A 55,223-nucleotide genomic window follows, 5' to 3' on the forward strand; every position below is an offset into this window, starting at 1 on the left:
GGGCGGTACGGATGTGCTCGGCAGGTTGCTCGAGACCGAGCTGGGCGACCAGGAGATCCGCGACGAGCTGGTCACCATGCTGATCGCCGGCCACGAGACCACCGCGACCGGCCTGGCCTGGGCCTTCGAGCGGCTCCTGCGCATGCCCGACATCATGGGGAAGCTGCCGGACGACGAGCCCTACCTCGACGCGGTGGTCAAGGAGGTGCTACGCGTCCGGCCCGTCGTCTATGAGGCGCCACGCCTGCTCGACGTCCCGCTCCGGCTGGGCGAATATGAGATCCCGGCCGGCTGGTACGCCGGGCCGTACATCCCGCTCGTGCACCGTGACCCCGAAGCGTTCCCCTCTCCCGAGGAGTTCCGCCCGGAACGCTTCATGGACGGGCACCAGAACAGGGCCTGGATGCCCTTCGGCGGCGGCCGGCGCTTCTGCGTCGGCGCGCAGCTCGCGCTTTTGGAGATGCGGGTCATCATTCGCGAGGTGCTGAACCGCCTGGAGCTCTCGGCGCCCGATCAGGCGCCGGAGGCCAGGCGGCTGAAGAACGTCACCCTCGCACCCGCGAAGCTGACCCGCGTCATTGCGCGCGCTCGGACTCCTGCTCGGATGCCGTAGACGAGTGGCTCTCCTCGTGCCGCGTGTCGGCACCGAGCTCCTCGCGGAGCCGGTCGTAGTCGATGTTGTGGTTGGTGTACTTCAGCTGGCGAGCGACCTTCGTCTGCTTCGCCTTGGCTCTTCCTCGGCCCATGGCTACTCCCTAGTCCCCGCTGCCATGCTATCCAACAACATGGTGACTTGAAGAATTATGCAACTCCGCTGGATTAGTCTGGGCTATATGCACGTGGAGGTCTATCAGGCCAAGGCCGACTTCTTCCGAACGCTCGGCCACCCCGCTCGCATCAGAGTGTTGGAGCTACTCCAGGAAGGGCCGCTACCCGTCAGGGACCTACTGGCCCAGATCGACATCGAGCCGTCGAGCCTCTCCCAGCAGCTCGCAGTCCTGCGCAGGGCCGGCATCGTGAGCGCGATCCGCGAGGGCAGCACCGTGGTCTACACACTGGCCACACCGGAGCTGGCGGATCTGCTCGGCACCGCCCGCCGCATCCTCACCGACATGCTCGCCGACCAAGGGGAGCTGCTCGCGGAGTTGCGCGCGGAGGTCACCTAGCGAACGGACACCAGGCCGCAGTCGGAAGGGCAGATCTATTAGGCTCTCGTCCATGGTCTCCGAGCTGTTCGATCCGAAGGCATGGCAGGTGGTCGAGGGATTCGACTTCACCGACATCACCTACCACCGTGCGGTGGACCAGGGCACGGTGCGGATCGCCTTCAACCGCCCCGACGTGCGCAACGCCTTCCGCCCGCAGACCGTCGACGAGCTCTACCGCGCGCTCGACCACGCCCGGCAGACCACGGATGTCGGCTGCGTGCTGCTCACCGGCAACGGCCCGTCACCGAAGGACGGAGGCTGGGCGTTCTGCTCGGGCGGCGACCAGCGCATCAGGGGCAAGGACGGCTATCAGTACGCCGACGGCTCGGCCTCGACCGGTCGCCTGCACATCCTGGAGGTGCAGCGCCTGATCCGCTTCATGCCCAAGGTGGTGATCTGCGTGGTGCCGGGCTGGGCGGCGGGCGGCGGCCACAGCCTCCACGTCGTGGCGGACCTCACGCTGGCCAGCGAGGAGCACGCCCGCTTCAAGCAGACCGACGCCGACGTGGCCAGTTTCGACGGCGGTTTCGGCTCGGCCTATCTGGCGCGCCAGGTCGGGCAGAAGTTCGCCCGCGAGATCTTCTTCCTCGGCGACACCTACACCGCGGCCGACGCCCACCGCATGGGCATGGTCAACGCCGTGGTGCCGCACGCGGAGCTGGAGAGCACGGCCCTGGAGTGGGCCCGCAAGATCAACGGCAAGTCGCCCACGGCACAGCGCATGCTGAAGTTCGCCTTCAACATGATCGACGACGGCCTGGTGGGGCAGCAGGTGTTCGCGGGCGAGGCGACCCGGCTGGCGTACATGACGGACGAGGCGGCCGAGGGGCGCGACTCGTTCCTGGAGAAGCGCGCCCCCGACTGGTCGCCCTTCCCTTGGCACTACTGATGCGGATCACGGTCCCACCGGCCCTGACCGCGTCCCACATCAAGTACGACGGTGAGACCGGTCGTGCCTGGTCCGCCGGGCTCCCCGCGCTGGCCGAGCGCTACCTGGAGGAATGGGAGCTGCGGCTCGACGGCGAGCCCGGGCACGGCGTGGTGTCGCTGGTGCTGCCGGTGCTCCGCACGGACGGCACCAAGGCCGCTCTGAAGCTGCAGCCGGTCACCGACGAGAACGCCACCGAGGCGATGGGACTGCGGGCGTGGGACGGGGACGGGTCGGTGCGGCTGCTCGCTTCCGACCCCGGCACCGGCACCCTGCTGCTGGAACGGCTGCACGCCGACCGCCCTCTGTCGGCCCTGTCCGACGACATCGAGGCGCTGACGATCCTGACCGAGCTGCTCGCCCGGCTCGTCGCCCACCCCGCGCCCGAGGGCATGCGCCGCCTCGGCGACATCGCGCAGGCGATGCTCGACGACGTGGACGAGGCGCTCACGAAGCTGCCCCGTGACCGAGACCGCCGCTGGTTGCGCTGGTGCGCCGACGCGGTCGCCGAGCTCGTCTCCGAGCCCGGCGACCGGCTGCTGCACTGGGACCTGCACTACGACAACGTGCTGGCGGCCGACCGGGAGCCGTGGCTGTCCATCGACCCCAAGCCGCTGGCCGGCGACCCGGGGTTCGACCTCGCGCCCGCCCTGTGGAACCGGTGGGACGACGTGGTCGCCACCGGCGACGTGACCCGGGCGGTGCTGCGCCGCTTCGACCTGATGGTGGACGGGCTCGGCCTCGATCCTCAGCGGGCGGCCGGCTGGACGCTCGGCCGGATGCTGCAGAACGCCCTGTGGGACGTCGAGGACGGCGAGCGCGAGCTCAACGAGATCGGCCTCGCCGTCGCCGAGGCCGTACGCGTCAGGTCGTGATGACAACCTTCCCCTGGCCGTGGCCGGTCTCGATCTCCCGGTGCGCGTCCGCGGCCTCCTCCAGCCGGTACGCCCGCCGCACCGGGAACCTGAACCGGCCCTCGGCGTACAAGGCGGCGTAGCGCCCGAGCCGCTCGGCCGAACGCTCGCCCCGAACGAGCTTGACTCCTAGCTCGGCCGCCTTGCCGTGCTCGACCAGGGTGACGATCCGCCCGCGGTCGGGCACCAGCTCCAACGAGACCTCCAAGGCATGGCCTCCGGCCCCGTCCAGGGCGGCGTCGATCCCGCCCGGCGCGAGCGCCCGCACCCGGTCGGCCAGGCCCTCCCCGTAGCGGACCGGGATGGCGCCGAGGTCGCGCAGGTAGTCGTGGTTCACCTCGCGGGCGGTGCCGATCACGCGTACGCCCCGCATCCTGGCGATCTGCACGGCGGCCGTCCCCACGGACCCGGCCGCGCCGTGCACGAGCAGCGTCTCTCCCTCCTTGACGCCGAGCCCGTCCAGGGCCAGCTCGGCCGTCTGCACGCCCGCAGTGAGCCCGCCGGCCACCTCCCACGGCACCCCTGCGGGCTTGGGCGCCACGTTCGCCCCGTTCACCACGATGTACTCGGCGTAGGCGTACAGCGCCGAGAACCCCAGCACCTCGTCCCCGGCCGACACCCCGGTCACGCCTTCGCCCACCTGGTCGACCACACCCGCGAACTCGTTGCCCGGAATGCGCGGGTAAGGGACCTCGTCCAGGTAAGGCGGCAACCAGCCCGCCCGTACAGCCGCGTCGAACGGCTGCACACCGGCCGCGCGCACCCGCACGCGTACCTGCCCCGGACCCGCCTGGGGCGCCGGGAGCTCCATCACCTTCAGTACCTCGGGACCACCGGGCTCGGCGAAGGCCGCCGCCCTCATCACTTCGCTCATGCGCCCCAGCCTGCTTCCTCAACCATGCTTGAGGTCAAGTGCTCAGACCGTTCGGGAACTTTTACCTTTACTCGCTCTTTATCTCGATATAGTCCGACACGGACATCACACGGGGGATGGGCACCGAGGCGGGATGGGCGAGTTCTTAAGCACCGCGCTGAGCTTTCCGACGGTCATTTTCAGTTTTCTGCTCGTGGTGGTCGCCGCTTATTGGCTGGTCGTCATCACCGGCCTCTTCGAGCTGGACGACGACGCCGCCTGGCTGGGCCTCGGGGGAGTCCCGGCCGGCGTCACGCTCTCGCTGCTGATCGCCCTGGCCTGGCTGCTGTGCCTGATCGGCAGCCAGTTCGCCACCGGCGGCCTGCTGATCGCCGTCCCCTTCGCCGCCGCGGGCGGAGCCTGGCTCGCCACCCGTGGCCTGGTGGTTCCGCTGCGCAGGCTCTTCCCCGACGGGGACAAGCACTCGCGCGGCGACTTCGTCGGCCAGATGTGCGTCATCCGCACCGGCTCGGCCACACACGACTTCGGCCAGGCCGAGGTCACCGCCGCCGACGGCTCGTCCGCGGTCGTGCAGGTGCGCACGACCGGGCAGGACCGCCTCAGCCGCGGCGACAAAGCACTCATCTTCGAATACGACGCAGACGGCGAATTCTTCTGGGTCATGCCCTACGAAAGCGAGCTCTGATGGACGTCATCTCAACCGGCTTCGGCGTTTTCCTCGCCGTCATCCTGATCATCGTGATCGGCCTCCTAGTCCTCATCGCCCGCCTTTTCCGCAAGGTCGAACAGGGCAAGGCGCTGATCGTGTCGAAGGTCAACAAGGTCGACGTGACGTTCACCGGCGCCGTGGTGCTGCCCGTCGTCCACAAGGCCGAGATCATGGACATCTCGGTGAAGACCATCGAGATCGAGCGCACCGGCCGCGAGGGCCTGATCTGCCGGGACAACATCAGGGCCGACATCAAGATCACGTTCTTCGTCCGCGTGAACAAGACCGCCGAGGACGTCATCAAGGTCGCCCAGGCCATCGGCACCGCCAGGGCCAGTGACGAGGGCACGCTGCAGGCGCTGTTCAACGCCAAGTTCTCCGAGGCGCTCAAGACCGCCGGCAAGCACCTCGACTTCGTCGACCTCTACACCAAGCGCGACGAGTTCCGCGACGAGATCGTCCGGCTCATCGGCACCGACCTCAACGGCTACAGCCTGGAGGACGCCGCCATCGACTACTTGGAGCAGACCGCGCTACTCCAGCTCGACAAGAACAACATCCTCGACGCGCAGGGCATCCGCAAGATCGTCGAGCTGACGGCCATCGAGCACGTCCGGACGAACGAGTTCCAGCGCCACGAGGAAAAAGAGATCACCCGGCAGAACGTGGACGCCCGCGAGGCCATCCTCGAGCTGCAGCGCCGCCAGGCCGACGCCGAGATGAAGCAGAAGCGCGAGATCGAGACCGTCAAGGCCCGCGAGGAGGCGGAGGTCGCCCGCGTGCAGGCCGAGGAGCGGCTGCGTGCCCAGACCGCGCACATCAAGACCGACGAGCAGCTCGGCGTCCAGAACGAGAACCGGGCCCGCGAGATCGCCGTCGCCGAGAAGAACCGCGAGCGCGTCATCGCCATCGAGAGCGAGCGCATCGAGAAGGACCGCGTCCTGGAGGTCATCGCCCGCGAGCGCGAGACCGAGCTGTCACGCATCGCCAAGGACAAGGAAGTCGAGACCGAGAAGCGGGCGATCGCCGAGGTCATCCGCGAGCGCATCGCGGTCGACAAGACCGTGGCCGAGCAGGAGGAGTCCATCAAGCGGCTGCGCGTGGTCGAGGAGGCCGAGCGCACCCGCCAGCAGGTCATCATCGCCGCCGAGGCCGAGGCCCAGGAGAACCTGGTCAAGGACATCAAGGCGGCCGAGGCCGCCGAGGCCGCCTCGAAGTTCAAGGCCCGCGAGGAGCTCGTGCTCGCCGAGGCCCGGCAGCAGGCCGCCGAGCTGGAGACCCGGGCCAAGATCCGGCTGGCCGAGGGCGTCCAGGCCGAGTCCGCCGCGGCCGGCCTGGCGCAGGTCCAGGTCAAGGAGCGCGACGCCGAGGCCATCGAGAAGGTCGGCCGCGCCGAGGCCTCGGCGCTGAAGGAGAAGCTCACCGCCGAGGCCGAGGGCGCCAAGGCCATGGCGGTGGTCGAGGGCGCACGGCTCAAGGCGCAGGCCGAGGGCGAGCAGGCGATGGCGCTGGCCGCGGCGGCCGCGGTGGGCGAGAAGCTCAAGGCCGAGGCCGAGGGTCTCACCGAGAAGGCGGCCGCGATCGCGGCGCTGGACGACGCCGGCAGGGGCCACGAGGAGTACCGCCTGCGCCTGGAGGCCGACAAGGAGATCCGGCTCAAGCACATCGACGTGTCGCGGCAGGTGGCCGAGTCGCAGGCGAGCGTGCTGGCCGCCGGGCTCGCCAAGGCCAACATCGACATCGTCGGCGGCGACACGATGTTCTTCGACAAGGTGGTCGGCTCGATCACTGCGGGCAAGGTGGTCGACGGTTTCGTGGACCACTCGCAGGTCGCCGGGGCGCTCGTCGGGCCGTACGTCAACGGGCAGGCCAGCCTGGCGGCCGACCTCGCGAACGTGATCGGCGGCGTCCGTACCGAGGACATCAAGAACCTGACCGTGTCCGCCCTGCTCATGAGGCTCATCCAGGACGGCGGCCCGCAGTCGTCGGCGCTCGGCGAGCTGCTCGAGACGGCTCGCCGCCTCGGCGTGGCCGACTCGCCGGTCGCCGCGCTGGCCGGGGCGAAATGAGCACGATCGCTGAAGCTCGGTTGGAGGCGGGAACCTACGAGGTCCTCAGGAACCGCCTCCAGGCCCAGGCCAAGAGCCTCGCGGCGGCGGCCGAGGCGCTCAACGGGGAGCGGCTGAAGGTCTTCGGCGGCGCGGAGCTGCGCCTGCTGGGCACGGAGCGGATCCGCACCGAGAACAACTGCGTCCCCAGGGACATCGTCTCCCTGGGCGATGTGATGTTGTTCGGCTACAACGTCTTCATCGGGCTCAAGCCCGAGACGGCGGTGTCCGACGTGTTCGCGGTGCACCGATTCTCCAGGGACGGCGACGCCTTCAGGTTCGACGCCGACAAGCTGGAGACGCTGGACGACCCGGCGTTCAAGAAGGACTTCGCCGAGCTCTACCGCTACTACAAGGAGACCAGGCTCCAGCAGCTCAGGCGGGTGGAGGGCAAGCTGCTCGCGGTGTTCCAGACCGGTCCGGCCGACCTGCGGGTGCTGCGCTGGACGGTCGGGAACGACGGGATCCCGAAATATCTGGATAGCCGGGGTGAGCGGGACCATGTCTTCCCGGCGTCGCACGACTTCGAGTGGACCGTCACCACCCGCGACGACCACGTGCTCGGCCGCCACCCCCACGTCTCGATCCAAGGGGAGGTGTTCGTCGAGACCGTCGGCGGCGACCTCACCATCAAGATCGAGGACAATACGGAGTCCGGCGCCGGCATCTACGCCGAGCCGGTCACCGAGGCACTGCAGAGCCTGGCCGACGCCGACATCGAGTACGCCAGGGTGGGGCCGCTGATCCTCATGCGGATCCGGCCGTACAAGGAGCCCGAGTGGCGGCACCTGGTCTTCAACACCCGCACCAAGGCCGTGATCAGGCTGGACGGCATCGGCCAGGCCTGCCAGCGCCTCCCCGAGGACCAGGGCCTGATCTTCCCTGGCGGCTACTACCTGACGACCGGGGTCAGCAAGACGTTCGACACGGACGTGACGGACCTGGAGTTCGAGCGGGTGGTCCGCTCGCCCAACGGCGAGGACGTGCTGTACGTCTTCCACTCCCGAGGCGACGGGCGCTCGCTGTTGCTGCCGTACAACGTGATCAGGAAGGAGGTGGCCAACCCCATCGTCTGCCACGGGTACTCGCTGTTCGACGATGGCACGATGGTGGTCTTCCGCGCCACCTCCGAGGAGCCCACCCGGGTCCACCCGATGCAGGTCTGGCAGACCCCGTACGTCTCCGACACCTACGCCGCCGCCCAGCCGGCCGGGACCGGCCCGCTGGAGCGCATCGGCAACGCCGAGCTGGTGCGCGGCATCTCCGACTGCCTGTCGGTCACCCGCATGGTCGAGGAGATGGCGCCGTCGGCCGGCACGTTCGAGGGCTTGATCGCCGCCTGCACGCGGGCCTTCGACTCCTACCACTGGCTCGGCGAGCACGGCCTGCGCGGGCCGCTCGCCGACGTCCGCGCCACCGCCGAGCAGGTCCTGGACGAGTACGAGAACGTCGAGCACCTCACACGCCTGGCCGCCGACACGCTCGCCAAGGCCACGGAGGAGACCACCCAGCTGGTACGTCAGGCGCGAGCCGACAGCCCGGTCACCGCCGACGCCTGGGTGACCATGCTGGCCACGCTCCGCCGCGCCCAGGGCCGCCTGGTGACGCTGCGCGAGGTCCGCTACATCGACCTCGCCGCGCTGGACACGCTGTCCACCTCCGTGACCGAGGAGGTGGCCGCGACCGGCCGCCGGGCGGTCGCGTTCCTCTCCGGGCAGGACGCGTTCACCTCCTACCACGCGGCCGTCGAGCAGCTCGCCGCCGACGCCGCCGCCATCGCCACGGTCGCCGAGGCCGCGCCCGTCGCCGAGCGGCTGGCGGAGCAGGCGGAAGGCCTGGAGGTGGTCACGGAGGTCGTCGGCTCGCTGGACATCGCCGACGCCACCGTGCGCACCTCCATCCTGGGCCGGATCGCGGAGGTCCTCGGCGGCGTGAACCGGGCCCGCGCCCTGCTCGACGGGCGACGGCGCGAGCTGCTCGGCACGGAGGGCCGGGCCGCGTTCGCCGCCGAGTTCGCCCTGCTCGGGCAGGCCATCACCGGCGCGCTCGCGGTGGCCGACACCCCCGGGAAGTGCGACGAGCAGCTCGGGCGGCTCATGCTCCAGCTGGAGAACCTGGAGTCCCGCTTCGGCGAGTTCGACGACTTCGCCGCGCAGCTGTCGGCCAAGCGGGACGACGTCTACGAGGCGTTCTCGGCCCGCAAGCAGACGCAGCTGGACGAGCTGGCCCGGCGCGCGGACCGGCTCTTCGCCTCGGCCGAGCGCGTCCTCGGCAGCATCACCCGCCGGCTCGGCTCGCTGGGCTCGCTGGACGAGGTCAACACGTATTTCGCGACCGACCCGATGGTGGCCAAGGTCCGCTCGGCCGCCGGGGAGCTGCGGTCACTCGGGGACGCCGTACGGGCCGAGGAGCTGGACGGCCGGGTCAAGTCGGCGCAGCAGGAGGCGGCGCGAGCCCTCCGGGACCGACTGGACCTCTTCTCCGACGGCGGCGAGACCCTGCGGCTCGGCCACCACCGCTTCGCCGTCAACACCCAGCCCATCGACCTGACGCTGGTGCCGCACGACAACGCCATGTACTTCGCGATCACGGGCACCGACTACCGCTCCCCCGTCCCGCCCTCCTTCGAGCACACCCGGCCCTTCTGGGACCAGCTCCTGGTGTCGGAGACGCCCGACGTCTACCGTGCCGAGCACCTGGCCGCCTCGCTCCTGGACTCCGTCACGCCGGGCGCACCCCTGGCCGACCTGGTGCGTCAGGCGGCCGAGTCCCGATATGACGAGGGATACGAGCGCGGGGTCCACGACCACGACGCCACGGCCATCCTCGACACGCTGGTGCGGCTGCGGGAAGGGGCCGGGCTGCTGCGGTATCCGGCTGAGGTGCGAGCCATGGCCCAGCTGTTCTGGGCCTTCGGGGCGGACGAGGTTTCACGTAAAACATTCACCACCCGGGCCGTGTCGCTGGTCCGTGCGCGCACGGTCTTCGGCATCACCCCCACCCTGGGCTCCCTCGCCACCGAGCTCGGGACGTTGATCGCCGACTTCGTGGCGGGCCTCCACACAGCTGCACCGAGCCCGGCCGGCGCCGCGGTGGCGGGTGAGTATCTTGTCGAGGAGCTGGCCGGCAGCCCCGTGGGCTTTGTGACCAGCAAGGCGGCGCGCGACCTCCTCGACGGTTTCCGCCACGCCCTCGGCCCGGTCAAGTTGCGCGAGTTCGAGGAGGACCTCAAAGCACTTGCCCTCCCCGAACGCCTGCAACTGGCTCACGCCTGGCTGAGCGCCTACCACGAGGGGCCGGAGACCGCCGAGGCCATCGCCGTCCAGCTGTGCGGCGAGCTCCCCCGCCACGACTCCAGCGCCGCCACCGCCGAGACCGTGGACGGTCTCCTGGGCACTCATCCCCGGATCAAGGACCGCAAACTCCACATCCAGCTGGACGAGATCCTCACCAGGACCCGCCAGTTCCGACAGGACCGCGTCCCCGCCTACCGCGCCTACCAGCGCAGCAGGAGCGAACTGGTCGAGGCGGAAAGAAACCGCCTGCGCCTGGACGAGTACAAGCCCAAGGTCATGAGCGCCTTCGTCCGCAACCGCCTGCTCGACGAGGTGTACCTGCCGCTGATCGGCGACAACCTGGCCAAGCAACTGGGCGCGGCCGGGGCAGGCAAACGCACCGACCAGATGGGCCTCCTGCTGCTCATCTCACCCCCCGGCTACGGCAAGACGACCTTGATGGAGTACGTGGCCAGCCGCCTCGGCCTGGTCTTCGTCAAGGTGAACGGCCCGGCGCTGGGCCACGAGGTGACCTCGCTCGACCCGGCGGACGCCCCCGACGCGACGGCGAGGCAGGAGGTGGAGAAGATCTCGTTCGCCCTCGAAACGGGCAACAACACCCTGCTCTACCTGGACGACATCCAGCACACCTCCCCCGAGCTCCTGCAGAAGTTCATCTCGCTCTGCGACGCCCAGCGCCGCATCGAGGGTGTGTGGAACGGCCGCACCCGCACCTACGACCTGCGTGGAAAGCGGTTCGCGGTGTGCATGGCGGGCAACCCGTACACCGAGTCCGGCCGGCGCTTCCGCATTCCCGACATGCTCGCCAACCGGGCCGACGTGTGGAACCTGGGCGACGTCCTGTCGGGCAAGGACGAGCTGTTCGCGCTGAGCTACGTGGATAACGCCCTCACCTCCAACCCGGTGCTGGCCCCGCTGTCGGGCCGCGACCGCGCGGATGTGGAGCTGCTCGTCCGCCTCGCGAAGGGTGACGCGACGGTCCAGCCGGACCAGCTCAAGCACCCGTACACGAAGCCGGAGCTGGACCAGATCCTCAGTGTCCTGGCGAAGCTGGTCCGCGTGCAGGAGGTCGTGCTGGCCAACAACCAGGCGTACATCGCCTCGGCCGCCCAGTCCGACGCGGCCCGCACCGAGCCGCCGTACCGGCTGCAGGGCTCGTACCGGAACATGAACAAGCTGGCCGAGCGCATCGTGCCCGCGATGAACGACGCCGAGCTGGAAGCGGTGATCGACGACCACTACGTCGGCGAGGCGCAGACGCTGACCACGGACGCCGAGGCCAACCTGCTGAAGCTGGCTGAGTTGCGCGGCCGCCTGACCCCTGACCAGGCCGAGCGCTGGGCGGAGATCAAGCGGGCCTACCTCAGGTCCAAGGCGCTCGGCGGCGCGGACGACGACCCGATGGCCCGGGCGGTGGGCGCGATCGGCCTGCTCGCCGACCGGGTGGGCGAGGTCGGCACGGCCATCAGGGACGTCGACCGCTAATCACCGTCGACCAGCCCTGCGGTGGCCTCGCGTTGCAGGGCGGTCGACCGGGTGACGTAGTCGAGGATGACTTCGAGCTGGTCGTCCGTGTAGCGGTCGTACAGCTCGGCGAGCGCGGCCACGAAAGGCTCGAACAGCTCGCCGAAGCCGGCCAGCCGCTCATGGTTGATCTCGACGATGACCCGGCGCCGATCCTTGGTGTCGCGGATCCGCCGCACCAGCCACTTGCCCTCCAGCCGGTCGATCAGGCCGCTGACCGACGCCGGCGCCAGCCCGGTGTGCTGCGCGATCTCGCCCGCCGTCATCGGGCCGAGGCGTTGCAACAGGTCGAGGGTCTTCTCCTCGGTCATGCCGAGGCCCATGCGCTCGCCCATCGCGGTGTGGTACATCACGGCGGCGTTGCTGCTGTCCCGCCCCGCCATGGCGAGCTCCTCGAACAATTTCTTTCGGTGCTCCGAAATACCTCTCGACACGGGCCCCGCCTTCGTCATATATTTCGTTCGACCGAACGAAAGGTTATCATAATGAAGGCTTTGGTCATAGGTTGTGGCATCGCAGGCCCGGTCACCGCCATGGCGCTGCGCGAGGTGGGCATCGACGCGGAGATCTTCGAGGCGTACGGGCAGGGCGCGGAGAACGTGGGCTCCTTCCTCAACATCGCCTCGAACGGCCTGGCCGCCCTGCGGGTGCTGGGCGCGCACCGCCAGGTGCTGAAAACGGCCATCCCCACCCCGCGCATGGTCATGTGGAGCGGCTCGGGCAAGCGGCTCGGCGAGGTGGCCAACGGCCTGCGGCTCGACGACGGCACCGTGAGCCACACCGTCCAGCGTTCCGACCTCTACCGCGCCATCCGCGACGAGGCCGAGCAGCGCGGCATCCGCATCACCTACGGCAAGCGCCTGAGCTCGTACGACGACCGTGGCGACGAGGTCACGGCCAGGTTCGAGGACGGCTCGGAGGCCACCGGCGACCTGCTCATCGCCTGCGACGGCGTGCACTCGCGCACCCGCGCGATCCTCGACCCGCAGGCCCCGGCACCCCGCTACAGCGGCCTGTACAGCCTCGGCGGGATCGTGAAGGACGGCGGCCTCGACGGCGAGCCGGGCGTGTACAACATGGTGTTCGGCAAGCGGGCGTTCTTCGGCTATTCGGTGGCCGAGTCCGGGGAGACCTGGTGGTTCGCGAACCTGCCCAGGCGTCTTGGCGATGTCCCCGAGAGCTGGCGGGCGGAGCTGGTCAAGGCGTTCGAGGACGACGCGAACGCCTCCGCCGAGCTCATCGGGCGCAGCGAGGTCGAGCTGGGCCTGCCGATCCACGACCTGCCGCCGGTGCCCGTCTGGCACCGCGGCCGGGTCCTGCTCCTCGGGGACGCCGCCCACGCCACCTCGCCCAGCGCGGGCCAGGGCGCCTCGCTGGCCATCGAGGACGCGATCGTCCTGGCCAGGTGCCTGCGCGACAGCCGGGATCACCGCGAGGCGTTCGAGCGCTACGAGGCCGAGCGGCGGCCTCGGGTGGAACAGGTCGTGGCGTACTCCAGGAGGATCAGCAACAGCAAGGCCGCGGGCCCGGTCGCCCGGGTCTTCCGCGACCTGATGCTGCCGATCTTCCTCAAGAAGAGCGCGAGCCAGGAATCACTCGCCTGGATGTACCGCTACCAGGCGAGCCTGTGACACCGCCGCAGCGCCGGCGGGCACCAGTGGCAACCGCACGTCCGGGGTCGGGATCAGGCCCTGGGCGTGCAGCACGCCCTTGATCACGGTCGGGTTGGGCTCGGCGAAGAGCGCCGCCGACAGCCGGGCCAGCCGGTGCCCGAGCGCCCGCGCCCGGCCCGCGTCCCCCGCCTGCCAGGCGCCGGCCAGCTCGACGAAGTCCCTGGTACGCAGCTGCGCCGAGGCCAGGATCCCACCCGAAGCGCCAAGGGCGAGCAGCGGCGAGATGAACGCGTCGTCGCCGCCGACCACCTCGAACCCGTCGGGCAGGTCCCCCAGCAGGTCGACCGCATCCTGATCGATCCCGCCCGCCGCGTACTTCACGCCGGCGACCATCGGATGCGTCCCCAGCCGGCGCAGCGTCGCGGCGCTCACGGCCTGCCCGGTCCGGTAGGGGATGTGGTAGATCACCAGCGGCACCGGCGTCTCCTCGGCCAGCGCCTCGAAGTACGCGACGACGCCGCGTTCGCCGGGCCGCAGGAAGTAGGGGACGGTCACCAGGGCGGCCCCGACCCCCTCGGGCAGGCTGCGCAACGCCCGCGCCGTCGATCGCACGTCGTTTCCCGTCACCCCGACCGTCAGCAGCGCCTGCCGCTGCCGGCAGACCCGTACGCACACCTCGATCACCCGGGTCCGCTCCTCGGGGTCGAGCGCGGCCACCTCACCGGTGGTGCCCAGCGCGACCAGCCCGGCCGCGCCGTCGTCGAGCACTTGGTGGGCGAGCTTCTCGATCGCGTCTACAGCCACCTCACCCGCCGCGTTGAACGGGGTGACCAGCGGCACATGGATTCCTCTCAACATGCTTTGAGCCTGACCCGGCACAACCCGTTAGGTCCAGTTCGGATTCCTAAGTTCAAGCGTAAGCTCAGCTTATGCTCGACCCGCGTAAGCTCCTCCTGCTCCGCGAACTGGCCAGGCGCGGCACGATCGCCGCGGTCGCGGAGGCGGTCACCTTTACGCCGTCGGCCGTCTCCCAGCAGCTCAGCGCGCTGGAGCGGGAGGCCGGCGTGCCGCTGCTCGAACGCACAGGACGCACTGTGACGCTGACCCCGGCGGGCCACCTGCTCGTCGAGCACGCGCAGGCAGTGCTCGAACAGCTCGAGCGTGCCTCGGCCGCACTCGCCGCCGTGCGTGGCGGGCCATCGGGTCCGCTGCGGATCGGCGCGTTCCCGACGGCGGCCCGCGTGCTCCTGCCCGGCGCCCTCGCCGCCCTCAGGGCTGCGCACCCCGGACTGGAGCCGATGGTCTCCGAGATCGACCCCGCCGACGTCTCGGCCGCGCTGCGGGCGGGGGAGCTGGACGTGGCGCTCGTGCACGACTACGACTTCGTCCCGCCGGTCACCGACGCCGCCATCGAGACCGAACCGCTGTTCAGCGAGCCGATGTACCTGACCGACCGAGCCTCGATCGCCGACGCCCGCGACGACTCGTGGATCATGAACAAGCCCGGCACCCTCTGCCACACCATGGCGATCAGGGCATGCCAGGCGGCCGGCTTCGAGCCGCGCGTCAGGCACCACATCGACGACTTCGACACCATCCTCGCCTTCGCGGCGGCGGGACAGGGGGTGGCGCTCGTGCCACGCCTGGCCGCGACCTCGCCCCCGCCTGGGGTCACGCTCACCCGCCTGCCGCTGAGCCGCCGCACGCTGGCGGCCTTCAGGAAGGGGTACGGCGAGCACCCCGCGATCAGAGCGGCGGTGGCCGCTCTCCGCCAGTCAGCCCTCTGACGAGCCGCGCGGCCACAGGCCGGATCCTGCTCATTCCGTGAGCACGGCCCTGAGCACGGCCCTGGAGCTGGCCGGGTCACCGTCGTACTCGCCCGCCGTCACGGCCACGACCAGCTCTTCCCCGGGGAGGACGAGCAGCTCCTGCCCGCCGTTCCCGATGCCCTTGACGTGGGGACGGTCGCCGGTGACCAGATACCACTGGTAGCCGTACTCGAACCCCTCGGCGATGTTCACCCGCGGCCGGAGCATCTCCTGGAGCCATTCGCCCGGGACGATGCCGCGGCCGCCGTCGAGCACGAGCTGCCCGATGGCGGCCAGGTCGACCGGCCGCAGCCGTATCCCGGCCGCAGCCGACACCACCCCGTGCATCCCCTTGGACCAGTCGAAGTCGGCGATCCCTAGCGGCCGGAAGAGCGCCGTGGCGGCGTAGTCCTCCAAGGGCTGCCCCGTCCCGCGCGCGATGATCCCACCGAGCAGCGCGGTCGCGCCCCCGCAATAGTGCCAGAACTTTCCCGCCTCCTCGACGACCGGCCGCTCCAGAACATAGCGGTAGCGGTCGGAGGCGAACTCCATCGCGATCTCGCTGTTGGCCGTGCTCGTGTAGGGGGCGTCCTCGTTCCATTCGAGTCCGAGCGTCATGGTGATCGCATGATCGACGGTGAGATGAGCCTTCTCCGGATCCTCCACTAAATCCCGATATTCCGGAAACTGCGCCACCAACCCCGCCCCCGGCTCCGGTACCAGCCCATCGCCCAGCGCGATGCCGTACAGCAGCGCCACGATGCTCTTGGAGACCGACCGCATGTCGTGCAACGTGTCTCGATCGAACACGACATGCCCCAGTGAATCACCCAGCCGGTAATCGACCCCCGCCCCGTAACGCTCGAGAACGACCTCCCCACCCCGCATCACCACGAGCCCGTGGAAGCCAGGCGCCGCACCCGCCTGCAGCACCTCATCAACTCGCTCCGCCATCTCCACGATGTTCCTCCTCGAAGTACGTACATCTGGCATACCGCCTCACACAGTGTCAGGCTCAAGCCGCCAAAGGAGTCCGGCCTCCCTCGCTACCAGGTCTGGAACCCCGAAGACCTCCTCGCCGTATGGGGCTAGTCCGGCGAGCTGAGCTCGGTCAGCGCTCGTTTCCAGTCCAACCCGGACAGCACACGCACGCCGTCCGCCCGCAGTTCCTCAACGCTGCGCCGGTACGGGATCCGGGCGGCCAGGGCGCTGTTGACGACGGGCACCACGACGACCGGGATGCCGAGGCCGGGCGCCTCGGCCAGGACACCCAGCGCGTACGTGTCCGCGATGCCCTGGGCGAACTTGTTGATCGTGTTGTACGTGGCCGGAGCCACGATGATGGCGTCGGCCCGGGGCGGCTTGGGCTCGGACGGCTTGCGGTAGCGGCTGCGGACCGGGCGGCCGGTCTGCCGCTCCAGTGCCGGCACGTCGATGAAGTCGAGCGCCGAAGGCGTGGCGACGATCTGGACGATCCAGCCCTCCTCCTGCGCCATGGCGACGAGGCGGCCGACCTCCGCGGCCGGCTCTGCCGCGCAAACGATGACGTACAGCTCCTTGCCCCGCGATTCGGCCACGATGGCCAGCGTACTGAGAGGGCCCTCGCCGGGGGCCGAGGTCATGCGGCCCGCGTCACCCCAGCGGTCGTCAGCGGACCCGCGATGCCGCCCCCCGCCGAGGCCACGAACAGCACCGCCGACCAGCATGCGGTCAACGTGACCGCAGTGAGCGCGCCCTCGTTGAACAGCCAGGCGGTGCCGAGCAGCAGCGGGCAGCGTCTAATTGCCGAGCAACGCTCGGGGTCCGGCGATGGATGTCCTCGCTGCGCTGCGGATCCATCGCCGGAAGTTGCCCATCGCGATGACCGCGAAGTAGTAGCCGGTGTTCGTGTCGATCTTGTAGAACGTGGACAGGATCTGCGCGTACCCGAACGTGATCGCGTTGTAGAGGAACGCCTGCCGATGAAGAGGGAGAAACCGAGCACGGTCCGTTTGGGGTAGAGCGCGAACATCGTGTGCGCGATCCTGATGAACCCGATCGACTTGTATGCCGCCGGACCAGCAGGATCGCCAGCCCCAGCACCACACCGAGCCCGAACGCGACCCGCCAGCCGATGTTCACGGGCAGGTCGTTCAGCAGCGACACGGTCAGCAGCGCGCCACCCGCCGCGCCGAGCCAGTAGCTGCCGTTGATGATGAACCTGAACAGGAAGAACCACCACGCGCTGAACGAGAACGCCTTGGTGCTCATCGTGCCGGTTTCCACGTCGCTCATGGAGAGCCATGGATACCCAGCGGACCGGCGGCAAACGTTCTCTCAGGAAGGTTTGCGAGCTTCGAGAATGTCCGTGCGGAACCACGGGCCGCCGTGCCAGAAGCGCCAGCCGGCGTCGCGGTGACGGACGTCCACGACGCCGAGCCCGCGTAACGCGGTCTCGTACGCGGGCGTGTGCCGGGAGTCGGCGATCAGCATCAGCCCGCCGGGCCGCAACACGCGGTGCGCCTCACGGATGACCCGCTCGCGTCCCTCCGCGTCGTGGATCTTGTGGATGGCCAGGCTGGACACGACCACGTCGAAGGCGTCGTCGCCGAACGGCAGGTCGCGCAGGTCGCCCGTGACCAGTTCGACGCGGTCCTCGAGGCCTTCGGCCACGGCGTTCGACCTGGTCGCCGACTGCCCGTTGGCGGACTGGCCCCGTCCACTGGAGCCCGGCCACAGATCGACACCCGTCGCCCGGCCGGTGTCCAGTCGCTCGGCCGCCAGGAGCAGCACCGCGCCCCGCCCGCAGCCGAGATCGAGCAGCCGCTCATCGCCGCCCAGCCGCTGGAGCTCCTCGGCCCAGACGGCGAACTTGCCGCGCCGCGTCGTGTAGAGGTAACTGACCGCACTGGCCACGGTGTAGAGCCCGCCGAACAGGAACGCGACGCCCGCCGCCAGGATGTCCACGGCGAACGAGATCACGGCCAGGGCGACCAGCACGATCGCGCCGAAAAGCAAACCCACTATGGCCCACGGAGCGTCCAACCCATAGCTACCGTGTCGTTTACGCACATTCACGTTATATCTCAAGGAGGTCTTGACGGTGACTTGACCGACACCTTCCCCTTCGCACCGTCAATCACGCACATCCCATTCCTAGGGTTGCGTGGATAGCCACGTAATGGGGGTTTGACCAGGCATGACGGAGAAAGAGCGCGGTATCGGCCTGGGGGCGAGCATCGCGCTGACACTGGCGTCGGCGGTGCTGTGGGGGGTGGCGCATCTGGCCGTCGAGCGCCGCAAGGCCGGCCTGGCGCTCATGGCGGCTCATGTCGTGATGCTGGCCGGGATCCTCACCGTGTTCACCGCGTTCAGCACGAACCTCCTGTCGCTCGCCGTCCAGCCCCGCTGGCTCGCCTGGCTCACCGTGGGCCTGGTGGCGATCGCCCTGGCCTGGACCGGTGTGATCGTCTGGTCCTTCGTGCTGGTGCGCCCGCCGCGCCCGGACAAGATCGGGCGTTTCCTGACCACCGTGCTGACCATCGCGCTCTGCGCGCTCGTGCTGGCGCCCACCGTCTACGCCGCCCGGGTGGCCTACCTCTCGCGCGACGTCGTGACCAGCCTGTTCACCGCCACGGGCGCCTCCCCCGTCATGGCCGACGACCCGTGGAACGGCGCGCAGCGCGTCAACTTCCTGCTTCTCGGCGCGGACTCGGCGCCGAGCAGGCCCGGCGTGCGTACCGACAGCATGACCGTGGCCAGCGTCAACGTCGAGACCGGCGCGACCACCCTGTTCGGCCTGCCACGCAACCTCCAGCGGGTGCGGTTCCTCCGCGGCCCGGCCAGGGACCGCTTTCCCTGGGGCTTCACCGGCAGCGGCACCGACACTCCCGGCCTGCTCAACGAGGTCTTCCAGTACGCCGAGGACAATCCGGACATGGTGTCCCGCGCGGGACGCGGCAAGCCGGGACCGACCCTGCTCAAGCAGACGATCGGCGACATCCTCGGCATCCCCGTGAACTACTACGCCATGATCGACATGAAGGGCTTCGCGGAGATCGTCGACGCCATGGGCGGCGTGCAGGTCACGATCAAGGACCCCATCGTGTACGGCCGCCACCGCGAGGGCCTCATCCCCGCCGGCACCCGCAAGCTCTCCGGCGAGCAGGCGTTGTGGTTCGGCCGCTCACGGACCGACAGCGACGACTACGTCCGCATGGGCCGCCAGAAGTGCCTGCTCAACGCCGTGGCCAAGCAGGCCGACCCGATGACCGTGCTCAACAGCTTCGAGAGCCTGGCCGCCGCCACCAAGCGCGCCATCTCCACCGACATTCCCCAGGACCTGCTTCCGGCCATCGTGGACCTGGCTCAGAAGGTGAAGGGCACCAGGATGCGCAGCCTCAACTTCGTGCCGCCGCTGATCAACACCGCCTACCCCGACTGGTCCTTCATCCGGCGCAAGGTCTCCGAGGCTCTGGACGACCGCGGCTCAGCCAAGGCGGCCACCTCGGCCCGGACCCCCGAGTCACACACGGACGACCCAGTCAATTTGGACGCCACCTGCGGCTAGACCGTCTCGTCCAGGTTGTCCGCGTAGTACGCGATGGCTCGCTGGTAACCGCCGGTCTTGTCCGACTCGGCGACGACCTTGAGCAGCGTCGAGACCGCCTCGCCGGACCGTCCGGCGTTGTGCAGCGCCATCGCCATGAACGTGCGCAACGCCGGATCCCCGGGAAACTCCGCCAGCCCGCGCTCGAACGCCTCCAGCGCCTCCTCGACCCGCCCGAGCACCCGTAACGTGCTCCCGTACCCCGTGTGGGCTCCGAGCCGGTCCTCGTCGCTCAGCCCTTCGCCCGCCAGCGCCCGCTCGTAGTGCGGCACCGCCTCGGCCTCCAGCCCGAGCGAGTCGTGCACCCACGCGGTCTGATAGGCCACGTCGACGTCGTCGGGATGCCGCCGCGCCAATTCAAGCAACAATTGCCGGGCTTCGTCCTTTTTGCCCTCTTCTCGCAGCCGCGCCGCCTGCGCCAATTCCTCGTTATGCATGATCCGAGTGTGGCATGATGGTGCCTGACCAATTCGGAAACGATTTTCATCCTCACTATGGAGTTCCCGTGAGAGTGGCCTTCGTCGGCAAGGGCGGCAGCGGCAAGACCACGATGTCGGCCCTGTTCGCACGGCACGTGGCGAGCCAGGGCGACCCGGTGGTCGCCATGGACGCCGACATCAACCAGCACCTGGCCCTGGTCCTCGGCCTCGACCGGCAGCCCGAGCCGCTCGGCGCCCATCTCACCCAGATCAAGGACCGCCTCCGCGGCGCCAACCCCCGCATTTCCTCTGCCGCGGCCATGGTCAAGACCACCCCGCCGGGGCGCGGGTCCACGTTGCTGAGCTTCAAGGACCTGGCCGCGGACCCCTACGGCCTCACCACGCCCGAGGGCCTGCGCCTGCTGGCCACCGGCCCGTTCACCGAGGAAGACCTCGGCGTGGCCTGCTACCACTCCAAGGTCGGCGCGGTGGAGCTGCTGCTCAACCACCTGGTCGACGGCCCGGGCGAATACGTCGTGGTGGACATGACGGCGGGGGCCGACTCCTTCGCCTCGGGCCTGTTCACCCGCTTCGACCTGACGTTCCTCGTCGCTGAGCCCACGCTGCAGGGCGTAGGCGTCTACCGGCAATATCGCGACTACGCCGCCAAGCACGACGTCGCGCTCGCCGTCATCGGCAACAAGGTCCACGACCGGTCCGACGTCGACTTCCTGCGCGAGCACGTGGGCGACGACCTGCTCACCTGGATGGAGCACTCGGCCGCCGTGCGCTCCATGGAGCAGGGCCGCCACTTCACGCTCGATGACCTGGAGCCGGTCAACGCCGACGCGCTGTCCCTGCTCCGCAAGACCCTCGACGAGCAGGAGAAGGACTGGGAGCGCTTCGGCCGGCAGACCGTCGAGTTCCACCTGCGCAACGCCCGCGCATGGGCCAACGAGCGGACCGGGACCGACCTCGCCGAGCAGGTGGACCCGGACTTCGTCTACGGCCCCTGATCACACGACTGTGCCCGTCAGGCATCTGGAGATTTCCCCCCGCTCACCTAGCGTCAGTTCAGACCCTTTCGAGAGGAGACAGCATGTCGCTGACCGTTCCGAACGATCTGCTCGACCAGGCCAAAGCCGGTGACGTCGACGACGCGGCATTTCTCGCCTGCGTACGCGACTCACTTCCCTACGCATGGTCGCTGATCAGCGAGCTGGTCAAGCAGCGTGAGCACACCGGGGCCGAGTTCGCCGACAACCACGTGCCACCGCCGTCCGAGGAGGCCCGCGGCGAGCTCCTGCGCTGCCTGGCGAGCGACTCGATGCGCGGCGCGCTGGAGCGTCACTTCGGGGTAAGGCTGGCCTTCCAGAACTGCCATCGGGTCGCGGTCTTCGACCCGGCGGCGGCCAAGGCCCTGGCCGACTTCGTCACCCCGCGAGCCCAGATCCTCAACCAGAAACCGGAGCTCGTGGACTGCTGAGCTCTTCCGGCGAGCCGGCCTGGCCGGCTCGCCGGACCATCGGCAGCACCTCGTGCCCGAGCCGGCGCACGTTCTCCAGCGTGCGCCGGTGCTCTCCGAGGCCCTCGACCATCAGGATGACGTGCTCGATCCCGGTGTCCGCCACGGTACGCAGGATGGCCTCGGCACAGTGCTCGGCCGATCCGACCGGGTGGATGCGGGTCAGCAGGTCCACGTAGGCGCCGACGTCGCGCGAGGGCGGTGGCCGGCCGTCCACCGGCGTGTATCCCGCCAGCCCCGGCCCCAGCCACTTCGGCATCGACTCTTTGAGCTCGCGCACCGCCTGCGCCGTGGAGTCGGCCACGTAGCCGACGGCCGCCGCGATGTGCCCGCCGGCGCTTCCGTGGCGCGCCACCATGGACGCCTTCTCCGCGTCGCCGATGTGCATGCCCAGCAACATCGGCAGCCCGCGCTCGGCCGCCATGGCCACGGTCGGCTCCGAGGTGCACGCGACCACCGGTCTTATGCGGGCCTCCGGCACCATCCGCACCTCACGGAAGCGGAAGAACTCGCCGTCGGCGGCGACCCGATCCCGGGAAAGCGCGTCGAGCAAGAGGTCGAGGGACTCCCCGAACCCCCGCTCGAACCGCTCGAGACCGGTCCCGAACACCTCCAGATCCACCCACGGCCCGCCCCTGCCGACGCCGAGGGTGAACCGCCCGCCCGACAGGTGGTGCAGCATGGCCGCCTGCTCGGCCAGCGCCACGGGATGGTGTGTGGACAACACGCTCACGGCGGTGCCGAGCCCGATCCGCGTCGTCCGGCCGGCGGCGACGGCCGCCAGCGTGATCGCGGACGGGCAGACGCCGTAGGACATGAAGTGGTGCTCGGCGATCCACGCGTCGTCGAATCCCGCCTCCTCGGCCGCCGCGATCAGCTCCACGGTGTCGGCCAGCACCCGCCCGGCCTCCTGGCCGGGGAACTGCGCCGCGATGAGAAAGACCCCGATGCGCACCCACCCGATGATGCCAGGCCCGTCAGCTGAACAGCGTGACCTGGCCCTCGCAGGCGATCGGGTCCCGGTGGAGCTTCAGGTGCCGCCACTGCGGAAGATCGTCCAGGTAGGACCACGAGAGCCGGTGATGCGGGGTGGGCCCCAGCCGGGCCAGGGCCTCCTGGTGGACCGGTGAGGGGTAGCCGGCGTTGTCGGCGAAGGCATATTCCTCGTGCCCGATCGTGCCCATGTAGGCGTCCCGCCGGACCTTGGCCAGGACGGACGCGGCGGCGACCGAGACGCTGGCCGCGTCCCCCTTGACCTCCAGGCGCACCGGCCAGGGGGCGCCGATGTAGTCGTGCTTGCCGTCCAGGATCACCGCGTCCGGGCGGACGGGAAGCGCCTCCAGGGCGCGCCTGGCGGCCCGGCGCAGGGCCTCCGTCATGCCGAGCGTGTCGATCTCCGTGTGCGTGGCCTCGCCGTACCCGATGCCGGCCGCCCACGCGGCCAGCTCGGTCGCCAGCGGCCCGCGTCTGGCGGCGGTGAGCTGCTTGGAGTCCGTCAGTCCCGGTGGCGGCTCGGACAGGTCGGTGACGACCGCGCACACCGTGACAGGACCGGCCCAGGCGCCCCGGCCCACCTCGTCGACGCCCGCGACCGTGCGGACGCTCGGCTGGGAGAGCAGCAACTGCTCGATCTCGTACGTCGGCGCCATGACAGCAGACGCTACCGCCAGTGGCGTTCTCCCCGGGTGCCGAAACCTAGTCGTCGTCGGTCCTGTGCCGATCCGCCAGCCGCAACGGCTCCAGGTCGGCGGCGATGTACCGGGCGGCCACGTGGATCGCCCGCAGCGTGACCGACACCGAGGGCCGGTGCACGCTGGAGCCCCGGGCCACGGCGTGCACATCGCGCCCGACCGGATTGCCGGGGAAATGGCGCACGGCGAGCCCGCGTATCCCTGCCGACAGCGCGAGCGCGGGCACGGCGGCGATGCCGATGCCCTTGGCGACGAGCGAGAGTATCGTCCCCAGTCCCTCGAACTCCCACGGCGTCGGCCGGGTGCCGCCCACGTCCACCAGCAGCCGGTCCACCGCCAGCCGCGACGGCTCACCGTCAGGCGTGGCCATCCACGGCTCGTCCCGCAGCTCGCGCAGATCGAGCGGCACGTCGGGATCGGCCAGGCGATGTTTACGCGGCACCACCAGCACCAGGGGATCGCGCAGCAGCGGGAAGACGCGCAGGCTCTCGCTGTCGCGGACGCGCCCGTACCAGTCGTCGACCAGCGCGATGTCCACCTCCCCCGACTGCACCTCCCGCATGCCCCGCCCTGACCTGCTCTGCCTCAGCCGCAGCGTCAGATCGGTGTGCCGGCGCAGCGTGCGCGCCAGCGCGGGCGCGAAGGCCACCGCCGCCGTGGGGAACCCGGTGAGCACGACCCGCCCCGCCGGGGTGCCCGCGTGCGCCGACAGGTCGGACTCGGCCTCCTCGACCATGGACAGGATCCGCTCGGCGTGCGCGACCAGCCGGCGGCCCGCGTCGGTGAGCTCGGCGCTGCGCGCGGTGCGGTCGATCAGGGCCGTGCCGGTCTCCCGTTCGAGCGCCACGAGTTGTTGCGAAACCGCCGATGGGCTGTAGCCGAGCGACGCGGCGGTCGCGGCGATGCTGCCCCGGCGGGCGAATTCGCAGATCAGCACCAAACGTCGCAATTCGAGCATCGGACTTCCTTATGCCTACCCACTAAAAGCCTCGCTTGTGGTGATGCCTTCATCCAACCACCCTGGGAACGTGACAACTATGAGCGTGACCCTCTCCGCCACTCTGGCGGCAAATGAGGACATCGAGCGAAGACGACGCGCCGGGGAACGTGTGCTGCACTTGGCCTTCGGTGAGGCGGGGCTGCCCGTCCACCCGGCGCTGCGCGACAAGCTGGCCGCCGCATCAGAACGCAACGGCTACGGGCCGGTCGCGGGGGCGCCCGAGTTGCGGGCCGCGGCAGCGGGCTACTGGGAACGACGGGGGCTCATCACCGACCCCGGGCTGGTCGTCTGCGGACCGGGCAGCAAGTCGCTGCTGTACGGCCTGCTCCTGGCGATCGGCGGAGACATCGTCCTGCCCATGCCCAGCTGGGTCAGCTACGCCGCACAGGCCGACCTCGTGGGCTCGCGCCCCATCCTGGTGCCCGCACCACCAGGAGAGGGCGGAGTTCCGGACCCCGATCTCGTGGCCGCCGAAGTGCATCTGGCCAGGGCCCAGGGCAGGACCGTGAGATCCGTGCTGGTCACGCTGCCCGACAACCCGACGGGACGGCTGGCCACGCCGCAGAGCATCCGCCGCCTGGTGGACCTCGCCCGAGAGCTCGACTTGATGATCATCTCGGACGAGATCTACCGGGACCTGATGCACGACCCGGCCCTGCCGTACACCTCGCCTGCCGATCTCGCGCCCGAGCGCACGATCATCACCACCGGGCTGAGCAAGAGCCTGGCGCTGGGCGGCTGGCGGATCGGCGTGGCCAGGCTGCCCGCGGGCGCACACGCGCTGCACAGGCAACTGCTGGCGGTGGCCAGCGAGATCTGGTCGGCGCCCGCCGCACCCGTCCAAGAGGCCGCGGCCTACGCCTTCGACGAGCCCGCGGAGCTGACCCGGCGCATCGCGCTCAGCCGCCGGCTGCACAGCACGATGGCGCGGGCTGTTTATGAGAGGTTCACCGAGATCGGCGCCGCCGCGCCGGTGCCGCAGGGCGGTTTCTACCTCTATCCCGATCTGAGCCACCTGCGACTCGGCGGCTCCGCCCAGATCACCAAGATCCTGCTGGAGGAGCACGGCATCGGCGTCCTGCCCGGCCACGCGTTCGGCGACGACCCGGCCGCGGCCAGGATGCGGGTGGCGGTCAGCCTCCTCTACGGCGAGACGACCGAACAACGCATGGCCGCTCTGACCAGCCAAGACCCGCTCCAGCTGCCGTGGATCGCGGACAGCCTCGACCATCTGTCGACGGGTCTGAAGGAGCTCGCACTGGTACGGCACTGACCGCTGCCCGGATGTCATGTCACGGTTAGGCGAATCTTTCCCCAAGAACAGGTTTACCATCCCTCAAAAAGGGGGCTCTGACCTGCAGAAACACCCTGTCTGCAGAAACCTGCAAAAGATCTTCCTAACTGCATGGTTACGTGCACGGTGCGCACCCTCCATCATGTGCACATGCCCGCTCTTGTCACCCTGTCTGGGCGCTCCGTGCGCCTGGAACCTCTCAGCCTCGCGGCGGTCGATGACCTTGTCGCGGCGGCGGGTGAAGACCGTTCCACATACGCCTTCACTCGTGTCCCGAATGGCCGGGACGAGATGGTCTCCTACGTGGAGGCCGCTATGGCTGAGCAGGCGGAGGGCCGCACGTTGCCCTTCGCCATCCGGTGGCTGAACACCGACCGTGTGGTCGGTGCCACCCGTCTCATGCACCTGGAGTATTGGCAGGGCCCCATGCCCTGGCCTCCGGGTGCACGCGGTGCGGTGGGCGATGTCCCGTCCGTGGCCGACATCGGTTACACCTGGCTGGGCGCCTGCGCCCAGGGCACGGGGGTCAACCGGGAGAGCAAGTTCCTCATGCTCTCGCTCGCCTTCGAGACATGGAACGTCCACCGCATCACCCTGAAAGCAGACGTACGCAACACCAGGTCCCGGGCCGCCATCGAGGCCCTCGGCGCACACTTCGACGGGGTGCGGCGAGCGGATAGCCGAGGCGCCGACAACACGGTCCGAGATACCGCGTTCTACTCGATCCTGAACTCCGAATGGCCGCTCGTGCGGGAGCGCCTGGCCATGCGGCTGGGACTGGTCGAGGCAGCCTGAGAACCCGTCCACCACGGCCCCGCCCCAGTTTCCTGGGCGGGGCCGGTATTTTTTCCTGCCTGGCTTCGCTCTGCATGACACGCCCCCGCGGTGAGTCATGCCCTAGCCGACACCCATCAGCATCCGGGGGCATGCTCAACACCTAATTAAAGGCGGATCAACAGCTCAGTTAACGATCAACCTGGATCTAGGTGACAGGCAAGGATAGACCTATCATTTGGTAATAAATCGTTCCATTGGCTTGGAGACAGACGGCATGGCTGGTCAGAGCGTTGAGGGCGGGCTGCGGTTCGCCGTGCTCGGTCCTGTCCGCGCGTGGCGTGATGGCCAGGAACTCGACCTGGGCACCCCGCTGCAGCGTTCCATTCTCGGCATGCTGCTCCTACGGGAAGGCCGCGCGGTCACACCCAACGAGATGATCGACGCGGTCTGGGGGGAGGACGCCCCGCCCCGCGCCCTGGGAGCACTGCGCACCTACGTCTCCAGGCTGCGTACGGTGCTCGAGCCGGAACGACCAGCCCGCTCCCGTCCGGAGCTGCTGACCTCCATAGGCCGGGGCTACGCGCTGCGCCTGCCCGAGGGCGGGCTGGACCTGACCAGGTTCGAGCGCGGCATCGCCGCCTCCGAGACCGCGCGTAAGGGCGGCCGGCTCCGCGAGGCCGCCGAGGGGCTGCGGGCCGCGCTCGCGTTGTTCGAGGGCGAGCCGCTGGCCGGCGCCGTGGGACCGTACGCCGAGCACCAGCGCGACCGGCTGATCGAGCGGCGCATCAGCGTGGTCGAGACGCTCATGGACGTGGACCTGGAGCTGGGCAACCACGCGAAGATCGTCTCCGAGCTGATCGCGCTGACCGCGGACCACCCGCTGCGCGAGCGGCTGCGTGCCCAGCTCATGCTGGCCCTCTACCGGTGCGGGCGGCAGGGCGACGCGCTCAACGTCTTCACCGAGACCCGCGAGGCACTGATCGACGAGCTCGGCATCGAGCCGGGGCCCGAGCTCGCCGCGCTGCACCAGCGCATCCTGGCCGCCGACCCGGCGCTCGCCGCCGCGCCCCTCGCCGCCGAGGCGCACGCCGATGAGCCCGCCGGAGAGGAGGAGCCGCCGCACTCGCACGAGCTGCCCCGGCCTGCCCAGTTGCCCGCCGCCGTCAACGACTTCACGGGCCGCAAGGAGCTGGCCGGACGCCTGCGCTCGCTGCTGTCGGTCCAGCCGTCCTCGGCCGAGGGCGTGCCGGTCGCGGCGATCTCCGGCATCGGCGGCGTCGGCAAGACCACGCTGGCCGTGCACGTGGCGCACGCGGCGGACGACCTGTTCCCCGACGGCCAGCTCTATGCCGACCTGCAGGGCTACACCGACGAGGCGACCGCGCCCGAGTCGGCGCTCGGCGGGTTCCTGCGCGCGCTCGGCATCCCGCCGGACGTGATCCCCGACGGGCTCGCCGAGCGGTCGGCGCTGTTCCGGTCGATCCTGGCCGACCGCCGCATCCTCGTGCTGCTGGACAACGCCCGCGACGCCCGGCAGGTCGCCCCGCTGCTGCCGGGCTCGCCCGGATGCGCGGCCATCGTGACCAGCCGGGGCAAGCTGGCCGACCTGCCGTCGGCCAGGCTCATCGACCTGGACGTGTTGGAGCCGGACGAGGCGTTGTCGCTGTTCGCGGCGGTGGCCGGGCCCGAGCGGGTGGCGGCCGAGCACGGCGCGGCCATGGACGTGGTGGCCGCGTGCGGCTTCTTGCCGCTGGCGGTGCGGATCGTGGCCGCCAGGCTGGCCGCGCGCCCGTCGTGGACGGTGGCCTCGCTGGTGCCCAGGCTGGCCGACGAGCAGCGCCGCCTGGATGAGATGCGGGTGGGCAACCTGGCCGTGGAGGCCACCTTCGCGCTCGGCTACGGGCAGCTGGACTCCGCCCAGGCGCGGGCGTTCCGGCTGCTGTCGCTGCCCAGCGGACCCGGCATCTCCGCCGGTGCCGCGGCGGCCGTGTTGGGGATGAGCGCGTTCGAGGCCGAGGAGGTGCTGGAGTCGCTCGTGGACGCGAGCCTGCTGGAGGCGCCCGCGCCCGGCCGCTACCGCTTCCACGACCTGCTCAAGCTGTTCGCCCGCCGCGAGCTGGCCAAGAGCGAGCGGCCGCAGGCCCGTGCCCTGGCGCTGCGCCGGCTGCTCGGCTTCTACCTGGCCTCGGCCCAGTCCGCGCATCGGCTGGCCTACGAGGGCAGCATGATCCCGGCCAATCTGGTGGTGGTCGGCAGCGGGCGGGTATTCGGCTCCGCCGACGAGGCGGTGGCGTGGCTGATCTCCGAGGGCGACTCGTTGTTCGCGGCCATCAACCAGGCCGCCGCGGCGGCGCGTACCGGAGAGCAGCTGCTGCCCGCCGCCGACCTGCTGGTCGCGATGGAGCCGCTGCTCGAGTCCGGCACCCACACGCGCGAGTTCGACCAGGGCACCCGCGCCGTGCTGGCCGGCGCGCAGAACATCGGCGATCAGGCGAGCGAGCTGCGCGCCCGCTACGTGCTGGGCAGGGTCCTGTTCGCCGGCAACCGGCTGCGCGAGGCCGAAGAGCAGTTCAGGCGCGTGCACGAGTTGTCGGCCGAGCGCGGCGAGAAGATCGTCATGGGCGAGGTGCTCAACGCCCTGGCCGTCGTCGTCGGCAGGCAGCGCCGCCACACCGAGGCGCTGGCGCTGTTCGACGCGGCGATGGACTTCTACCGCGAGAACGGCGTGCCGGCCGGCGAGGCCCTGGTCCTCAGCTATTCGGCCCGCGACCACCTGGGCCTCGGGCGGCCCGAGGACGCCATCGCGGCCGCGGAGAAGGGCCTGGCCATCTTCACCGAGATCGGCAGCGGCGCCGGCACCGCCAGGGCGCGCTACCACCTCGGCATCGTCCTGTCCCGAGTCGGCCGGCTCACCGAGGCCGTGCACCACCACGCCGAGTGCCTGGCCTTCTTCCGGGCCAGCAAGCAGCGCGTCTGGGAGCAGCGCGTGTGCTCCCGGCTGGCCGAGACGTTCATCGCGGCCGAGCGTCACTCCGACGCCGTACGCCACGCCGAGCAGGCTCTGGTGGTCTCCCGCGAGATCGGCCACCCCTACGGCGAGGCGCTCTCGCTGACTGTGCTGGGCAAGGCGCTGCGCGGCCTCGGCAGCGTGACGAGGAGCTCGGACTGTCTACGGCAGGCCTTCGAGATCTTCTCCAGGCTCGGCGCTCCGGAGGCCGGCGATCTCAAGGTCCTGCTCGACAGCCTCCCCGACCCCGCCGGGAAAGTCGTCGAGTCCTGAGTACAGCTCGTCGTCCAGACGTGTCATCCACACATGGTTGATCAAGGCTGTCCTTAGGGAGTCACGAGGGCGCTCGTGATCGGCATCAAGCGATTCAGCCCGGCCGGTCATCTTCACCACCACGCGTCGCTAGGGGGCCCGGTTATCCGGATGCTCCGCGTGGTGGCTAGCCGCCTCACACAGACGACCGGCCGGACCTGACACGGCCCTCGAACCCCCCAGGTCCGTGTCCTGACTAGAGACTCCACCCGAGGGGTCAACGTCCAATCAACGGCGGATTAAAGCACGAAGTAACCCTCGGCGATGAGGGGCCGGACCGCGTCGGAGTCGGCGATCTCGCCGTCGCCCACCAACTCGGCGATGACGTTGAGCAGCGGGCCGAGCGCCAGCTCGCCGTCGCACACGCCGGCCAGCGCGGCCTCCACGGTGCCGACCTCCCGGCTGCGCCGCAACCCCTGCGTCTGACGCAGCACGATGCGGATCGGGTCCTCCGCGCCCGGCAGCCCGATCCGCTCGTCGAGCAGGCCGTCGACGGTACGCAACCGCGCGGCGTCGAGCCCCTGTGCCCGGTGCGCGGTGGCGATCGAGTCGAGCACGGAGTCCACGTAGTCGCCGACCGGGAGCACCACCTGGTGGGCGAGATGCTCGACGCGGACGACCGGGTCGAGCGTGCCGGAATTGCGCATGGTGATCCAGCCGAAGCCGATGCCCTCGACCTTGTGCTCGTCGAACCAGGCCAGCCAGCGGTCGTAGAGCTCCGCGTAGCGCGCCGTGCCCTGCTCGGCCGCGTCCCTGAGCCACAGCTCGACGTATTCGGCCGGGTCCTGCACGTCCCGTTGGACGACCCAGGCGTCGCAGCCCGTCTCACGCAACCAGCCGCCCACCCGGTCGTGCCAGTCCTCGCCCTCGACGTGCAGCCAGTTGGCCAGGAAGTGGGCCTGGCCGCCGGGATTGAGGTGGCGGGGCGTCCGGCGTACGAGGTCGCGGCAGAAGCCGTCGCCCTCGGCGCCCGACTCGCGATAGGTCAGCATCCGCTCCCGAGCGGGAGCGATGACGAACGGCGGGTTGCTCACGATCAGGTCGAACCCCTCGTCCCCGACCGGCTCGTACATCGAGCCCACCCGCGCCCGGACACCCTCGACGCCGGACAACTCCCAGCTCAGCCTGGCCAGCTCCAGGGCCCGCGGATTGAGATCGGTGGCCACGATCTCCTCCGCCCTCCCGGCCAGGTGCAGCACCTGCACGCCGCAGCCCGTGCCCAGATCGAGCGCGCGCTGGACCGGGCGGCGGGTGACCAGCTGCGCCAGGTTCGCCGAGGCGCCGCCTGCCCCCACGACATGGTCGGGGCGGAGGGTGGGGTCGCCCGGCCGCACCTTACGGTCGGAGACCAGGTAACCGCCGGTCTCCCAGGGCTGGAGGTGGACGTTTGCGCGGATCTGGTCGCCGTCGGCCGTGACCAGCCCGGACTCGAGAACCTCCGGCACCACGTCCGTGGCGGGGACGGGGACGCCCAGCCACCACAACCTGATCAGCGTCGCCAGCGGGTCGCCGTCCGCGGTCGCGCGCAGGGCCGGGACCACCTCCTCGCGGGCCAGGGCCGACGCGGCCATGCTCCCTAGTCGATCGCGTACGCCGTCGATGGTGTAACCGGTCTCCAGGAAATGATGGCGCAGTCGTTCCACAGGTCCATCCTTTCACCGCAGACGCCCACGCATGATCTGATACCGATGCGATGGCCACCAGACTGGCTGCACGTGCCCATGGTCGCGCTCGCACGGGGCTCCGCTGAGTGCCCATACTGTTACTTAAATAGCCAAGCAATCTGCAAGCGGGGAACAAGTGGGGCGCGGTATCTCTATGGATGCCAGCACGTCATCCCGAGGAGTGGACCCCATGCTGATCCCTTGCTTGGCTTGCGAGTCCCGCTTCGGGCCGGACGAATACTTCAGCGCCTGCTCCGACTACAACCGCGGCTTGGACCTGGTCTCGTGGACGTGCCCCCGCTGTGGGAACCGCGACGACCTGCGCGTGTTGCCCGGGGAGCTGGGGTTCGGCTATCCGCACCGCGGCAGGTTCAACGTGCACGACCGGGTCCGCGTGCCGGGCCTGCGCAGGCAGCGCGGCGATCTGCGCCTGGACATCTCACTCGACCGGGCGAGCTGGCGCGTGCCCACACGCATCCGGCAACCGGCTTGACCGGACGGTGGGCTACGCACGCGTGGCCGCGAGCTCGGGGTCCTCTCCGGCCAGCAGCCGGGTGATGTCCGCTACCAAGGCCTCCGCCAGCTCCTCCCTGGTCTCCCCCGTCGCTTCGCTCAGGCGGGGCGTCAGCACCACGTTCGGCAGGCCGATCAGGGGATGTGACGGGTCGAGCCACTCGCCTTCGAAGTGGTCGAGACCCGCACCGCCCACCTGGCCCCGGCGCAGCGCGTCGACCAGTGCCGTCAGGTCGTGCAGCGCGCCACGCGAGGTGTTGAGGTAGATCGCCCCCGGCCGCATCGCGCCGAACTCGGCGTACCCGAACAGGCCCCTGGTCTCGGCGGTGAGCGGCACGTGCAGCGACACCACGTCCGCCTCCGCCAGGAGCGCGGGCAGCGTGTGGGTGGCCTCGGGCTCCTGCGGATCACACGCGATCACCCGCATCCCGAGGCCCTCACAGCGCCAGCGCATCGCCCTGCCGACGCGTCCGAGCCCGACGATGCCGAGCGTCCTGCCGGTGAGCCGGCGGCCGCGATGGCGCTGCGCCGGCGGCACCTTGCTCCGGTAGACGTGCCCGCGGCGCACCTCTCGGTCGGCCGTGACGATGTGCCGGCTGACGGCGAACATCAGCGCCAGCGTCAGCTCGGCGATCGCGTCGGGGTCACGGTCGCGGGCGTGCAACACGCTGACGCCGTATTCGGCGGCCAGGGCCAGGTCGACGCTCGTGGGCGGGCCCATGACGGCCACGACGTCCAACTGCAGGCTGAGCACCGACGCGCGAACCTGGTCCCCGTCGGTGACGAGCACGGTCGCGCCGGTCTCGACGACCAGGTCGGCCAGCTGCTCGTCGGTGAAACCGAGGCTCGGGCGTGCTGGAGTCTCGATCAGATCGGTCACCTCGCCCAGGCGGGCGAGCGCGCGCTCCGGCAAAGCGGGCAATACCAGCGCCCGGGGTCGTCTCACATTTAGGACAATAACACCACAGAGCGTACTCGGATCATCGCTCCCCGCATTGGCCTGGCCGTCCCCGGCAGGTGGGGCGCTCGCTTCGCATGATCTGGGCCGGGTGTCACTCCGGGCGCTGACGGAGGCTGTGCCAGGCGGCCTCGCCCAGGCCCTTGATCTCCTCCTCCGTCGGCGTGTGCGCACCGGCGAACCACAGCCGGCACATCTCCTGCGCGGGCCCCAGCCACAGCACGTAGCACATGGTCGGGTGGACGGGCTGCAGCAGGCCGTTCTTCATGTGCGGGCGCCACCAGTCAGAGACCTGGCGGAAGAACGCCCGCCGCTGCTCGGCCACCTCGGCCCCGCCCGGCTCCTGCTTGCGCGGCGGCCGCTCGCTGATCAGCAGCCGGGCCCGCTCCGGATGCTCTCCCGCCCACCGCATGTGGAAGGCCACGACGGCCTCGATGCCGTCGCGCGCCTCCTGATGGCTGACCAGCTCGGCGAGGAAGGCGTCCTGATAGGCGGTGAGGATCTCGCCGTACAGCACACCGAAGACGTGTTCTTTGCTGGCGAAGTGGTGGTAGAAGCTGCCGACGCTTACGCCGCTCTCCTCGCGGAGGCTGGCCAGCGTCGTGGCCGACACCCCGTCCTGGCTGAAGCGTCGGAGGGCGCCCTCGATGATGCGGGTCCGGCCGTCGCGTCCGTTCTTGACACTCTTCACACTGTCAATGGTGTGGCACCAGAACCTTGTTCCGCAAATAAGGCGGCTTGATCGATCATAGCGGTAACCTCAACCGACCCGGAAGTGACCTTCATCTCGGCCTCCGGCCACAGCCGGCGGATGAGCCTGAGCACTCGCCGGTTCTCCCCCATCACGTCCATGCCTACGGTCCTCGCACCCCGTACGGCGGCCCTGAGCAGCAGCGTCTGGATCAGCCGCGGCCCGAGCCCGAGCCCCTGCCACTGGTCGGTCACCACCACCGCGATCTCCACGTCGGCGCATTCGCCCTTGTAGCTCATGGCGTGGCCGACGATCTCACCCCCGTCGATCGTCGCCACGAGCGCGTCCCTGCGCTCGTCCACCGCGATCAGCTTGCGCACGAGACCGGCGGCCGGCGTGGTGATGCCGGTGAAGAACCGCAGCGTCTGGGTGTGCAGCGACAACCCGGTCAGGAAGCGTCTGATCCGTTCCTCGTCGTCTGGACGAGCCGGCCGGATCTGAGTTCCATGCATAGACCCAGCCTGCCCCGCAAGGCCTGAGTCTGTCAATTGAACTCAGGTATAATGCAAAGATGAACGTTTCCTTCCGGGTGAACAACTGCTCGATCGAGCGCACCCTGGACATCGTCGGGGAGAAGTGGACCTTCCTGGTGCTGCGCGAGGCGTTCAGCGGCGTGCGAAGGTTCGCCGACATGCAGGCGATCACCGGAGCACCCCGCCAGGTGCTCAGCGCGCGCCTGGCCCACCTGGTCGACGAGGGCCTGCTCCGCAAGGAGCCCTACCGCGAGCCCGGACAGCGGCAGCGCGACGAATACCGGCTCACCGAGAAAGGCCGCGATCTCTATCCGCTGCTGGTCGCGCTCATGCACTGGGGCGACAAATATCTGGCCGACGAGGAGGGCCCGCCCGTGCTCCTCACACACCGCGGCTGCGGCGCCCCCATCGAGCAGCATTTCCGCTGCGCCGAGGGCCATGAGGTCGCCGGGCCACGCGAGGTGACCTCCCTGCCCGGGCCCGGCGCGGAACTCCAGAGCGAGCTTGGGGCGGAGAGCGCCTGAGGCGCGTTAAAGGGCACAGGTGGCGGTGCCTACCCTTGAAAGCGTGTACCGGTTCCTTCTGACGCCCCGATGGCTGGCGCTGCACCTGGTGGTGCTGCTGGTCATTCCCGCCTTCGTGTTCCTCGGGCGGTGGCAGTTCGGGCGTTTCGAGGAGCGGTCGGCCAACAGCGAGCGGGTCACCGCCAACATCGAGGCCGCGCCGGTGCCGCTGGAGCGGTTGGCGACACCGGGGCAGCCGGTCAAGGAGAGCGACCGGTTCAGGTCCGTGACCGCCGCCGGCACCTACGACCCGTCCCACGCCCTCGTCGTACGCCGCCGCCCTCAGGAGGGCCGCAACGGCTTTTACGTCCTGACCCCGCTCGTCACCGGCAACGGCACGGCCGTCCTCGTGAACAGAGGCTGGGTCCAGGCGGGCGCCACCGCCGACACCCCGCCCGACGTGCCCCCTCCGCCCACCGGTCAGGTGACTGTCACCGGGCGGCTACGGCTCAGCGAGACCGAGGAGTCCAGCGGGATCCGCGATCTGCCCGGACTGCCGACCGGCCAGATGCTGCTGATCAACGCCGGCAAGATCGGGCAGGGGCTGCCGTACCGGCTGGTGGACGGATACGTGGAAATGACAGCCCAGCAGCCCGCGACCTCCCCGGCGCCCGCACCGGTGCCCGAGCCCGACGTGGGCTCCGGAGGCGGCCTGAACCTGGCGTACGGGGTCCAGTGGTGGTTGTTCATCGCGATCGCGATCGGCGGATGGATCCTGCTCATCCGGCGAGAGCTCGCCGAGCGCCAGGCCAAGGAGCGCGCCGGCGAGGCGTCACCGGCCCAGGAGGCGGGAACGCCTGCCCCGTAAGGTGGTGCGGGTGATCCGCCACATTGAATTCAGCAATCTCTGCAATTTCCGTGACGTGGGTGGATATGCCACCAATGACGGCCGCACCGTCCAGTGGCAGCGGCTTTATCGTGCCGACTCCCTCGGCTGGCTGGCCGGGGACGACCTCACGGCCTTCCGCGCGCTGCGCGTGCGTACCGTCATCGACCTGCGGCACGCGTTCGAGGCCGAAAAGGCCGGGCGGGTGCCCGAGACCGAGGGGCAGAGCTACCACAACCTGCCCATCGAGGGCCGCCGCTGGGAGAGCGCCGTTTACAGCGAGGAGGTCGGCGTCGCCCGCTACCTGGCCGATCGTTACCTCGAGATGACCGAGGACCGCGTTGAGAACCTCAGAACGGCCCTGGAGACGATCGCGAATTCGGACAACGCGCCCGTGGTGATTCATTGTGCGGCGGGCAAGGACCGCACCGGCGTGCTGGCTGCGCTGGTCCTGTCGCTGGCCGGCGTGGGCGAGGACGACATCGTGGCGGACTACGCGCTCACCGGCCTCGCCACCGAGCGTTTCATCGCCGACTGGCGCAGGCGGCATCCCGGCACGCCCCTGTGGCCGGGATTCGGGCTGGCGCCCGCCGAGACCATGCGCTTGTTCCTGGCCGACCTGGCGAGCCGGCACGGCTCCGTGGAGGCGTACGTCACCCAGGTCCTCCAGGTCTCCCCCGCCACGATCGGCGACCTACGCGACCATCTCCTGACTGAAAGCACCTCGGAGGGGTAGCGGGTGGCCGGGGTTCGCATGAGCAGCACCCTCATTCAGCGGACCCCTCAACGCCCGGGATCGCCCGCAATCCCCCTCCCGGCGGTCCCGGGCGCCGGCGACTCGGATATCCAACGGATACGTCGCAGCTTGTTCGACGTTATCCCCTCGTCGTACGGTTACCTGCGTGACTACGCCGCTGCTTCCCGACCCTGACCCGAGGCGGCGCGACTATGTGATCATCTCCGCCGACGATCACCTGATCGAGCCTCCCGACCTCTTCGAAGGCCGGCTGCCGGAGAAATATGCCGAGGTCGCGCCCAAGGTCGTGGAGACCGAGGCGGGTCACCAGGTCTGGCGCTACGGCGGGGCCACCTACCCGTGCGCCGGCATCGACGTCGGCGCCGGGCTGCCCCGCGAGCAGTGGACGCTGGACCCGGTGCGGTTCGAGCACATGCGTCCGGGCTGCCACGACATCGAGGCCCGCATCAAGGACATGGACGTGGCGGGCATCTGGGCGGCACTGTGCTTCCCCGGCATGCTGGCCGGGCAGTCGGGCATGCCGTTCGCCAGGACCCGCGACCAGGAGCTCGGCCTGGCCCTCGTCAGGGCGTGGAACGACTGGCACATCGACGTCTGGGCGGGCACCTTCCCGGAGCGGATCATCGGCCTGCAACTGCCGTGGCTGCCGGATCCCGACGTGGCGGCCAAGGAGATCAGGGCCAACGCGGCGCGGGGTTTCAAGGCCGTCGTCTTCCCCGAGTTCCCGACCCGTCTGCGGTTGCCGTCCATCCACACCGGCCACTGGGACCCGTTCTTCGCCGCCTGCGAGGAGACCGGCACCGTCGTGTGCCTGCACACCGGCGACTCGTCCTGGTCTCCCGTGCCCTCGCCGGACACGCCCATCGAGGCGATCACCACGCTGATGCCCACCAGCGCCATGTTCGCCTGCGCCGACTGGCTCTGGTCGGGCGTGCCGCTACGTTTCCCCTCCCTGCGCATCCTCATCGTGGAGGGCGGTGTGGGCTGGTTGCCGATGCTGGCCGAGCGCGCCGACTACGCCCTGGACCACCCGGTGGCCGGCGAGGCGTCCTGGGACGGCGGGCTCAAGCCCAGCGAGGTGCTGCGCCGCAACTTCTTCTTCGGCACGCTCGACGACCACGCGCTGTCGGGGGTGCGCCTCGCGGTCGGGCTCGACCACGTGCTGCAGGAGAGCGGCTACCCGCACTCCGACTCGACCTGGCCCGACACGCAGAAGTCCGTGGCCCGCAACCTAGGCTCGCTCCCGCCCGCCGACATCGCCAGGGTCGCCTACGGCAACGCGGCCCGCCTGTTCGGACACCCGCTGCCGTCCCGCGCCTGGTTGCGGATGGAGGAGATCTAACCTTCCTGCTCGGCGAGCCTGCCCTGGATGATGCGGCGCTCGTGCTCGACGTAGCGCCCGCTCTCGCCGAGCAGCGAGGCCATCAGCCACAGGAACACGCCGAAGTCGTCGGCGACGCCGATCACCATGAGGAATTCGGGCAGGACGTCGATCGGGGACAGGATGTAGACCACACCCATCGCCATCAGCGCGAGCCTGCTCTTGCCCATGCCCGCGTACCGGCCGCGCATCACCGCGCCGATCATGCGCGGGATCGCCCGCACCCTGGTCATCACGCCGGGCGAACCAGGCTTGGTCACCTCGCGGTACGTCCGCCACGCCGCCGCCCGTGCTGCCTTCGCCATCATGTCGAACCCCCTACCCCCGCCTTTTCACGACATAACGTGTCACTCAGGCGAGAGGTTCCATCGCCGGGTGCTCGAACGGCCGGGCCTGCTCGATCTGCGCCGCCACTCTGATCAGCAGGTCCTCCCTGCCGGTAGCCGCGACGAGCTGCACACCCACCGGCAGGCCGGCCGAGGTCCTGTGCAGCGGCAACGAAATGGCCGGCTGCCCGGTCGCGTTGACCGGCGAGGTGTACGACACGGCGTGCCCCGTCCTGCCGAAGGCGAGGCTGAGGTCGTCCGGCGTGATCCAGCCGAGCGGGAACGGTGCGACACCGAGCGACGGCATCAGCAGCAGGTCGTGGCCGGCTCGCCACCACGTGGCCATGCGGCGGCGGAAGACGTCCATCCACTGCGTGGCCCGGATGTGGTCGACCGCGCTGTGCGTGCGCGCGACGCTGACCATGGCGGCGTTGCGCGGCTCCAGTTCCTCCAGCTCGACCGGCTTGCCGCGGAGCTCGCCCAGGCTCGCGACCTGCGCGGCGAGGTTGTTGGCAACGATCGCGCCGAAGTGCCCGGAGAAGTCGCGGTCACCGAGCGCTTCGGGGCCGCCCGGCGCCACGTCATGGCCGAGCGACTCCAGCAGCGCCGCCGCCCTGGCGACGGCCTCGGTCAGCTCGGGCACGTCGGGCACATCGCCTCTCGGGTGCGTGGTGACGTACCCGATCCGCAGCCGCCCCGGGTCCCTGCCGACCTCCGCGGCCAGCGGCCCCGGCAGGGCGGGCGCGTCGTACGGGTCGCCGGGGTGGAAACCCGAGACGACGTCGAGCGCCGCGGCCGTGTCGCGGACCGTCCTGGTGACGAACCCCGGGCACGAGAAGCCGCTCCAGCCCTCCCCCAGGGCCGGCCCCAGGCTCACCCGCCCGCGCGACGGCTTGAGCCCCACCAGCCCGCACAGGGACGCGGGGATGCGGATCGACCCGCCGCCGTCGCTGGCGGTGGCCAGCGCGACCATCCCCGCCGCCACCGCCGCGGCCGAGCCGCCGCTGGACCCGCCGGCCGAGTACGCCGGATCGTACGAGTTCCGCGTCGGCCCGAACGCCACCGGCTCGGTGGTGATCGTGCTGCCGAACTCGGGCGTGTTCGTCCGCCCGAGCACCACGAACCCGGCCTCGCGCAGCCGCGTGACCCCATAGCCGTCCTCGGCCACCTCGACACCGTCCCGCACCGCGGAGCCCGCGGCGTACGGCTCACCCACCTGCCGCCACCCGAGGTCCTTCAGCAGGATCGGCACGCCCGCGAACGGCCCGCCCGCCGGTACGGACTCGAGCTCGGCCAGCGCACGCTCGAAGCGGCGGTGGACGACGGCGTTGAGCTCGCCGTCGCGGGCCTCGATGGCGGCGATCGCGGCCTCGGCCAGCTCTCGCGGCGACACCTGGCCGTTCTTGATCGCCAGCGCCTGCCCGACCGCGTCCAGCCTCAGTACGTCACGCATCCGCTACTCCTTAGGCGCCAGGTCCCGTACAGCCTGCTCGATGGGGATCTCCCCGCCCGGGATGGGGGCGAGGACGGGGGTGTCGAGCCCGTTGTCCACGTACTGCTGGATCCTGGCCCGGCAGGTGGCCGCGTCGCCGTGCACGATCAGCGCGTCCACCACGTCGTCGGGGATGGCCTTGAGCGCCGCCTGGCGGTCGCCGGCCGCCCACGCCTCGTGCATGGGACGCAGCACCTCGCCCCGGCCCAGCCAGTCGTGGAACGCGGCGTACACGGGGACGGTCAGGTAACTGGCCAGCATCCACCTGGCCATTTCGCGCACTTTGTCGGTGTCCTCGCTGACGCACACGAACAGGCGGGCGATCAGCTCGGTGTCCGGGCCGATCTCGGCGCGTACCCGGCGCACGTCCTCGGGGGAGAGCCAGTTCGTGATCGCGCCGTCGGCCTCCTCGGCGGCCAGATGGAGCATCCGGGGCCGCAGCGCGGCCAGCACGATCTTCGGTGGGACCTTGGGCGCCCGCTCCAGCTTGAACCCCTTGATCTCGAACGTCTCGTACGCCTCCGAGACCTTCTCCCCGGCCAGCGCCTTCTTCAGGAAGCGCAACGTGTCGCGGGTACGCGCGTACGGCTTGGTGAACTCTCCGGCGTTCCAGCGCTCGACGATCGCCGGCGAAGACGCGCCGATGCCCAGCACGAACCGCCCGGGCGCCAGGTCGGCCAGCGTGGCCGCGGACATGGCCAGCAGCCCCGGACCGCGGGTGGAGACGGGCACGATGGCGCTGCCCAGCCTGATCCCCGGCGCCCACTGGGCGGCCAGGGCCAGCGGCGTGAACCCGTCGGCCCCATTGACCTCGGCCGACCACGCGTCGGTGTAGCCGAGCCCCGGCAGCTCCGCGATGAGTTCCTGGGACCTCGGCAGGGAGCGGTCGTAGAAGGGGATCGTCATGCCCCAGTTCTGCGTCATTCACGGCCTCCAGATCTTTAAGGCCGACCATACCAACCGCTCGGTATGTTCCCCTAGGCGCGCAACTCGTGGACCGCCGCGATGAAGTCCTTCGTGATGCCCCGCAGTCCTGGCAGGTGGGACAGCCCGACCAGCCGGTCCACCAGCGGCACCGTGACCTCGATCAGCCGGTACGTGCGTGCGCAGCCCGGCGAGGTGTCGTGCACCCAGAACAGGACCATGCCCATGAACAGCAGCCAGAGCAGCTCGGGCAGCTCCTCCCGTAGCTCGGCGTTCATGCGGTCACACGATCCCTCGACGACCTCGCGGTAAAGGGCGATGGAGGCCTCGCGGGCCGGGGACGACTGCGCGCTGAACGGGCTCAGCGGGTTGGTGGGCTCGGCCGCGTGCTTGAAGAATTTCACGGCGAACTCGTGGTAAGGCTCGGACACGCGTACCCACTCGCGCAACACGCCGCTCAGCCGGGCCGCGAACAACGTCTCGGTGGCCAGGAACTCCCTGCAGGCCTGCTCGTGCTCGGCCTGGGCGCGGTCGTAGTACGCCTGGATCAACGCCTCCTTGCTGTCGAAGTAGTAATAGGCGTTGCCCACGGAGACCCCGGCCTCGGCGGCGATGGCGCGCATCGTGGTCGCGTCGAAGCCGCGTTCCCTGAACAGTCGCAATGCCGTCTCGACGATGACCTCGCGGGTGCTCTCCGATCCGCGGTTTCGGGTTTGGGACACGTCCGTCACTTTACGTCCGTATGAGCCTTCGAGCAGGAAACCTGCTCATCACACTGCCGTCCCATCATCGCGCCTGTCAGGACCGCGGCGGCCGTCCGATTTCGCAGGCTTCCTGCTCGTTGGTCATGAAGGCGCACGGTGATCACCGCCACAAGGCAAAGTTGCATCCGCGACAGGAGTTATCTCCTGTGAATGGTGGGATTGTCGATTGTGGCGGAAGGGCTATTTCCGCGAAAAGGCATCGACATGTGGATACGTGGAACAGTGCGCCTCACCGTAGTCGCGCTCCTCGGCATAGAAACCACCATAATCGCGCTCGCCTCGGCCGCCTCCGCGGCCACCCACCCCGATGGGGGCCCGGCGGTGAGCAGCCCGTACGAGGCCGAGCTACGCAACGGGCCGCCGCAGTCCGAGCATCCGGCCGTGATGGCGGCGCTCTCGGACGCGCTTGGCCCGCAAACGGCCTCCAACTGGACGCTCCAGCGCCTCATGCTGGCCAAGGGACACGTTCAGGATCTCCATGAAGGGCCGCCGGCGTACGACGCCGGCCCTGCCTCGCCCGCGCAGGACATGAGAGGGCCTCAGGAGAGCCAGGAACGCCTTCCTGCGGCCCAGGAGGCCGCTGAGGCCTACGCGCCCCAGGAGGAGGCCCAGCCGCGCTCTCCGGCGATTACGGCGGCGCACACGAAGAAAGCCGCTCAGACGCGGGCACAGAAGGACGAGCCCCGAGACCGGACGGCCGCAGGCAAGGGCCGCGCGGCGGCCAAGGCCCGGCAAGGTTCCGTGCGTAACGGTGTGCTGCGCATTCCGCTGGGCCGCAAGAACCTGCGCATCGACCTGAACCGCGTCATGCCCAGGCAGGCGGCCGTGCGCATGTCCCACACCACCGCCACCGGCTGGCTGAAGAGCGCGGGACTGCGGACGACGTCCACCGGCAACTGCACGAGCAAGCACGGGCACAACTGCACGTCGCTCGACGAGGTGCGGACCGGCACGATCGTCCAGGTCATCGAGCTGAAGCAGCAGAGCGGCTGCCCCATCATGGTCACGGGCGGCACGGAGGCAGGCCACGCACCGGGCTACTTCAGCCACGGCAACGGCTACAAGCTGGACATCAGCCACAACGCCTGCATCGACCGCTACATCACCGCGAACCATGAGAGGGTCGGCACCCGCGGCGACGGCGCCCCGCTCTACCGCTCCGCCTCGGGCACGACGTTCGCCGACGAGAGCGACCACTGGGACATCCTCTTCAAGTGACGGACGTCTTCATGTGACAAACAGCTGTGGTGACGCCTTCGGTGACGCCTCGTGGTACGGGCGCCGTCAAAAAGAACGTGGACGCCGCACGAAACGCACGGCGCCCACCACCACCTGGGGTTTTACAGCTCGGTCGCGACGAGCTCGGCGATCTCCGCCGCGTTGAGCGCCGCGCCCTTGCGCAGGTTGTCACCGCACACGAACAGGTCGAGCGTGTTGGGGAAGTCGATCGCCTGGCGAATCCGTCCCACATAGGTCGGGTCGGTGCCCACCACGTCGAGAGGCGTCGGGTAAACACCGTTCGCCGGGTCGTCCATGAGGACCACCGTCGGCGCCGCTTCGAGAACCCGATGGGCGTCCGCGACCGTGATCTCGCGCTCGAAACGAGCGTGCACGGCCAGCGAGTGCGTCGTCACCACCGGCACGCGTACGCAGGTCGCGGAGACCTTCAGGTCGGGGATGCCGAGGATCTTGCGTGACTCGTTGCGGAGCTTGAGCTCCTCGGACGCCCAGCCGTCGTCCTTGAGCGAGCCAGCCCACGGCACCACGTTGAAGGCGATCGGCGCGGGGAACGGCGAGTCCGCAGGCAGCTTGTTGGCCAGCACCTTGCGGACGTCGCCGGCCGCCTGACCGACCGTGCGGTCGCCCGCCAACGCCTCGACCTCGTCGTAGAGCCGGGCCGAGCCGGCCACGCCGGCGCCCGACACCGCCTGGTAGGACGCGACGACCAGCTCCGTGAGCGTGAACTCGGCGTGCAGCGCGCCCATGGCCGCCATCATCGACAGCGTCGTGCAGTTGGGCGTGGAGACGATGTTGCGTGGGCGGTTGCGCGCGTCGAGCGGGTTGACCTCGGGCACGACCAGCGGGACGTCCGGGTCCATCCGGAACGTGCCGGACTTGTCGATCGCGATCGCGCCACGCTCGGCCGCGATCGGCACCCACACGGCCGACACCTCGTCCGGCACGTCGAAAATGGCGATGTCGATGCCGTCGAACACCTCGGGCGCCAGCGCCTGCACGACGACGTCCTCGCCGCGCACCCGCAGCACCTTGCCCGCCGAGCGGGGCGAGGCGACGAGGCGGATCTCGCCCCAGATGTCCTCACGCGTCGAGACGATGTCCCGCATGACGGTGCCCACGGCGCCGGTGGCGCCGATAAGAGCCAGATTAGGCCTAGTCATCGTCCAGTCCCTCCATACACCACGGCTTCGACCTGGTCGGCGTCGAGATCGAAGGCGCGGTGCGCGGCCGCCACGGCCGCGTCGATCGCGTCCTGCTCGACGATCACAGAGATGCGGATCTCCGAAGTGGAGATCATCTCGATGTTGACCCCCGCGTCGGCGAGGGCCGCGAAGAACGTCGCCGTGACGCCGGGGTGCGAGCGCATGCCCGCGCCGATCAGCGACACCTTCCCGATCTGGTCGTCGAAGAGCAGCGACTCGTAACCGACCTGGGCCTGGATCTTCTTCAGCGCCGCCAGAGCCGTCTGCGCGTCGGCCGTGGGCAGCGTGAAGGAGATGTCCGTGCGGCCGGTGGCCGCGGCCGAGACGTTCTGCACGATCATGTCGATGTTGATCTCGGCGTCGGCCAGCGTTTTGAAGATCGAGGCAGCCTCGCCGACCTTGTCGGGGACCCCGACAACAGTGATCTTGGCCTCGCTCCGGTCGTGCGCGACGCCGGAGATGATCGGCTGCTCCATCTCGGTTCCTTCGGTGTCTTCGGTGTAAGGGTCGGAGACGACCCAGGTGCCTTCCTTGGTGCTGAACGAGCTGCGCACGTGAATCGGCAGGTCGAACCGGCGCGCGTATTCAACACAGCGGAGATGCAGGATCTTGGCGCCGCAGGCGGCCATCTCCATCATCTCGTCGTAGGAGATCCTGGGGATCTTGCGGGCCGGCGGCACGATGCGCGGGTCGGCGGTGAAGATGCCGTCCACGTCGGTGTAGATCTCGCACACGTCGGCCTCGAGGGCCGCCGCCAGCGCCACCGCCGTGGTGTCGGAGCCGCCGCGGCCCAGGGTGGTGATGTCCTTGGTGTCCTGCGAGACACCCTGGAAGCCGGCCACGATCGCGATGTGGCCCTGGTCGATCGCCTCCCGGATCCGGCTGGGCGTCACGTCGATGATGCGCGCCTTGCCGTGAGTGGAGTCGGTGATCACACCGGCCTGCGAGCCGGTGAACGAGCGGGCCTCATGGCCGAGGTTGGCGATCGCCATCGCCAGCAGGGCCATCGAGATGCGCTCGCCCGAGGTCAGCAGCATGTCGAGCTCGCGTGCGGGCGGCAGCGGCGACACCTGCTCGGCCAGGTCCAGTAGCTCGTCCGTCGTGTCGCCCATGGCGGAGACGATCACGACCACGTCGTTGCCGGCTTTTTTCGTCGCGACGATCCGCTGCGCGACCCGCTTGATGCAGGACGCGTCGGCGACGGACGAACCACCGTACTTTTGCACAACGAGCGCCACGAGAGTCTCCCGGTTTGGACTGTGAGCTGCCAGTCTACTGGGGCCCTCTCATGCGCCTGATGGTTCATACCACCATGTGGACGATCATCAGACCGTGGTGGTTTCCTCCGCCACGTCGAGGCGCGAGTGCGCGGCAAGCGCCTGCAGCGCGCGCATCGCGGCGCCCGCGTGGTTGCCCCAGGTGTTGAAGTAGGAGTATTGCCACCACCACAGCGCCTCGTGGGGACGGCCGGCATGATAGTGGCGCAGGCCGTGGATGAGGTCGGCCGCGACCGCGGTCAGATCGTCGGACAGCCGATACGGCGTGACGCCGGTGTCCTTGTATGGATCGAACACCTCGGCGTAGTCGTCGACGGGCCCGAGCCGCTCGGCCAGTGCGGTGCGCACGCCGTCGATGTCGGGGTCATCGCTCATCGCCGGCTCGTAGTTGCCGGCGAGGATCACGTCCCTGTTCGCGCCGAGCTTGGCGCCGGCCAGGCTCACCTGCGCGACCTCCACCAGCAGCAACGACCAGATGGCGTCGCCGCCCTCGCCGCCGGCGACCCTGGTCAGGCCGTCCACGTAGTCCTGCGCGTGCACGGAGATCTCTTCCGCCAGCGCGCTCCACTGGTCAGACATCCAGCAGCCTCCGTCCTTCGAACGCACGGCCCAAGGTCACCTCGTCAGCGTATTCGAGGTCACCGCCAACAGGCAGACCGCTGGCCAATCGTGTCACTTTGATGCCCATCGGCTTGACCAGACGGGCGAGGTAGGTAGCCGTCGCCTCACCCTCGAGATTGGGATCCGTGGCGAGGATGAGCTCGGTGATCCGGCCGTCGGCCAGGCGCGTCATGAGCTCGCGAATGCGCAGGTCGTCGGGGCCGATGCCGTCGATCGGGCTGATCGCGCCGCCGAGCACGTGGTAGGTGCCGCGGAACTCGCGGGTCTTCTCGATCGCCACGACGTCCTTCGGCTCCTCGACCACGCAGATCACATGCGTGTCGCGGCGGGTGTCGCGGCAGATGCGGCACTGCTCCTCGGAGGCCACGTTCCCGCACACCCGGCAGAAGCGGACCTTCTCCTTGACCTCAAGCAACGCGTGCGCCAGCCGTTTGACGTCGGCCGGATCGGCCGCCAGCAAGTGGAACGCGATCCGCTGCGCGCTCTTGGGACCGACGCCGGGCAGCAGCCCCAGCTCGTCGATCAGATTCTGGACGACCCCCTCGTACATGCCTAAAACCCTGGCAACTGTCCGAGGCCGCCGCCACCCAGCCCCTGAGCGAGCGGGCCGAGTTTCTCCTGCTGCAAGTCGGCGGCCGCGCGTACGGCGTCGCGGACGGCCGCGATCACTAGGTCGGCGATCGTGTCGGCGGTGTCCTGCGGGTCGCCGGCGTCGATCACACTCGGGTCGATCTTGAGCTCGAGCAGCTCGCCAGAGCCGTTGACGACGGCCGTGACCAGGCCACCGCCTGATGAGCCCTCGATCTGCGCGTCGTTGAGCTCCTGCTGGGCGCTCACAAGCTGCTGCTGCATGAGCTGTGCCTGCTCCAGCAGCTGCTGCAGGTTGACATCCCCTGGGTTCACCGTCGTGCGCTCCTCGTGGCTCCGCGTTCTTGACTGCCACGAGCCTACGGTGTTTGGGCCGCGACATGCACCGGGGGCGTCCCCATGTTTCGTCACCGGCCGTCGTCCGGCACCGGCATTGATGCCTGGTGCGCCACGTGAGACTGATGTTCCTTGTCTTGGCATTGTGTTCTGGCCGGATCCCGGCCCCCCTCCAGTGTCCGAGACCCGGCCATCACGCCGACGGAGCGGCCGCACCACGCCGACGCGTCGGGAAGCACGTTAGCCGGGGCAACGTTGCACACAGGTTGCGATCGTTCAACCACCCTCCGCAATCACTAGAACCAGTTGCAAAGATTGCCAGTAAGGCGGATGCTACTAATTGACTACCTGGAGTGACCAATGAGTTACGCCCATCTCGACGCGTATTCCCGCCTACTGCGCGGAGCGTACGAAGCCGCGATGACCAAGCAGCGTTGGCCGGTGGCCCCCCGCCGCCCGATCGAGGCGTCCTGGCATCGCTCGCTCGCGGCGGGGATCGACCCGGGGATCACGAGCGCGCCTCTGGTCTACGACCTGGACTACATCGACGACATTCGCCAGGCTCATCCCCTTCACCCCCTGCTGCCCCTCCTGTCTCACACGCTCGCCGGCCTCGCCGACGAGATCGGCCACGTCCTGATCGTCACTGACGCACACGGCCGGGTGCTGTGGCGCGAGGGCGGCACCGCGGTCCTGAGCCGCGCCGACGAGATCGGCCTGTCCGACGGCCATCAGTGGGAGGAACGCAACGTCGGCACCAACGGCATCGGCACCGCCCTCGCGGTGGGCCGCCCGATGCACGTCTACTCGGAAGAGCACCTGCTGCGGGCACTGCACGTCTGGTCGTGCAGCGCCGCGCCGATCGTCGACCCGGACTCCGGCCGGGTCATCGGCTGCGTCGACATCAGCGGCACCGCCCGCACCCTGCACCCCTCCACCGTCGCCCTGGTCGGGGCCGCGGCCAAGCTCGCCGAGAGCGAGCTCGCCCTGCGCATGCACGAGCGCGACGACCGGCTGCGCCGCCGCTACGAGTCACTGCGCGGCCGGCCCGGCATCCTGCTCTCCCCGACCGGCCGCGTCATCTCCGGCGACCCGGCGGGCCGGCTCGGCGAGCGGGTTCCCCTTCTGGACAGTCATCTCACGGACGATCCCGATCCGCCCAGCGATGGCATCCTCCTCCCCATCCGTCCCGGCGAGCACGTGCGCGCGTCCGGGCAGCGCATGATCCTGCGCGACGGCACGGTCGGGCTGCTGGAGTCGTTCTCCGACGGCTACCTGCTGCGCACCGTTCCCACCGCCACGCCGCCGGCGCTCGCCCTCTCGTTCCTCGGCGAACGACCGCCCTTCGTCGCGTTGGGAGATCGTGAGCAGCCGCTGTCGCTGCGGCACGCCGAGATCCTCGCCCTCCTCACGCTGCACCAGCACGGGCTGACGGCCGAACAGCTCTCGTTCCACGTCTACGGCGACTACGGCAACCCGGTGACGATCAGGGCCGAGATTCACCGGCTGCGCGCGCAACTGGGCAACGCGATCGCCGCGAAGCCCTATCGGCTGGCCTGTCCGATCGAGGCCGACTTCCTCGCCGTGCGCCGCCATCTCGCGGCCAAGGATCCGGCTGCGCTGGCGCGCACGTACACGGGGCCGCTGTTGCCGCGTTCGGAGTCGCCGGAGATCCGGCGGGAGCGGGACGAGCTCGAGGCCCAGGTGCGGGCTTGCCTGCTGCGCTACGGCTCTCCCGAGCACTTGTGGGCGTACGCCCAGACACCCAATGGCCGCAGCGACTACGAGATCCTGGAACGCCTCGCGGCCCTTCCCTCCACCGACGCCCGCTCCGCCGCGGCCCGCGCCCGGCTTGCCTGATTTTTCCCACACGCCTGCACCTTGATCGCTTCCGGGTGCTAGAGCGCGGACCACAACGTCACGATGGCGCCCACCTCAGCGGCCACGCCGGACCGGCAGGGCACTTGGTCAGGTGTGATCTGGTCAGGTCAGGTGTGGTCGATTTCGCCGATGACTCTGGCGCCGAGTTCGCGCTCCAGGAGCGCCATGCCCGTGACCGCATCCACGTCGGCGTCCGCATCGTTCAGCGGGTCGACCTCCTCGGAGTCCGATCCCTTGGTGCGGCCGGGGACGGTCTCCGGCCAGGCCGCGGCACCACTACGGGACGACGAGGCCCGGGGACCGGCCTGGGCCGCCGCCTTCGCCGCCGATCGCGCGGCCGCCAGGCCCGCGCCCGGCGAGGATCCGGCGACGGGCACGGTCCTGGTGGGATCCGGGGTCGGGGGGATGCCAGGGCTGAGGTCGTCGGGGGCGTCGGGCCAGGACTCGTCTGTGGTCTGCCGCCCTGGAGAGGCCGCCGGAGGCTGGTCGGAGCCGCCCTGTTCGCCCTGTTCACCCTGGCCGCTTTGGCCGCCTTGTTCACTCTGGCCGCTCTGGCTATCGCGAGAGGAGCCGTGTGACGCCGTGCGTCCCTGGGCGCCCGGCACACCAGGCGCACCGGACATGCCCTGGGGACCCGGCGGGCTCTGGGGACCCGGCGTGCCCTGGGAGCCTGCGTGCGCGTGCTGAGGACCGGTCGCCGGCCCTGTGCCCGCGGAACCGCCCGGTCCATGTCCGCCTGGCGACGCGGGAGCACCGTGGGACGGTGGCTGCGGCGAACGGCCTCGGGGCGACTGCGGCGCAGGAGCATTGCCGACGACGGCCTCGACGCGCCAGGTGCCGCCGAGCACGTCGCTGAGCGCGCTGGCCACCACGGCGTCCTTGCCGCCGCCCGTGAAGTTCTTCATCGCGCCGACCTGGCCGAAGCCGAGCGTGACCAGGTTGCCTTCCACGCCCACCACCTGGGCGTTGGTGCTCACATTGGCCCAGACCACGATGCTGCGCTGCTTGAGCGCGGCCAGCACGGAAGGCCACTGCTGCTGCATGCCCCCCAGACCAGTGCCACCCTGCCCGCTATCGGAAGACGGGGCGCCACCAGCAGGCACCCGCGGACCCCCGCCGGAACCCTGCGAGCCACCGCCGGAAGCCTGCGAGCCACCGCCGGCCGTCTGCATGCCGCCACCAGCCACCGCGGGGGACGCCGGCCCTCCGCCACCCGCAGCCGGAGCACCGGGTCGGGCAGGCTCCGGCCAGTCGTTCGCACCCGCCGAGGCGGGTGCCTGAGCCTGAGCCGTCTGAGCACCCGCAGGCGTGGCGGCCTGAGCCTGAGCCGGCTGAGAACCCGCAGGCGGCTGAGCACCCGCAGGCGATGGAGTGCCACTGGCAGACTCGCCGGCCGCAGCGCCGCCGACGGCACCAGTGTGCTGCTGCACCACCGGGACGCCATGGGCGCCGGCGGACGGCCCGGCCGCCGGAACGGCCGGCGTGGCCGCAGAAACTCGAGCGGCCATCTGGGCGACGGCGCCGCCTCGCTCGAGGCGTTCGAGGCGCGCGAGCAGGGCCTCCTCGCCGTGCGAAGCGCCGGGGAGCAGGACCCGGGAGCACATCAGCTCCAGCAGCAGCCGCGGCGACGTCGCGCCACGCATCTCGGTGAGGCCGGCATTGAAGACCTCGGCCGCCCGCGTCAGCTCGGCGGGCCCCATCGAGGACGCCTGCTGGACGAGCCGCTCCAGCTCGTCGGCGGGCCGGTCGAGCAGGCCGCTGGAGGCCGCCTCGGGGACGTTGGCGAGAATCACCAGGTCGCGGAAGCGCTCGAGCAGGTCGGAGGCGAAGCGGCGGGGGTCGTGGCCACCCTCGATCACCCGGTTGACCGTGTGGAACACCTGGCCGCCGTCGTGGGCGGCGAACGCGTTGACGACCTCGTCGAGCAGGTCGCCGTCGGTGTAGCCGAGCAGGGAGACGGCCTTGGCGTAGGTGATGCCGTCCTCTTCGGCGCCGGCCAGCAGCTGGTCCAGGATCGACAGCGAGTCGCGCGCGGAGCCGGCGCCCGCGCGCACGACGAGGGGCAGCGCGGTCGGCTCGAAGGGCACGTTCTCGGCGGTGAGGATCTCCTCCAGCAGCCCGCGGAGGGTCGCGGGCGGCATCAGCCTGAACGGGTAGTGGTGCGTACGCGACTTGATCGTGCCGATGACCTTTTCCGGCTCGGTCGTCGCGAAGATGAACTTCAGGTGCGGCGGGGGCTCCTCGACGAGCTTGAGCAGCGCGTTGAACCCCTCGCGGGTCACCATGTGCGCCTCGTCGATGATGTAGATCTTGTAGCGCGCGGAGACGGGGGCGAAGAACGCCCGCTCACGCAGGTCACGCGCGTCGTCCACACCACCGTGCGAAGCGGCGTCGATCTCGATGACATCGAGATGGCCGGGCCCTGTCGGGGCGAGCGCGACACACGACTCGCAGACGCCACACGGATCGGGCGTCGGGCCCTGCTCGCAGTTGAGAGAACGCGCCAGGATGCGCGCACTGGAGGTCTTGCCACACCCCCGGGGGCCGCTGAACAAGTAGGCGTGGTTGATCCGGCCCGTACGCAGCGCCTGCCGGAGCGGGTCCGTGACGTGCTCCTGACCCTTGACCTCGGCGAAGGTCCCGGGTCGGTACTTGCGGTAAAGCGCAAGGCTCATGCGACCATCCCGCCTGCGAGGGGGCTCCCAACGAAGAGACCCCCCGCACACCCGCCAGAGCCCGCTTATCCTTGCTGCCTTCCGGCCCTGGGGAGGTTCACAGGATGACGCCGCGCGAGGGGTCCCTGGACAGTCTAGCCGGACACGGCAGTGCTCGCTCCACGCTCCCGCCACCCGATGAACGCGAAAAACGTGGTCTGCGCACGCCCGGAAGTCCGGTAAGCTCGACGGCGGAGGATTCGCCTAGTGGCCGAGGGCGCACGCTTGGAAAGCGTGTAAAGGGCAACCTTTCGGGGGTTCAAATCCCCCATCCTCCGCCAGCTCAGAAGGGGTGTGCCGTCAAGACGGCACACCCCTTCTGGCTTTCCAGTCTCAGTTTCAGTCTCGATTGGCGTCATCGCGTTACCTCGAACATGACACAAGAGGCCGACCAAAGATCATCTGCACCGCTCACAGCGCCCGCCTCGGACAGACACTCCTCTCAGGGCGACGCCGACGGGAAGACCGCTCGGGATGCTCCGCACTGTCGCGATATCGTGATCAAGGCGCGGCGGCTGAAGGATTACTTCAGCGTGAGTGGGATCTCGGATGCGATGCGGGTCAGCTTCTGCGGGTTGCGGACGTAGTACAGGCCGGTGATGCGGGCGTCCTCGACGCGGACTGCTATGACGCCGTCGATCTCGCCGTCCACGCGGAGGAGGAGTGCCGGGTTGCCGTTGACCACGGTGGGGTAACTGGTGAGCGCGATTTGGGCCTTTCCGAGGCCGTCGACGATCATGCGGGCCACCTTGTCGGCGCTGATGATCGGCCGCGGCGCGGCCTGCTTGATGCCGCCGCCGTCGCTGATGAGGACGACCTCAGGGGCGAGCACGTCGAGGAGACCCTGCAGGTCCCTGGTTTCCAATGCGCGCTGGAACGACTCCACAGCCGCCCGAGCCTGGCTCGGGGAGACCACCTCGCGAGGGCGGCGGGCTTCGACGTGCCGGCGGGCGCGGTGCGCGATCTGGCGGACCGCGGCCGGGTTCTTGCCGACGGCGGCCGCGATCTCCTCGTAGCCGACGTCGAAGACCTCGCGCAGCACGAAGACGGCGCGCTCCGTCGGCGACAGCGTCTCCAGGACGAGCATCAGCGCCATCGACACACTCTCGGCCAGCTCGACATTCTCGGCCACGTCCGGCGCGGTCAGCAGCGGCTCTGGGAGCCACGGGCCGACATACGCCTCCTTGCGGCGCTTCATGGTGCGCAGCCGGTCCAGCGAGCGCCGGGTGATGATCCGGACCAGGTAGGCGCGCTGGTCGAAAACCTGCCCAAGGTCGACCTTGACCCACCGCAGCCAGGTTTCCTGCAGGACGTCCTCGGCATCGGCAGCCGACCCGAGCATCTCGTAGGCGACGGTGAACAGCAGGTTGCGGTGGGCGACGAACGCCTCGGTGGCGCAGTCCATCCGGCCGCCACCAGCCATCGGTTCGGCTGTGTCTGCCGCTGCATCCCTGCGCTCGTTCATACCTGGCTCCTGCCTGTTCACCCTCGACTCCTGCTCCACGCACAAGACGCCGGCCCTCACCGCGGTGTGACACCCATGATCGGTGGCGTACGTCACATGACCGCACTGTCACAAAGTCCGGGTCGCCGGCGCCTCATGGTCGCCGGGACGCCGCGCGAACGATCCGTGCGGCACACAACTCCGCGAGTGATCGCCTTGGCCTCGTTGCGTAGTGACAGCCGCGCAACCGCCACCGCAGGCAGAACGGAAAGACATCATGAGCAAGGTCTGGTTCGTCACCGGTTCGTCGCGCGGCCTGGGCCGTAAGTTCGTCGAGGCCGCCCTGTCGCGCGGCGATAAGGTGGCCGCGACCGCTCGGACCACCGGAAACCAGCAGGTCTACGCCGATCGGCTCCAGACCTGGGCCGACTGGCAGGATCTTTCGGCGGAGGCTCACGGCAACCTCGATCAAGAAAATCGGTGACCGAGGGCCGAGCTTCCCGAGTCCTGAGCCGCGTCGTTCGTCTCGGCCCGATGTATGCCTCAACGGGGATGTGGCGGCCTGCGGCGACCCTCCGTCCGGGCGTGTGCATGAAGCGGCCCTTTGTCTGCGCCAAGGAGGAATGGTGCCGGCTGGCCGCCGTACCGGATGTGGAACTCGGCGATCAGATTGTCACGTACACGTCGTACTTGGTTCCGTCGGCGGCCACCGCGTTGTCCTCTCCCTACAGCCGGGGCAGCGCTGATGCGGCCGCATCGATCGCGCCGGTGTTGCCTCGTGGACAGTGATGCGGTCGGCTGGGGTCGACCGTCAATGCCGCGGCGGCCGCCCGTCGCGGTCGGTCCAGATCTGGACGAGTTGAAGGACGCTCATGCCGAACATCAGCACGCCCAAGGGGACGTGCAGCGTCGTCACATGCGCAAGGCCCAGCGCTACCTGCGCCGAGACTAGCCCGAAGAACCCGGCCGCGTACAGGATGGGCCTGGCTGAGCCGCCACCCGGCCGCCACACCAAGATCGCGACGATCAGGTGCAACAGCGTCACGATGAACACCGTGTACGCCCCCGCACTGTGCAGTGCTCCACGATCGGGTGAGGACAACAACAGCCCGGCGGTGATCGCCTGGACGAAGACAGCCACGGTTTGCAGGCTGATCGCGGCCATGCAAGAACATGAGGGTGCGCGGCTTCGCCGTCGTGGGCGTGGGCGTGGGCATGGCGAGGTTTCCTTCTCTATGTCAGCGGTGGTCGAGACTTGGCGAGCTGGCGTCCCAGTAGTCCGGCAAGACAACCGCCGGGCATGTGAAGCGGCGGGCCAATGTCACCGTTCGGTGGGCTGTCTCGTCGATCTGGTGAGGGCGGATGTGACCAAGGGAGACCGGGGAACTGTGTTCATCGTCAGCCGGTGAGGGGTTTGAGGAAGAAGCGGCCGGACGCCGCGCAGGCGGCCATGGCGGCCGAGGACAGCTGGATGATGTGTCCCGAGCGCTGCTCGCGCAAGTGGGGCAGCGCGGCCTGAATCACCCACACCGCGCCGAACAGGTTGGTCTCCAGTTGGTCGCGCAGGTCCTGCTCGGTCAGCTCCTCGATCGCGCCGACCTGGGCGTAGCCGGCGTTGTTGACGATGACGTCCAGACGGCCGAAGTGCTCCCCGGCCCGCTTGACGCCCTCGAAAACGGCGGCCTTGTCGGTTACGTCCAGCTCCAGCGGAAGCACCGCCTCGCCAAAGACAGCGACCAGCTCATCAAAGTTTCCGGTGGTCCGAGCGGTCGCGGCCACCTTATCGCCGCGCGACAGGGCGGCCTCGACGAGCTTACGGCCCAGGCCGCGCGACGAACCGGTGACGAACCAGACCTTGCTCATGATGTCTTTCCGCTCTTTCGCTGTTGGCAATCGGAGATGAGATGCCGATCGACCATCGACACGGCACGGGCCGTGCTATTGAGGACTTAGCGTCGCCGATCGAGCTCGCCTTGTCAATACGGCACGTGCCGTTCCAGTAGGATGGCGACATGACCGACCACCGTTCCACTCGCGCCAACGACCGGACCGAAACGATCATGCGGGCCACGCTGGACCTGGCCCGGGAGGTCGGCTACGCAAAGCTCAGCATCGAGGCCGTCGCGGCCCGCGCCGGCGTCGGCAAACACACCATCTACCGCCGCTGGCACTCCCGCGGCCTGCTGTTCCTCGACGCGGTCCTCAGCCTGAACACCGAAGGCCTGGACCACCGCGACACCGGCGACATCGTGGCCGATCTACGCGAGGTGATGACCAAGGCCGCCGACCTGCTGGGCCGGCCACCCTGGGGCCCGCTGTATCAGGACCTCATCGGCGAAGCCCAGCACGATCCCGAGGTCGCCGCCGCACTCAACCGGCGTTTCATCGAGCCCCAGACCGCCAACACCCTGACCCGCCTCAAGGCCGCCAAGGCCCAGGGGCAACTCGCCCCCGACTTCGACCTGGACCTGGCATTTGAGATCCTGTCCGGCCCCTTGTACTACCGGTTCCTGATCACACAGCAGCCGGTGACACACGACTACATCGACCGCGTACTCCAAGCAGTCTTCGCCGGGATGGGCCCCAGACCGCAAGCGTGATAGCGAACGACCCCGCGATGACCCGGCGGTCCAGTGGAACGGAATCCGGCGGTAGCGGGTTCCGCTGGTCAGCGGGGCCCCTGGGTGAGACCGGGCACCGGTTCGGCAAACGTCCGGACCGGGCAGGCCGCCGGACCGCCACCGGTATACGCCGTGACCAGCACATAGTCCCCGTGATCGGTGACCTCCTCGACGGCCAGCTGGGCCAGATAGGGGAAGAACATCCTCAGGCAGCAGGCATCGCCTGGCACCACATGCTGCGCACAGGCACAATGACCTCACGACCGCTCAAATGCTGATCAGGTTCTTGTCGAACAAGATCCTCACAGGGCGG

The 55,223-nt window shown here is 69.6% G+C and carries 55 protein-coding genes, 1 tRNA gene and 1 other RNA gene (1 of these 57 only partly in view); 26 read left to right on the forward strand and 31 right to left on the reverse strand.

Translation table 11 applies throughout. The annotated features are described in order from the left end of the window. On the forward strand, positions 1-613 hold the 3' end of the coding sequence (locus tag ACTWQA_RS35600; protein WP_443163367.1) for a cytochrome P450. 668 nt of this gene lie to the left of the window's left edge; 613 of the gene's 1,281 nt are visible here — the last part of the coding sequence; its start codon lies beyond the left edge, outside the window; the stop codon is at positions 611-613. Here ACTWQA_RS35600 and ACTWQA_RS35605 read toward each other — a convergent pair. Further along, positions 576-746 carry a DUF3073 domain-containing protein gene (locus tag ACTWQA_RS35605; RefSeq protein ID WP_305917472.1) on the reverse strand — a complete coding sequence of 57 codons (171 nt, stop codon included), beginning with the start codon at positions 744-746 and terminating at the stop codon, positions 576-578. The two genes, ACTWQA_RS35600 and ACTWQA_RS35605, sit on opposite strands and share 38 nt — an antisense overlap. Before the next feature lie 87 nt (positions 747-833). On the opposite strand from ACTWQA_RS35605, the gene ACTWQA_RS35610 reads away from it, so the two are divergent. Genes ACTWQA_RS35610 through ACTWQA_RS35620 form a run of 3 tightly spaced genes read left to right on the forward strand, consistent with a single transcriptional unit; the run spans position 834 to position 3,011 of the window. Next, the gene (locus ACTWQA_RS35610; protein WP_138708638.1) at positions 834-1,166 is read left to right on the forward strand and encodes an ArsR/SmtB family transcription factor; all 333 of its coding nucleotides are present in this window, start codon (positions 834-836) and stop codon (positions 1,164-1,166) included. A gap of 52 nt (positions 1,167-1,218) precedes the next feature. Continuing rightward, positions 1,219-2,097, forward strand: coding sequence for a 1,4-dihydroxy-2-naphthoyl-CoA synthase (locus ACTWQA_RS35615; RefSeq protein WP_443163368.1), 879 nt, complete (start codon positions 1,219-1,221; stop codon positions 2,095-2,097). Beyond that, positions 2,097-3,011: an aminoglycoside phosphotransferase family protein gene (locus ACTWQA_RS35620; protein ID WP_443163369.1), complete on the forward strand. Its 915-nt coding sequence runs from the start codon at positions 2,097-2,099 to the stop codon at positions 3,009-3,011. The genes ACTWQA_RS35615 and ACTWQA_RS35620 overlap by 1 nt, the downstream gene beginning before the upstream one ends. Here ACTWQA_RS35620 and ACTWQA_RS35625 read toward each other — a convergent pair. Continuing rightward, the gene (locus tag ACTWQA_RS35625; RefSeq protein WP_443163416.1) at positions 3,001-3,912 is read right to left on the reverse strand and encodes an NADP-dependent oxidoreductase; all 912 of its coding nucleotides are present in this window, start codon (positions 3,910-3,912) and stop codon (positions 3,001-3,003) included. The genes ACTWQA_RS35620 and ACTWQA_RS35625 overlap by 11 nt on opposite strands. A 145-nt stretch (positions 3,913-4,057) precedes the next feature. Between ACTWQA_RS35625 and ACTWQA_RS35630 the strand changes: the two genes are divergently transcribed. The 3 genes from ACTWQA_RS35630 to ACTWQA_RS35640 are packed head-to-tail and all read left to right on the forward strand — an operon-like array spanning position 4,058 to position 11,522. Then, entirely contained in the window at positions 4,058-4,609 is a 552-nt protein-coding gene (locus tag ACTWQA_RS35630) for a hypothetical protein (RefSeq protein ID WP_443163370.1), read from the forward strand. Next, positions 4,609-6,702, forward strand: a complete 2,094-nt coding sequence (locus ACTWQA_RS35635; protein ID WP_443163371.1) for a flotillin family protein — start codon at positions 4,609-4,611, stop codon at positions 6,700-6,702. Before ACTWQA_RS35630 ends, ACTWQA_RS35635 begins: the two co-directional genes overlap by 1 nt. Then, positions 6,699-11,522 (forward strand): DNA repair ATPase, encoded by a 4,824-nt coding sequence (locus tag ACTWQA_RS35640; RefSeq protein WP_443163372.1) that lies wholly within the window; start codon positions 6,699-6,701, stop codon positions 11,520-11,522. The genes ACTWQA_RS35635 and ACTWQA_RS35640 overlap by 4 nt, the downstream gene beginning before the upstream one ends. Here the strand turns inward: ACTWQA_RS35640 and ACTWQA_RS35645 are convergent. Then, a complete protein-coding gene (locus ACTWQA_RS35645; protein WP_305917479.1) occupies positions 11,519-11,944 on the reverse strand; it encodes a MarR family winged helix-turn-helix transcriptional regulator in 426 nt (141 codons plus the stop codon). The two genes, ACTWQA_RS35640 and ACTWQA_RS35645, sit on opposite strands and share 4 nt — an antisense overlap. 102 nt (positions 11,945-12,046) lie before the next feature. Between ACTWQA_RS35645 and ACTWQA_RS35650 the strand changes: the two genes are divergently transcribed. Then, the gene (locus ACTWQA_RS35650) at positions 12,047-13,192 is read left to right on the forward strand and encodes an FAD-dependent oxidoreductase (RefSeq protein WP_443163373.1); all 1,146 of its coding nucleotides are present in this window, start codon (positions 12,047-12,049) and stop codon (positions 13,190-13,192) included. Here ACTWQA_RS35650 and ACTWQA_RS35655 read toward each other — a convergent pair. Then, entirely contained in the window at positions 13,154-14,032 is an 879-nt protein-coding gene (locus ACTWQA_RS35655; RefSeq protein ID WP_443163374.1) for a 4-hydroxy-tetrahydrodipicolinate synthase family protein, read from the reverse strand. The two genes, ACTWQA_RS35650 and ACTWQA_RS35655, sit on opposite strands and share 39 nt — an antisense overlap. Before the next feature lie 71 nt (positions 14,033-14,103). Here ACTWQA_RS35655 and ACTWQA_RS35660 point away from each other — a divergent pair, with 71 nt between their 5' ends. Continuing rightward, positions 14,104-14,961, forward strand: a complete 858-nt coding sequence (locus ACTWQA_RS35660) for a LysR substrate-binding domain-containing protein (protein WP_443163375.1) — start codon at positions 14,104-14,106, stop codon at positions 14,959-14,961. Positions 14,962-14,991: 30 nt separating this feature from the next. On the opposite strand, the gene ACTWQA_RS35665 is transcribed toward ACTWQA_RS35660, so the two are convergent. The 4 genes from ACTWQA_RS35665 to ACTWQA_RS35680 form a co-directional block, all read right to left on the reverse strand. Next, positions 14,992-15,936, reverse strand: coding sequence for a serine hydrolase domain-containing protein (locus ACTWQA_RS35665; protein WP_443163376.1), 945 nt, complete (start codon positions 15,934-15,936; stop codon positions 14,992-14,994). Positions 15,937-16,070: 134 nt separating this feature from the next. Continuing rightward, complete coding sequence (locus ACTWQA_RS35670) at positions 16,071-16,559, reverse strand: flavoprotein (RefSeq protein WP_443163377.1); 489 nt, start codon at positions 16,557-16,559, stop codon at positions 16,071-16,073. Positions 16,560-16,692: 133 nt separating this feature from the next. Continuing rightward, positions 16,693-17,256, reverse strand: coding sequence for a hypothetical protein (locus ACTWQA_RS35675; RefSeq protein WP_443163378.1), 564 nt, complete (start codon positions 17,254-17,256; stop codon positions 16,693-16,695). A 42-nt stretch (positions 17,257-17,298) separates the two neighbouring features. Beyond that, positions 17,299-17,985 (reverse strand): class I SAM-dependent methyltransferase, encoded by a 687-nt coding sequence (locus ACTWQA_RS35680; protein WP_443163379.1) that lies wholly within the window; start codon positions 17,983-17,985, stop codon positions 17,299-17,301. 175 nt (positions 17,986-18,160) lie between these two features. On the opposite strand from ACTWQA_RS35680, the gene ACTWQA_RS35685 reads away from it, so the two are divergent. Next, the gene (locus ACTWQA_RS35685; protein WP_443163380.1) at positions 18,161-19,531 is read left to right on the forward strand and encodes an LCP family protein; all 1,371 of its coding nucleotides are present in this window, start codon (positions 18,161-18,163) and stop codon (positions 19,529-19,531) included. Here ACTWQA_RS35685 and ACTWQA_RS35690 read toward each other — a convergent pair. After that, a complete protein-coding gene (locus tag ACTWQA_RS35690) occupies positions 19,528-20,007 on the reverse strand; it encodes a tetratricopeptide repeat protein (RefSeq protein ID WP_443163381.1) in 480 nt (159 codons plus the stop codon). The genes ACTWQA_RS35685 and ACTWQA_RS35690 overlap by 4 nt on opposite strands. 68 nt (positions 20,008-20,075) lie before the next feature. Here ACTWQA_RS35690 and ACTWQA_RS35695 point away from each other — a divergent pair, with 68 nt between their 5' ends. Together ACTWQA_RS35695 and ACTWQA_RS35700 are read left to right on the forward strand one after the other, a co-directional pair. After that, the gene (locus ACTWQA_RS35695; protein ID WP_443163382.1) at positions 20,076-21,005 is read left to right on the forward strand and encodes a nucleotide-binding protein; all 930 of its coding nucleotides are present in this window, start codon (positions 20,076-20,078) and stop codon (positions 21,003-21,005) included. A gap of 83 nt (positions 21,006-21,088) precedes the next feature. Beyond that, complete coding sequence (locus ACTWQA_RS35700; RefSeq protein WP_443163383.1) at positions 21,089-21,475, forward strand: SCO5389 family protein; 387 nt, start codon at positions 21,089-21,091, stop codon at positions 21,473-21,475. Here the strand turns inward: ACTWQA_RS35700 and ACTWQA_RS35705 are convergent. Genes ACTWQA_RS35705 through ACTWQA_RS35715 form a run of 3 tightly spaced genes read right to left on the reverse strand, consistent with a single transcriptional unit; the run spans position 21,444 to position 24,163 of the window. After that, complete coding sequence (locus ACTWQA_RS35705) at positions 21,444-22,469, reverse strand: LLM class flavin-dependent oxidoreductase (protein ID WP_443163384.1); 1,026 nt, start codon at positions 22,467-22,469, stop codon at positions 21,444-21,446. The genes ACTWQA_RS35700 and ACTWQA_RS35705 overlap by 32 nt on opposite strands. Positions 22,470-22,491: 22 nt before the next feature. Beyond that, positions 22,492-23,184 (reverse strand): ribonuclease HII, encoded by a 693-nt coding sequence (locus tag ACTWQA_RS35710; RefSeq protein ID WP_443163417.1) that lies wholly within the window; start codon positions 23,182-23,184, stop codon positions 22,492-22,494. A 25-nt stretch (positions 23,185-23,209) separates the two neighbouring features. Next, positions 23,210-24,163, reverse strand: coding sequence for a LysR family transcriptional regulator (locus ACTWQA_RS35715; protein WP_443163385.1), 954 nt, complete (start codon positions 24,161-24,163; stop codon positions 23,210-23,212). Positions 24,164-24,242: 79 nt separating this feature from the next. On the opposite strand from ACTWQA_RS35715, the gene ACTWQA_RS35720 reads away from it, so the two are divergent. From ACTWQA_RS35720 to ACTWQA_RS35730, 3 genes are all read left to right on the forward strand, one after another. Beyond that, positions 24,243-25,478: a pyridoxal phosphate-dependent aminotransferase gene (locus ACTWQA_RS35720; RefSeq protein ID WP_443163386.1), complete on the forward strand. Its 1,236-nt coding sequence runs from the start codon at positions 24,243-24,245 to the stop codon at positions 25,476-25,478. A 171-nt stretch (positions 25,479-25,649) separates the two neighbouring features. Beyond that, positions 25,650-26,294, forward strand: coding sequence for a GNAT family N-acetyltransferase (locus tag ACTWQA_RS35725; RefSeq protein WP_443163387.1), 645 nt, complete (start codon positions 25,650-25,652; stop codon positions 26,292-26,294). Between the two features lie 256 nt (positions 26,295-26,550). Continuing rightward, entirely contained in the window at positions 26,551-29,556 is a 3,006-nt protein-coding gene (locus ACTWQA_RS35730; RefSeq protein WP_443163388.1) for an AfsR/SARP family transcriptional regulator, read from the forward strand. A 278-nt stretch (positions 29,557-29,834) separates the two neighbouring features. On the opposite strand, the gene ACTWQA_RS35735 is transcribed toward ACTWQA_RS35730, so the two are convergent. After that, positions 29,835-31,238 (reverse strand): DUF7059 domain-containing protein, encoded by a 1,404-nt coding sequence (locus ACTWQA_RS35735; protein ID WP_443163389.1) that lies wholly within the window; start codon positions 31,236-31,238, stop codon positions 29,835-29,837. A 211-nt stretch (positions 31,239-31,449) separates the two neighbouring features. On the opposite strand from ACTWQA_RS35735, the gene ACTWQA_RS35740 reads away from it, so the two are divergent. After that, complete coding sequence (locus ACTWQA_RS35740; RefSeq protein WP_327587185.1) at positions 31,450-31,752, forward strand: hypothetical protein; 303 nt, start codon at positions 31,450-31,452, stop codon at positions 31,750-31,752. Between the two features lie 12 nt (positions 31,753-31,764). On the opposite strand, the gene ACTWQA_RS35745 is transcribed toward ACTWQA_RS35740, so the two are convergent. The 3 genes from ACTWQA_RS35745 to ACTWQA_RS35755 all read right to left on the reverse strand — a co-directional run bounded on the left by ACTWQA_RS35745 (position 31,765) and on the right by ACTWQA_RS35755 (position 33,933). After that, positions 31,765-32,718, reverse strand: coding sequence for a 2-hydroxyacid dehydrogenase (locus ACTWQA_RS35745; RefSeq protein ID WP_443163390.1), 954 nt, complete (start codon positions 32,716-32,718; stop codon positions 31,765-31,767). A 106-nt stretch (positions 32,719-32,824) separates the two neighbouring features. Next, positions 32,825-33,421 (reverse strand): TetR/AcrR family transcriptional regulator, encoded by a 597-nt coding sequence (locus ACTWQA_RS35750; protein ID WP_443163391.1) that lies wholly within the window; start codon positions 33,419-33,421, stop codon positions 32,825-32,827. Continuing rightward, positions 33,418-33,933, reverse strand: coding sequence for a GNAT family N-acetyltransferase (locus ACTWQA_RS35755; protein WP_443163392.1), 516 nt, complete (start codon positions 33,931-33,933; stop codon positions 33,418-33,420). Before ACTWQA_RS35755 ends, ACTWQA_RS35750 begins: the two co-directional genes overlap by 4 nt. A 59-nt stretch (positions 33,934-33,992) precedes the next feature. On the opposite strand from ACTWQA_RS35755, the gene ACTWQA_RS35760 reads away from it, so the two are divergent. The 4 genes from ACTWQA_RS35760 (at position 33,993) to ACTWQA_RS35775 (ending at position 37,442) form a co-directional block, all read left to right on the forward strand. Continuing rightward, positions 33,993-34,478 (forward strand): winged helix-turn-helix transcriptional regulator, encoded by a 486-nt coding sequence (locus ACTWQA_RS35760; RefSeq protein ID WP_443163393.1) that lies wholly within the window; start codon positions 33,993-33,995, stop codon positions 34,476-34,478. 43 nt (positions 34,479-34,521) lie between these two features. Further along, positions 34,522-35,325 carry an SURF1 family cytochrome oxidase biogenesis protein gene (locus tag ACTWQA_RS35765; protein ID WP_443163394.1) on the forward strand — a complete coding sequence of 268 codons (804 nt, stop codon included), beginning with the start codon at positions 34,522-34,524 and terminating at the stop codon, positions 35,323-35,325. A 10-nt stretch (positions 35,326-35,335) separates the two neighbouring features. Then, positions 35,336-36,079, forward strand: coding sequence for a tyrosine-protein phosphatase (locus ACTWQA_RS35770; protein ID WP_443163395.1), 744 nt, complete (start codon positions 35,336-35,338; stop codon positions 36,077-36,079). 166 nt (positions 36,080-36,245) lie between these two features. After that, positions 36,246-37,442: an amidohydrolase family protein gene (locus tag ACTWQA_RS35775; protein WP_443163396.1), complete on the forward strand. Its 1,197-nt coding sequence runs from the start codon at positions 36,246-36,248 to the stop codon at positions 37,440-37,442. Here the strand turns inward: ACTWQA_RS35775 and ACTWQA_RS35780 are convergent. The 4 genes from ACTWQA_RS35780 to ACTWQA_RS35795 are packed head-to-tail and all read right to left on the reverse strand — an operon-like array spanning position 37,439 to position 40,945. Next, positions 37,439-37,789: a YkvA family protein gene (locus ACTWQA_RS35780; RefSeq protein ID WP_443163397.1), complete on the reverse strand. Its 351-nt coding sequence runs from the start codon at positions 37,787-37,789 to the stop codon at positions 37,439-37,441. The two genes, ACTWQA_RS35775 and ACTWQA_RS35780, sit on opposite strands and share 4 nt — an antisense overlap. 43 nt (positions 37,790-37,832) lie before the next feature. Beyond that, on the reverse strand, positions 37,833-39,260 hold the full coding sequence (locus ACTWQA_RS35785) for an amidase (protein WP_443163398.1): 1,428 nt from the start codon (positions 39,258-39,260) through the stop codon (positions 37,833-37,835). 3 nt (positions 39,261-39,263) lie between these two features. Beyond that, a complete protein-coding gene (locus ACTWQA_RS35790; protein WP_305917508.1) occupies positions 39,264-40,223 on the reverse strand; it encodes an LLM class F420-dependent oxidoreductase in 960 nt (319 codons plus the stop codon). 53 nt (positions 40,224-40,276) lie between these two features. Then, positions 40,277-40,945: a TetR family transcriptional regulator gene (locus tag ACTWQA_RS35795; protein WP_443163399.1), complete on the reverse strand. Its 669-nt coding sequence runs from the start codon at positions 40,943-40,945 to the stop codon at positions 40,277-40,279. Between the two features lie 264 nt (positions 40,946-41,209). On the opposite strand from ACTWQA_RS35795, the gene ACTWQA_RS35800 reads away from it, so the two are divergent. Continuing rightward, positions 41,210-42,205: a hypothetical protein gene (locus ACTWQA_RS35800; protein ID WP_443163400.1), complete on the forward strand. Its 996-nt coding sequence runs from the start codon at positions 41,210-41,212 to the stop codon at positions 42,203-42,205. A 122-nt stretch (positions 42,206-42,327) separates the two neighbouring features. On the opposite strand, the gene ACTWQA_RS35805 is transcribed toward ACTWQA_RS35800, so the two are convergent. The 5 genes from ACTWQA_RS35805 to ACTWQA_RS35825 form a co-directional block, all read right to left on the reverse strand. Then, positions 42,328-43,386, reverse strand: a complete 1,059-nt coding sequence (locus ACTWQA_RS35805) for an aspartate-semialdehyde dehydrogenase (protein WP_327587173.1) — start codon at positions 43,384-43,386, stop codon at positions 42,328-42,330. After that, complete coding sequence (locus ACTWQA_RS35810) at positions 43,383-44,666, reverse strand: aspartate kinase (protein WP_443163401.1); 1,284 nt, start codon at positions 44,664-44,666, stop codon at positions 43,383-43,385. Before ACTWQA_RS35810 ends, ACTWQA_RS35805 begins: the two co-directional genes overlap by 4 nt. Before the next feature lie 87 nt (positions 44,667-44,753). Then, complete coding sequence (locus ACTWQA_RS35815; RefSeq protein ID WP_327587171.1) at positions 44,754-45,284, reverse strand: DUF5063 domain-containing protein; 531 nt, start codon at positions 45,282-45,284, stop codon at positions 44,754-44,756. Further along, positions 45,277-45,876: a recombination mediator RecR gene (recR, locus tag ACTWQA_RS35820; protein ID WP_327587170.1), complete on the reverse strand. Its 600-nt coding sequence runs from the start codon at positions 45,874-45,876 to the stop codon at positions 45,277-45,279. Before recR ends, ACTWQA_RS35815 begins: the two co-directional genes overlap by 8 nt. A gap of 2 nt (positions 45,877-45,878) precedes the next feature. Further along, positions 45,879-46,229 (reverse strand): YbaB/EbfC family nucleoid-associated protein, encoded by a 351-nt coding sequence (locus ACTWQA_RS35825; RefSeq protein ID WP_127937722.1) that lies wholly within the window; start codon positions 46,227-46,229, stop codon positions 45,879-45,881. A gap of 441 nt (positions 46,230-46,670) precedes the next feature. Between ACTWQA_RS35825 and ACTWQA_RS35830 the strand changes: the two genes are divergently transcribed. Then, the gene (locus tag ACTWQA_RS35830; protein ID WP_443163402.1) at positions 46,671-48,110 is read left to right on the forward strand and encodes a GAF domain-containing protein; all 1,440 of its coding nucleotides are present in this window, start codon (positions 46,671-46,673) and stop codon (positions 48,108-48,110) included. 128 nt (positions 48,111-48,238) lie between these two features. Here the strand turns inward: ACTWQA_RS35830 and ACTWQA_RS35835 are convergent, their stop codons facing one another. Both ACTWQA_RS35835 and ffs read right to left on the reverse strand, forming a co-directional pair. Then, complete coding sequence (locus ACTWQA_RS35835; protein ID WP_443163403.1) at positions 48,239-50,806, reverse strand: DNA polymerase III subunit gamma and tau; 2,568 nt, start codon at positions 50,804-50,806, stop codon at positions 48,239-48,241. 31 nt (positions 50,807-50,837) lie between these two features. Next, positions 50,838-50,933, reverse strand: an RNA gene (ffs, locus tag ACTWQA_RS35840) — signal recognition particle sRNA small type. 105 nt (positions 50,934-51,038) lie between these two features. Between ffs and ACTWQA_RS35845 the strand changes: the two genes are divergently transcribed. Continuing rightward, positions 51,039-51,126: transfer RNA gene (locus ACTWQA_RS35845), tRNA-Ser, on the forward strand. A 242-nt stretch (positions 51,127-51,368) separates the two neighbouring features. Here ACTWQA_RS35845 and ACTWQA_RS35850 read toward each other — a convergent pair. Beyond that, positions 51,369-52,310, reverse strand: a complete 942-nt coding sequence (locus ACTWQA_RS35850) for an RNA polymerase sigma-70 factor (protein ID WP_443163404.1) — start codon at positions 52,308-52,310, stop codon at positions 51,369-51,371. Between the two features lie 256 nt (positions 52,311-52,566). Here ACTWQA_RS35850 and ACTWQA_RS35855 point away from each other — a divergent pair, with 256 nt between their 5' ends. Together ACTWQA_RS35855 and ACTWQA_RS35860 are read left to right on the forward strand one after the other, a co-directional pair. After that, positions 52,567-52,773 carry a hypothetical protein gene (locus ACTWQA_RS35855; RefSeq protein ID WP_443163405.1) on the forward strand — a complete coding sequence of 69 codons (207 nt, stop codon included), beginning with the start codon at positions 52,567-52,569 and terminating at the stop codon, positions 52,771-52,773. A 107-nt stretch (positions 52,774-52,880) separates the two neighbouring features. Next, the gene (locus ACTWQA_RS35860) at positions 52,881-53,078 is read left to right on the forward strand and encodes a hypothetical protein (protein WP_443163406.1); all 198 of its coding nucleotides are present in this window, start codon (positions 52,881-52,883) and stop codon (positions 53,076-53,078) included. Between the two features lie 22 nt (positions 53,079-53,100). Here ACTWQA_RS35860 and ACTWQA_RS35865 read toward each other — a convergent pair whose 3' ends face one another. Together ACTWQA_RS35865 and ACTWQA_RS35870 are read right to left on the reverse strand one after the other, a co-directional pair. Then, complete coding sequence (locus ACTWQA_RS35865; RefSeq protein WP_443163407.1) at positions 53,101-53,430, reverse strand: hypothetical protein; 330 nt, start codon at positions 53,428-53,430, stop codon at positions 53,101-53,103. A gap of 257 nt (positions 53,431-53,687) precedes the next feature. After that, positions 53,688-54,152, reverse strand: coding sequence for an SDR family NAD(P)-dependent oxidoreductase (locus tag ACTWQA_RS35870; RefSeq protein WP_443163408.1), 465 nt, complete (start codon positions 54,150-54,152; stop codon positions 53,688-53,690). Between the two features lie 149 nt (positions 54,153-54,301). Here ACTWQA_RS35870 and ACTWQA_RS35875 point away from each other — a divergent pair, with 149 nt between their 5' ends. Continuing rightward, complete coding sequence (locus ACTWQA_RS35875; protein WP_443163409.1) at positions 54,302-54,889, forward strand: TetR/AcrR family transcriptional regulator; 588 nt, start codon at positions 54,302-54,304, stop codon at positions 54,887-54,889. A 68-nt stretch (positions 54,890-54,957) separates the two neighbouring features. Here ACTWQA_RS35875 and ACTWQA_RS35880 read toward each other — a convergent pair whose 3' ends face one another. After that, a complete protein-coding gene (locus ACTWQA_RS35880; RefSeq protein ID WP_443163410.1) occupies positions 54,958-55,113 on the reverse strand; it encodes a hypothetical protein in 156 nt (51 codons plus the stop codon). Positions 55,114-55,223 lie beyond the last annotated feature (110 nt).

Source organism: Nonomuraea sp. 10N515B (genome assembly GCF_052245915.1).
In the GTDB taxonomy this organism is placed as follows: Bacteria; Actinomycetota; Actinomycetes; order Streptosporangiales; family Streptosporangiaceae; genus Nonomuraea.

Bases quoted from the DNA above. Each gene is read 5' to 3' on its own strand.
- ACTWQA_RS35645 (WP_305917479.1), bottom strand. From the start codon at position 11,944: ATGGCGGGGCGGGACAGCAGCAACGCCGCCGTGATGTACCACACCGCG.
- ACTWQA_RS35755 (WP_443163392.1), bottom strand. From the start codon at position 33,933: ATGCATGGAACTCAGATCCGGCCGGCTCGTCCAGACGACGAGGAACGG.
- ACTWQA_RS35620 (WP_443163369.1), top strand. From the start codon at position 2,097: ATGCGGATCACGGTCCCACCGGCCCTGACCGCGTCCCACATCAAGTAC.
- ACTWQA_RS35870 (WP_443163408.1), bottom strand. From the start codon at position 54,152: ATGAGCAAGGTCTGGTTCGTCACCGGTTCGTCGCGCGGCCTGGGCCGT.
- ACTWQA_RS35625 (WP_443163416.1), bottom strand. From the start codon at position 3,912: ATGAGGGCGGCGGCCTTCGCCGAGCCCGGTGGTCCCGAGGTACTGAAG.
- ACTWQA_RS35605 (WP_305917472.1), bottom strand. From the start codon at position 746: ATGGGCCGAGGAAGAGCCAAGGCGAAGCAGACGAAGGTCGCTCGCCAG.
- ACTWQA_RS35665 (WP_443163376.1), bottom strand. From the start codon at position 15,936: ATGGCGGAGCGAGTTGATGAGGTGCTGCAGGCGGGTGCGGCGCCTGGC.
- ACTWQA_RS35635 (WP_443163371.1), top strand. From the start codon at position 4,609: ATGGACGTCATCTCAACCGGCTTCGGCGTTTTCCTCGCCGTCATCCTG.
- ACTWQA_RS35785 (WP_443163398.1), bottom strand. From the start codon at position 39,260: ATGCGTGACGTACTGAGGCTGGACGCGGTCGGGCAGGCGCTGGCGATC.
- ACTWQA_RS35700 (WP_443163383.1), top strand. From the start codon at position 21,089: ATGTCGCTGACCGTTCCGAACGATCTGCTCGACCAGGCCAAAGCCGGT.
- ACTWQA_RS35815 (WP_327587171.1), bottom strand. From the start codon at position 45,284: ATGTCTGACCAGTGGAGCGCGCTGGCGGAAGAGATCTCCGTGCACGCG.
- ACTWQA_RS35720 (WP_443163386.1), top strand. From the start codon at position 24,243: ATGAGCGTGACCCTCTCCGCCACTCTGGCGGCAAATGAGGACATCGAG.
- ACTWQA_RS35615 (WP_443163368.1), top strand. From the start codon at position 1,219: ATGGTCTCCGAGCTGTTCGATCCGAAGGCATGGCAGGTGGTCGAGGGA.
- ACTWQA_RS35760 (WP_443163393.1), top strand. From the start codon at position 33,993: ATGAACGTTTCCTTCCGGGTGAACAACTGCTCGATCGAGCGCACCCTG.
- ACTWQA_RS35650 (WP_443163373.1), top strand. From the start codon at position 12,047: ATGAAGGCTTTGGTCATAGGTTGTGGCATCGCAGGCCCGGTCACCGCC.
- ACTWQA_RS35715 (WP_443163385.1), bottom strand. From the start codon at position 24,163: ATGCTCGAATTGCGACGTTTGGTGCTGATCTGCGAATTCGCCCGCCGG.
- ACTWQA_RS35780 (WP_443163397.1), bottom strand. From the start codon at position 37,789: ATGATGGCGAAGGCAGCACGGGCGGCGGCGTGGCGGACGTACCGCGAG.
- ACTWQA_RS35860 (WP_443163406.1), top strand. From the start codon at position 52,881: ATGAAGCGGCCCTTTGTCTGCGCCAAGGAGGAATGGTGCCGGCTGGCC.
- ACTWQA_RS35805 (WP_327587173.1), bottom strand. From the start codon at position 43,386: ATGACTAGGCCTAATCTGGCTCTTATCGGCGCCACCGGCGCCGTGGGC.
- recR (WP_327587170.1), bottom strand. From the start codon at position 45,876: ATGTACGAGGGGGTCGTCCAGAATCTGATCGACGAGCTGGGGCTGCTG.
- ACTWQA_RS35835 (WP_443163403.1), bottom strand. From the start codon at position 50,806: ATGAGCCTTGCGCTTTACCGCAAGTACCGACCCGGGACCTTCGCCGAG.
- ACTWQA_RS35690 (WP_443163381.1), bottom strand. From the start codon at position 20,007: ATGCATAACGAGGAATTGGCGCAGGCGGCGCGGCTGCGAGAAGAGGGC.
- ACTWQA_RS35725 (WP_443163387.1), top strand. From the start codon at position 25,650: ATGCCCGCTCTTGTCACCCTGTCTGGGCGCTCCGTGCGCCTGGAACCT.
- ACTWQA_RS35655 (WP_443163374.1), bottom strand. From the start codon at position 14,032: ATGTTGAGAGGAATCCATGTGCCGCTGGTCACCCCGTTCAACGCGGCG.
- ACTWQA_RS35880 (WP_443163410.1), bottom strand. From the start codon at position 55,113: ATGTTCTTCCCCTATCTGGCCCAGCTGGCCGTCGAGGAGGTCACCGAT.
- ACTWQA_RS35640 (WP_443163372.1), top strand. From the start codon at position 6,699: ATGAGCACGATCGCTGAAGCTCGGTTGGAGGCGGGAACCTACGAGGTC.
- ACTWQA_RS35630 (WP_443163370.1), top strand. From the start codon at position 4,058: ATGGGCGAGTTCTTAAGCACCGCGCTGAGCTTTCCGACGGTCATTTTC.
- ACTWQA_RS35740 (WP_327587185.1), top strand. From the start codon at position 31,450: ATGCTGATCCCTTGCTTGGCTTGCGAGTCCCGCTTCGGGCCGGACGAA.
- ACTWQA_RS35675 (WP_443163378.1), bottom strand. From the start codon at position 17,256: ATGAGCGACGTGGAAACCGGCACGATGAGCACCAAGGCGTTCTCGTTC.
- ACTWQA_RS35830 (WP_443163402.1), top strand. From the start codon at position 46,671: ATGACCAAGCAGCGTTGGCCGGTGGCCCCCCGCCGCCCGATCGAGGCG.
- ACTWQA_RS35660 (WP_443163375.1), top strand. From the start codon at position 14,104: ATGCTCGACCCGCGTAAGCTCCTCCTGCTCCGCGAACTGGCCAGGCGC.
- ACTWQA_RS35730 (WP_443163388.1), top strand. From the start codon at position 26,551: ATGGCTGGTCAGAGCGTTGAGGGCGGGCTGCGGTTCGCCGTGCTCGGT.
- ACTWQA_RS35855 (WP_443163405.1), top strand. From the start codon at position 52,567: ATGAGCAAGGTCTGGTTCGTCACCGGTTCGTCGCGCGGCCTGGGCCGT.
- ACTWQA_RS35875 (WP_443163409.1), top strand. From the start codon at position 54,302: ATGACCGACCACCGTTCCACTCGCGCCAACGACCGGACCGAAACGATC.
- ACTWQA_RS35685 (WP_443163380.1), top strand. From the start codon at position 18,161: ATGACGGAGAAAGAGCGCGGTATCGGCCTGGGGGCGAGCATCGCGCTG.
- ACTWQA_RS35790 (WP_305917508.1), bottom strand. From the start codon at position 40,223: ATGACGCAGAACTGGGGCATGACGATCCCCTTCTACGACCGCTCCCTG.
- ACTWQA_RS35610 (WP_138708638.1), top strand. From the start codon at position 834: ATGCACGTGGAGGTCTATCAGGCCAAGGCCGACTTCTTCCGAACGCTC.
- ACTWQA_RS35850 (WP_443163404.1), bottom strand. From the start codon at position 52,310: ATGAACGAGCGCAGGGATGCAGCGGCAGACACAGCCGAACCGATGGCT.